The 57378-nt window shown below is 68.8% G+C and carries 50 protein-coding genes and 1 pseudogene (2 of these 51 cut by a window edge); 32 read left to right on the forward strand and 19 right to left on the reverse strand.

The window, feature by feature from the left end; genetic code table 11:
- The 4 genes in view from ACTOQ3_RS04205 to ACTOQ3_RS04220 are tightly spaced (each overlapping or abutting the next) and all read left to right on the forward strand, a layout consistent with a single transcriptional unit that may run on beyond the window.
- Positions 1-887, forward strand: the 3' portion of a protein-coding gene (locus ACTOQ3_RS04205) for a branched-chain amino acid ABC transporter permease (protein WP_440082071.1). 82 nt of this gene lie to the left of the window's left edge; only the last 887 of its 969 coding nucleotides appear in the window; its start codon lies off the left edge, out of view; its stop codon occupies positions 885-887.
- On the forward strand, positions 884-2053 hold the full coding sequence (locus tag ACTOQ3_RS04210) for a branched-chain amino acid ABC transporter permease (RefSeq protein WP_440082072.1): 1170 nt from the start codon (positions 884-886) through the stop codon (positions 2051-2053). Before ACTOQ3_RS04205 ends, ACTOQ3_RS04210 begins: the two co-directional genes overlap by 4 nt.
- Positions 2050-2898 carry an ABC transporter ATP-binding protein gene (locus tag ACTOQ3_RS04215; protein WP_440082073.1) on the forward strand — a complete coding sequence of 283 codons (849 nt, stop codon included), beginning with the start codon at positions 2050-2052 and terminating at the stop codon, positions 2896-2898. Before ACTOQ3_RS04210 ends, ACTOQ3_RS04215 begins: the two co-directional genes overlap by 4 nt.
- Positions 2888-3706, forward strand: coding sequence for an ABC transporter ATP-binding protein (locus ACTOQ3_RS04220; RefSeq protein ID WP_440082074.1), 819 nt, complete (start codon positions 2888-2890; stop codon positions 3704-3706). The genes ACTOQ3_RS04215 and ACTOQ3_RS04220 overlap by 11 nt, the downstream gene beginning before the upstream one ends.
- A gap of 203 nt (positions 3707-3909) precedes the next feature.
- Here the strand turns inward: ACTOQ3_RS04220 and ACTOQ3_RS04225 are convergent, their stop codons facing one another.
- A complete protein-coding gene (locus ACTOQ3_RS04225; protein WP_440082075.1) occupies positions 3910-4470 on the reverse strand; it encodes a DUF4352 domain-containing protein in 561 nt (186 codons plus the stop codon).
- A gap of 241 nt (positions 4471-4711) precedes the next feature.
- Between ACTOQ3_RS04225 and ACTOQ3_RS04230 the strand changes: the two genes are divergently transcribed.
- Genes ACTOQ3_RS04230 through ACTOQ3_RS04240 form a run of 3 tightly spaced genes read left to right on the forward strand, consistent with a single transcriptional unit; the run spans position 4712 to position 7227 of the window.
- On the forward strand, positions 4712-5575 hold the full coding sequence (locus tag ACTOQ3_RS04230; RefSeq protein WP_440082076.1) for an ABC transporter substrate-binding protein: 864 nt from the start codon (positions 4712-4714) through the stop codon (positions 5573-5575).
- A 3-nt stretch (positions 5576-5578) separates the two neighbouring features.
- Positions 5579-6427, forward strand: a complete 849-nt coding sequence (locus ACTOQ3_RS04235; protein ID WP_440082077.1) for an amino acid ABC transporter permease — start codon at positions 5579-5581, stop codon at positions 6425-6427.
- Positions 6428-6429: 2 nt separating this feature from the next.
- A complete protein-coding gene (locus ACTOQ3_RS04240) occupies positions 6430-7227 on the forward strand; it encodes an amino acid ABC transporter ATP-binding protein (RefSeq protein WP_440082182.1) in 798 nt (265 codons plus the stop codon).
- 371 nt (positions 7228-7598) lie between these two features.
- Here ACTOQ3_RS04240 and ACTOQ3_RS04245 read toward each other — a convergent pair whose 3' ends face one another.
- On the reverse strand, positions 7599-7943 hold the full coding sequence (locus tag ACTOQ3_RS04245; RefSeq protein ID WP_440082183.1) for a PaaI family thioesterase: 345 nt from the start codon (positions 7941-7943) through the stop codon (positions 7599-7601).
- 146 nt (positions 7944-8089) lie between these two features.
- Between ACTOQ3_RS04245 and polA the strand changes: the two genes are divergently transcribed.
- From polA to coaE, 5 genes are all read left to right on the forward strand, one after another.
- A complete protein-coding gene (polA, locus tag ACTOQ3_RS04250) occupies positions 8090-10825 on the forward strand; it encodes a DNA polymerase I (protein ID WP_440082078.1) in 2736 nt (911 codons plus the stop codon).
- A 182-nt stretch (positions 10826-11007) separates the two neighbouring features.
- The gene (locus ACTOQ3_RS04255; RefSeq protein WP_440082079.1) at positions 11008-12075 is read left to right on the forward strand and encodes a polysaccharide deacetylase family protein; all 1068 of its coding nucleotides are present in this window, start codon (positions 11008-11010) and stop codon (positions 12073-12075) included.
- Positions 12076-12293: 218 nt separating this feature from the next.
- On the forward strand, positions 12294-13796 hold the full coding sequence (gene rpsA / locus ACTOQ3_RS04260; RefSeq protein WP_344750198.1) for a 30S ribosomal protein S1: 1503 nt from the start codon (positions 12294-12296) through the stop codon (positions 13794-13796).
- A 232-nt stretch (positions 13797-14028) separates the two neighbouring features.
- Positions 14029-14484, forward strand: coding sequence for a GNAT family N-acetyltransferase (locus ACTOQ3_RS04265; protein WP_362676138.1), 456 nt, complete (start codon positions 14029-14031; stop codon positions 14482-14484).
- A gap of 179 nt (positions 14485-14663) precedes the next feature.
- A complete protein-coding gene (coaE, locus tag ACTOQ3_RS04270; RefSeq protein ID WP_440082080.1) occupies positions 14664-15263 on the forward strand; it encodes a dephospho-CoA kinase in 600 nt (199 codons plus the stop codon).
- Positions 15264-15290: 27 nt separating this feature from the next.
- On the opposite strand, the gene ACTOQ3_RS04275 is transcribed toward coaE, so the two are convergent.
- The gene (locus tag ACTOQ3_RS04275) at positions 15291-18350 is read right to left on the reverse strand and encodes a BTAD domain-containing putative transcriptional regulator (RefSeq protein WP_440082081.1); all 3060 of its coding nucleotides are present in this window, start codon (positions 18348-18350) and stop codon (positions 15291-15293) included.
- A 306-nt stretch (positions 18351-18656) separates the two neighbouring features.
- Between ACTOQ3_RS04275 and ACTOQ3_RS04280 the strand changes: the two genes are divergently transcribed.
- The 3 genes and pseudogenes from ACTOQ3_RS04280 (at position 18657) to ACTOQ3_RS04290 (ending at position 25298) form a co-directional block, all read left to right on the forward strand.
- Entirely contained in the window at positions 18657-23468 is a 4812-nt protein-coding gene (locus ACTOQ3_RS04280; RefSeq protein WP_440082082.1) for a LamG-like jellyroll fold domain-containing protein, read from the forward strand.
- 518 nt (positions 23469-23986) lie between these two features.
- Positions 23987-24301 (forward strand): annotated as a pseudogene (locus ACTOQ3_RS04285) (transposase family protein); the annotation flags it as partial.
- A gap of 433 nt (positions 24302-24734) precedes the next feature.
- Positions 24735-25298, forward strand: a complete 564-nt coding sequence (locus ACTOQ3_RS04290) for an ISAs1 family transposase (protein WP_440082184.1) — start codon at positions 24735-24737, stop codon at positions 25296-25298.
- 127 nt (positions 25299-25425) lie between these two features.
- Here ACTOQ3_RS04290 and ACTOQ3_RS04295 read toward each other — a convergent pair whose 3' ends face one another.
- Positions 25426-25650, reverse strand: coding sequence for a DUF397 domain-containing protein (locus ACTOQ3_RS04295; RefSeq protein WP_440082083.1), 225 nt, complete (start codon positions 25648-25650; stop codon positions 25426-25428).
- Positions 25632-26459, reverse strand: a complete 828-nt coding sequence (locus tag ACTOQ3_RS04300; protein WP_440082084.1) for a helix-turn-helix domain-containing protein — start codon at positions 26457-26459, stop codon at positions 25632-25634. The genes ACTOQ3_RS04295 and ACTOQ3_RS04300 overlap by 19 nt, the downstream gene beginning before the upstream one ends.
- A 252-nt stretch (positions 26460-26711) precedes the next feature.
- On the opposite strand from ACTOQ3_RS04300, the gene ACTOQ3_RS04305 reads away from it, so the two are divergent.
- Both ACTOQ3_RS04305 and ACTOQ3_RS04310 read left to right on the forward strand, forming a co-directional pair.
- The gene (locus ACTOQ3_RS04305; RefSeq protein ID WP_440082085.1) at positions 26712-27146 is read left to right on the forward strand and encodes an ATP-binding protein; all 435 of its coding nucleotides are present in this window, start codon (positions 26712-26714) and stop codon (positions 27144-27146) included.
- Positions 27143-27376, forward strand: coding sequence for a hypothetical protein (locus ACTOQ3_RS04310; protein WP_440082086.1), 234 nt, complete (start codon positions 27143-27145; stop codon positions 27374-27376). The genes ACTOQ3_RS04305 and ACTOQ3_RS04310 overlap by 4 nt, the downstream gene beginning before the upstream one ends.
- Positions 27377-27640: 264 nt before the next feature.
- Here the strand turns inward: ACTOQ3_RS04310 and ACTOQ3_RS04315 are convergent, their stop codons facing one another.
- A complete protein-coding gene (locus tag ACTOQ3_RS04315; protein ID WP_440082087.1) occupies positions 27641-28444 on the reverse strand; it encodes a hypothetical protein in 804 nt (267 codons plus the stop codon).
- 81 nt (positions 28445-28525) lie between these two features.
- Here ACTOQ3_RS04315 and ACTOQ3_RS04320 point away from each other — a divergent pair, with 81 nt between their 5' ends.
- The gene (locus ACTOQ3_RS04320; RefSeq protein WP_440082088.1) at positions 28526-29314 is read left to right on the forward strand and encodes a class I SAM-dependent methyltransferase; all 789 of its coding nucleotides are present in this window, start codon (positions 28526-28528) and stop codon (positions 29312-29314) included.
- Between the two features lie 38 nt (positions 29315-29352).
- On the opposite strand, the gene ACTOQ3_RS04325 is transcribed toward ACTOQ3_RS04320, so the two are convergent.
- Entirely contained in the window at positions 29353-30171 is an 819-nt protein-coding gene (locus ACTOQ3_RS04325; RefSeq protein ID WP_440082089.1) for a DUF4259 domain-containing protein, read from the reverse strand.
- A gap of 47 nt (positions 30172-30218) precedes the next feature.
- Complete coding sequence (locus ACTOQ3_RS04330; protein ID WP_440082090.1) at positions 30219-31871, reverse strand: hypothetical protein; 1653 nt, start codon at positions 31869-31871, stop codon at positions 30219-30221.
- A 448-nt stretch (positions 31872-32319) separates the two neighbouring features.
- Between ACTOQ3_RS04330 and ACTOQ3_RS04335 the strand changes: the two genes are divergently transcribed.
- Positions 32320-32493, forward strand: a complete 174-nt coding sequence (locus ACTOQ3_RS04335; protein WP_440082091.1) for a hypothetical protein — start codon at positions 32320-32322, stop codon at positions 32491-32493.
- 260 nt (positions 32494-32753) lie between these two features.
- Here ACTOQ3_RS04335 and ACTOQ3_RS04340 read toward each other — a convergent pair whose 3' ends face one another.
- The 5 genes from ACTOQ3_RS04340 to ACTOQ3_RS04360 all read right to left on the reverse strand — a co-directional run bounded on the left by ACTOQ3_RS04340 (position 32754) and on the right by ACTOQ3_RS04360 (position 38314).
- The gene (locus ACTOQ3_RS04340) at positions 32754-33296 is read right to left on the reverse strand and encodes a dihydrofolate reductase family protein (protein ID WP_440082092.1); all 543 of its coding nucleotides are present in this window, start codon (positions 33294-33296) and stop codon (positions 32754-32756) included.
- A gap of 63 nt (positions 33297-33359) precedes the next feature.
- Positions 33360-34439, reverse strand: a complete 1080-nt coding sequence (locus tag ACTOQ3_RS04345; RefSeq protein ID WP_440082093.1) for a sigma-70 family RNA polymerase sigma factor — start codon at positions 34437-34439, stop codon at positions 33360-33362.
- 131 nt (positions 34440-34570) lie between these two features.
- On the reverse strand, positions 34571-35341 hold the full coding sequence (locus ACTOQ3_RS04350) for a sporulation protein (RefSeq protein ID WP_440082094.1): 771 nt from the start codon (positions 35339-35341) through the stop codon (positions 34571-34573).
- Positions 35342-35384: 43 nt separating this feature from the next.
- Positions 35385-36647: an SPFH domain-containing protein gene (locus ACTOQ3_RS04355; protein WP_440082095.1), complete on the reverse strand. Its 1263-nt coding sequence runs from the start codon at positions 36645-36647 to the stop codon at positions 35385-35387.
- Positions 36644-38314, reverse strand: coding sequence for an SPFH domain-containing protein (locus tag ACTOQ3_RS04360; RefSeq protein ID WP_440082096.1), 1671 nt, complete (start codon positions 38312-38314; stop codon positions 36644-36646). Before ACTOQ3_RS04360 ends, ACTOQ3_RS04355 begins: the two co-directional genes overlap by 4 nt.
- A 178-nt stretch (positions 38315-38492) precedes the next feature.
- Here ACTOQ3_RS04360 and uvrB point away from each other — a divergent pair, with 178 nt between their 5' ends.
- Positions 38493-40604, forward strand: a complete 2112-nt coding sequence (uvrB, locus tag ACTOQ3_RS04365) for an excinuclease ABC subunit UvrB (RefSeq protein ID WP_440082097.1) — start codon at positions 38493-38495, stop codon at positions 40602-40604.
- A 163-nt stretch (positions 40605-40767) separates the two neighbouring features.
- Complete coding sequence (locus ACTOQ3_RS04370; protein ID WP_440082098.1) at positions 40768-41433, forward strand: hypothetical protein; 666 nt, start codon at positions 40768-40770, stop codon at positions 41431-41433.
- A gap of 168 nt (positions 41434-41601) precedes the next feature.
- Here the strand turns inward: ACTOQ3_RS04370 and ACTOQ3_RS04375 are convergent, their stop codons facing one another.
- The 3 genes from ACTOQ3_RS04375 to ACTOQ3_RS04385 form a co-directional block, all read right to left on the reverse strand.
- A complete protein-coding gene (locus ACTOQ3_RS04375) occupies positions 41602-42216 on the reverse strand; it encodes a hypothetical protein (RefSeq protein WP_440082099.1) in 615 nt (204 codons plus the stop codon).
- Positions 42217-42421: 205 nt separating this feature from the next.
- Positions 42422-43015: a DUF4126 domain-containing protein gene (locus ACTOQ3_RS04380; RefSeq protein WP_440064903.1), complete on the reverse strand. Its 594-nt coding sequence runs from the start codon at positions 43013-43015 to the stop codon at positions 42422-42424.
- A gap of 67 nt (positions 43016-43082) precedes the next feature.
- Positions 43083-43829, reverse strand: a complete 747-nt coding sequence (locus tag ACTOQ3_RS04385; protein ID WP_440082100.1) for an acyltransferase — start codon at positions 43827-43829, stop codon at positions 43083-43085.
- A gap of 156 nt (positions 43830-43985) precedes the next feature.
- Between ACTOQ3_RS04385 and ACTOQ3_RS04390 the strand changes: the two genes are divergently transcribed.
- The 6 genes from ACTOQ3_RS04390 (at position 43986) to scpB (ending at position 49784) form a co-directional block, all read left to right on the forward strand.
- A complete protein-coding gene (locus ACTOQ3_RS04390) occupies positions 43986-45656 on the forward strand; it encodes a CTP synthase (protein WP_440082101.1) in 1671 nt (556 codons plus the stop codon).
- Positions 45657-45727: 71 nt separating this feature from the next.
- Complete coding sequence (locus ACTOQ3_RS04395; RefSeq protein WP_440082185.1) at positions 45728-46330, forward strand: NUDIX domain-containing protein; 603 nt, start codon at positions 45728-45730, stop codon at positions 46328-46330.
- A gap of 12 nt (positions 46331-46342) precedes the next feature.
- A complete protein-coding gene (locus ACTOQ3_RS04400) occupies positions 46343-47269 on the forward strand; it encodes a tyrosine recombinase (protein ID WP_440082186.1) in 927 nt (308 codons plus the stop codon).
- A 99-nt stretch (positions 47270-47368) separates the two neighbouring features.
- Positions 47369-48316 carry a ParA family protein gene (locus ACTOQ3_RS04405; protein WP_329093373.1) on the forward strand — a complete coding sequence of 316 codons (948 nt, stop codon included), beginning with the start codon at positions 47369-47371 and terminating at the stop codon, positions 48314-48316.
- A 30-nt stretch (positions 48317-48346) separates the two neighbouring features.
- Complete coding sequence (locus ACTOQ3_RS04410) at positions 48347-49180, forward strand: segregation and condensation protein A (RefSeq protein ID WP_440064898.1); 834 nt, start codon at positions 48347-48349, stop codon at positions 49178-49180.
- Positions 49173-49784 carry an SMC-Scp complex subunit ScpB gene (gene scpB, locus ACTOQ3_RS04415; protein ID WP_440082102.1) on the forward strand — a complete coding sequence of 204 codons (612 nt, stop codon included), beginning with the start codon at positions 49173-49175 and terminating at the stop codon, positions 49782-49784. The genes ACTOQ3_RS04410 and scpB overlap by 8 nt, the downstream gene beginning before the upstream one ends.
- A gap of 602 nt (positions 49785-50386) precedes the next feature.
- Here scpB and ACTOQ3_RS04420 read toward each other — a convergent pair.
- Positions 50387-51193: a hypothetical protein gene (locus tag ACTOQ3_RS04420; protein ID WP_440082190.1), complete on the reverse strand. Its 807-nt coding sequence runs from the start codon at positions 51191-51193 to the stop codon at positions 50387-50389.
- On the opposite strand from ACTOQ3_RS04420, the gene ACTOQ3_RS04425 reads away from it, so the two are divergent.
- The 5 genes from ACTOQ3_RS04425 to der all read left to right on the forward strand — a co-directional run bounded on the left by ACTOQ3_RS04425 (position 51107) and on the right by der (position 55490).
- Positions 51107-51763 (forward strand): pseudouridine synthase, encoded by a 657-nt coding sequence (locus ACTOQ3_RS04425; RefSeq protein ID WP_440082103.1) that lies wholly within the window; start codon positions 51107-51109, stop codon positions 51761-51763. The genes ACTOQ3_RS04420 and ACTOQ3_RS04425 overlap by 87 nt on opposite strands.
- Positions 51764-51840: 77 nt before the next feature.
- Positions 51841-52200: a chorismate mutase gene (gene aroH, locus ACTOQ3_RS04430; protein ID WP_362676088.1), complete on the forward strand. Its 360-nt coding sequence runs from the start codon at positions 51841-51843 to the stop codon at positions 52198-52200.
- A gap of 7 nt (positions 52201-52207) precedes the next feature.
- A complete protein-coding gene (locus ACTOQ3_RS04435; RefSeq protein ID WP_440082104.1) occupies positions 52208-53317 on the forward strand; it encodes a prephenate dehydrogenase in 1110 nt (369 codons plus the stop codon).
- Positions 53318-53409: 92 nt separating this feature from the next.
- Positions 53410-54066, forward strand: a complete 657-nt coding sequence (gene cmk / locus ACTOQ3_RS04440; RefSeq protein ID WP_440082105.1) for a (d)CMP kinase — start codon at positions 53410-53412, stop codon at positions 54064-54066.
- Positions 54063-55490: a ribosome biogenesis GTPase Der gene (gene der / locus ACTOQ3_RS04445; RefSeq protein WP_440082106.1), complete on the forward strand. Its 1428-nt coding sequence runs from the start codon at positions 54063-54065 to the stop codon at positions 55488-55490. Before cmk ends, der begins: the two co-directional genes overlap by 4 nt.
- Positions 55491-55561: 71 nt before the next feature.
- On the opposite strand, the gene ACTOQ3_RS04450 is transcribed toward der, so the two are convergent.
- Complete coding sequence (locus ACTOQ3_RS04450) at positions 55562-57112, reverse strand: MFS transporter (RefSeq protein WP_440082107.1); 1551 nt, start codon at positions 57110-57112, stop codon at positions 55562-55564.
- A 2-nt stretch (positions 57113-57114) separates the two neighbouring features.
- Positions 57115-57378, reverse strand: the 3' portion of a protein-coding gene (locus ACTOQ3_RS04455; RefSeq protein ID WP_440082108.1) for an LppX_LprAFG lipoprotein. 417 nt of this gene lie beyond the right edge of the window; 264 of the gene's 681 nt are visible here — the last part of the coding sequence; its start codon lies beyond the right edge, outside the window; the stop codon is at positions 57115-57117.

The raw sequence follows: 57378 nt of genomic DNA on the forward strand, positions 1-57378 counted from the left end.
TCGGTTACACCATGGTGTACGGCGTGCTGCGGCTGATCAACTTTGCGCATTCCGAAGTTTTCATGATCGGCACCTTCGGTGCGATGTTCGTACCGTTCGTGTTCGGCATCAACTCGCCCCTCACGGGCATCGCGCTGGTCGGCCTCATCCTGGCGATGATCCTGGCCGGCATGCTCGCCTCGGCGGGCACCGCGGTGGCGCTGGAGCGAATCGCCTACCGGCCGCTGCGCCAGCGCGGCGCGTCCCGGCTGGCGGCGCTGATCTCGGCGATCGGCGCCTCGATCTTCCTGCAGGAGCTGTTCGCGCTCCTGGTGATCCCGAACGTCTTCAACCGTCCCGAGCAGGGCAGGATCCAGATGGGTCTGCCCCGCATCATGGAGCGGACCGAGCTTTTCTCGATCTTCGGCCATTCGGTCCGGGTCGACCAGATCTTCGTCATCGTCGCCGCGATCGGCATGATGATCGCGCTGGACGCCCTGGTGAACCGGACGAAGATCGGCCGGGGTATCCGCGCCACCGCGCAGAACCCCGAGGCGGCCGTCCTGATGGGCGTCGACATCAACAGGATCGTCCGGATGACCTTCCTCATCGGCGGCAGCATGGCCGGTGTGGCGGGAGCGCTCTACCTGATCTCGTACGAGAACACGAACTACTACATCGGATTCCTCTTCGGTATCAAGGCGTTCACCGCGGCGGTCCTGGGTGGCATCGGTAACCTGCGCGGCGCCCTGGTCGGCGGAATCACGCTCGGGCTGGTGGAGAACTACGGAGCCATCTTCTTCGGCTCCGACTGGAAGCACGTGATCTCCTTCACCATCCTCGTCTTGGTCCTGATGTTCCGCCCCACCGGCATCCTCGGTGAATCACTCCAGCAGGCGCGCGCATGAACCAGAAGAATCCCCTGGCAGGCTTCCGCAACGGCCTCGGCCGCTTCGGTGACGTCATGCACGATCGCTGGCAGACCACTCCGGGCTGGCAGCGCTGGATCCTCTATGTGGTCCTGATCGTCGCGGCGCTGCTGTTGCCGTCGGAGAGCCTCGCCCCCTTCATGTCGCCCTACACCGACTGGGCGAGCATCCTGTTCTTCCCGATCGGGACGTACGTCGTCCTGGCGATCGGCCTGAACGTGGTGGTCGGCCAGGCCGGCCTGCTCGACCTGGGCTTCGTCGCGTTCTACGCGGTCGGCGGCTACGCGATGGCGCTGATCGGCACCCGGCTGGGCTGGAACTTCTGGCTCATCCTGCTGGTCGGCATCGGGATCTGCGCCCTGTCGGGCATCACGCTGGGCGCTCCGACGCTGCGGTTGCGCGGTGACTATCTGGCCATCGTCACGCTGGGCTTCGGTGAGATCATCCGCATCACCGCCCGCAACACCGACGAGATCGGCGGCCCGAACGGCATCCGCGGCATCCCGCACCCGCCGAGCTACGAGGACCTGCACCTGTTCGGGATCAGCATCCCCAACGTGTTCGGGGTCGATCCGTTCAAGTACGGCGTGCTGGATCCGCGACCCTACTACTACCTGCTGGTCGCGCTGGCCGTCATTGTGATCATCCTGGTGAAGCGCTGGGAGAAGAGCCGGGTCGGGCGCGCCTGGGCGGCGATCCGCGAGGACGAGGACGCGGCCGAGGTCATGGGCGTGCCGACGTTCCGCTTCAAGATGCTCGCCTTCGCCATCGGCGCCTCCATCGGTGGCGCGATGGGCGTGCTGTGGGCGGCGAAGGCCATCTCGATCAACCCGAACGACTTCCAGTTCCTGCTGTCGGCGACGATCCTGGCCGCGGTGGTCATGGGCGGCGCGGGCAACCTGCCGGGTGTCATGCTCGGCGCCTTCGTGGTGGCGTGGCTGCCCGAGCGGTTCCGGGGCCTGCAGGAGTACCGCATGCTGATCTTCGGCGCGGTGCTCGTGGCGCTGATGATCTTCCGTCCGGAGGGTCTGCTGCCATCGCGTCAACGCAAGGCGGAGCTGAAAGAGGGGTCAGGCGGGATGGGTACGCTCGGAGCCGAGGTTCCCGGGCCCGAGTCGCACGGTGAGGAGGTGGCTTCCAAGTGAGCGCCGAAGTGAACCCGGCCGAGGTGACCCCGGCCGGTACGAACCCCAAGGCGGTCCAGGCGGAGCGCGGCGGCCGCGTCATGCTGGAGCTGAAGAACCTCGTCATGCGGTTCGGCGGTGTCACGGCACTGCGCGAGGTCAACCTGACCATCAACGAGGGAGAGATCTTCGCTCTCATCGGCCCGAACGGCGCCGGAAAGACCACGGTCTTCAACGTGGTGACCGGCGTCTACCAGCCGACCGAGGGCGAGGTCCGCTTCCTGGACGAGAAGATCAGCGGCGTCAAACGCTTCAAGATCACCAAGCGGGGCATCGCCCGCACGTTCCAGAACATCCGGCTGTTCCACAACATGACGGCCATCGAGAACGTCATGGTGGGCGCGGACGCGCACCACAAATCGGGCATGGTCAGCGTGGCGCTGGGGCTTCCCTGGCACCGCCGGGCCGAGAAGGACGGGCGCAGGCTCGCGATGGAGCTGCTCGACTTCGTCGGCATCGCGCACCGCGCCAACGAGCACGCCAAGAACCTGCCCTACGGTGACCAGCGCCGTCTGGAGATCGCCCGCGCGCTGGCGACCAACCCGAAGCTGCTGCTGCTGGACGAGCCCGCCGCCGGTATGAACCCGGCGGAGAAGGTGGCGCTGCAGCAGCTGATCCGGGACATCCGCGACGCGGGCCGGACGATTCTGATCATCGAGCACGACATGAGCCTCATCATGGGCATCAGTGACCGCATCGCGGTGCTGGACTTCGGCCAGAAGATCGCCGATGGCCTGCCGGACGAGGTGCGGACCGACCCCCGGGTCATCGAGGCGTATTTGGGAGCTCCCGCCGATGCTTCTTGAGGTCAAGGACATCCGTGTCCACTACGGCAAGATCGAGGCGCTCAAGGGCATCTCGGTCGAGGTGAACGAGGGCGAGATCGTCACGCTCATCGGGGCGAACGGGGCGGGCAAGACCACGACCCTGAAGACGATCTCGGGCCTGCGCGGCCTGTCGTCGGGGAGCATCACCTTCGACGGCAAGGACATCAGCAAGATGCCCGGCCACAAGCGGGTCCTCGCGGGCCTGGGGCAGGCGCCCGAGGGCCGGGGCGTGTTCCCCGGCATGACGGTGCACGACAACCTGCTCATGGGGGCGTACACCCGCTCGGGTGACTTCAGCGCCGACCTGGCCGAGGTCTACGAGCTGTTCCCCCGCCTGGCGGAGCGCAGGACCCAGATGGGCGGCACGATGTCCGGCGGCGAGCAGCAGATGCTCGCCATCGGCCGCGCGCTGATGGCCAAGCCCAAGGTGCTGCTGCTGGACGAGCCGTCGATGGGCCTGGCGCCGCTGCTGGTGCAGCAGATCTTCGAGATCATCGAGGAGATCAACCGCCGCGGCACCACGGTGCTGCTGGTGGAGCAGAACGCCCAGCAGGCGCTCAAGCTGGCCCACCGCGCCTACGTCCTGGAGACCGGGAAGGTGGTCAAGAGCGCGCCCGCGGACGAGCTGCTCAACGACCCCGCCGTGCAGGCCGCCTACCTGGGCGGCGGCGCGGAGCTCGACCTGGAGGCGGAGGCGGCGCAGGCCGCGCCCGCTCCGGCGGCCCCGCCTCCCGCCGCCACTCCGCCGGAGAAGCAGGGCTCCACGAAACCGGAAGAGCTGCCCTGACCCGGTGATTCCCCGCCTCCGCGGGGATCCCATGGGGTCTCTACGGGGTCTCCGCAGGGCCTTCGCCGGCCCGACGGCAGGTGACGGGCCCGTCGCGCGCTCGTGCGGCGGGCCCGTCCACGCCGATGCGGGATCTCCCGCCGGCGTCACAGGTCTCAGTGTCGTCCCGGGCCGCCCCGAGCGGCACCCGGGGCGAAAGCGGCTCAGGGCAGAGGCACCTGCACGCCTTCGGTGCCGCCGGTCACGCCGAGGGGCGGGTCGCCGAACAGCCGGATCGCGGAGACCTCCGCCTCCTTGGGGATGTCGTACCAGAGGTCCAGCTCGACCCTGACCTGGGCGCCGAGCGGGAGCTCGTCGGGCTGCCGCTTGATGGCCTGCGCGAACTTGTCGATCGCGTACGTGCTGCCGTCGGAGGCGATGAGTTTCTGGCGTTTGGCGTCGAAACGGGCGTTGGTGCGGCCGGGGTTCTCCACCAGGATCCGCACGACCACGTACTGCCCCTTGGCCTGCCACTCGGCGTGGCTGCCGAAGAAGCCGCTCAGGCCCTTCTGCAGGCCGATCACCTGGAACCGGGTGTCGCCGTCGGCGACCGGCGCGGACCTGACGGGGCTCTCGCCCGGCCGTACCGGGCGCGGCGGGAGCTCGTAGGTCGGGGTGGGCGTGACCGGGGGAGAGGCGGGAGCGTCCGGCTCCGCTCCGGCGCAGCCGGACAGGAGGGCGGCGGCGAGGGCGGCACCGGTGAGCAGGATCAGGGGGTCACGCACATCCGGCAACGTAACCGAGGTAGATCCTGAAGTTCAACGGCTCCTCCCGACGGGGGTCGTCGATCCGGCAAGTGCCGGCGCCCGGATCCGCGTGGCGGCAGGGTATTGAACAGAAAACTCCGGACGCGGTTGTTGTCCGAATTGTGTCGTACTGGTGATCTGCATGATTATGCAGGTGATGAAGCATGACCTGCACTGAGGTATCCATACAAGAAGCGACATTGACCGTAAGGAGGCCTTCGTGGGCCTGAGTTTTGTTTCCCGTCGTGCGATGGCGGTGGGCGCCATGGTCGTCGCCGGTGCGCTCGGCCTTTCGGCCTGCGGCGGTGGCGAGTCCACCTCCGCCAGCCCGAGCGATGGTGCCTCGGCAAGCGCCCCCGCGGCCGCGGGCGGCCCCAAGCTCGTCACCCCCGGCAAGCTGACCACCTGCACCAACCTCCCGTACGAGCCCTTCCAGTTCAAGGAGGGCGACAAGGTCGTCGGTTTCGACGTCGACATCGTCGACTTGGCCGCCAAGAAGCTCGGCCTGACGCAGGAGATCGTCGACATCGACTTCGCCGTCATCAAGAGCGGCGCGGCGATGGCCACCAACAAGTGTGACGTCGCCGCCGCCGGCATGACGATCACCGAGGAGCGCAAGGCCAACATCGACTTCTCCGAGCCCTACTTCGACGCCACGCAGGCTCTGCTGGCCAAGAAGGGCACCGGCGTCAAGACCCTCGACGACGTGAAGGCGAAGGGCCTCAAGCTCGGCGCCCAGGCCTCCACCACGGGCCTCGACTACGTCAAGGAGAAGGGCCTCGACCCGAAGGAGTTCGCCGACTCCTCCAAGGAGCTGCTGGGCCTGCAGTCCGGCCAGGCCGACGTGATCGTCCAGGACCTCCCGGTCGTCCTGACCTGGCTGAAGAAGCCCGAGATCGCCGACAAGTTCGAGCTGGTCGCCAGCCTCGACACCGGCGAGCAGTACGGCATCGGCCTGAAGAAGGGCTCCGACCCGGTCCTGCTCAAGGCGATCAACGACTCGATCGCCGAGGCCAAGTCCGACGGCACCTACGAGCAGATCTTCGTCAAGTGGTTCGGCAAGAAGCCCGGGGAGCTCGGTTAATCGATGACCGACCAGCCAACGACGACCGAGCCCACTCCCGCCGGGGGCGCCCCCGGCGGGAGCGGGCTCAGTCCCCGCAAGAGGCAGCAGATCAGCAGGGGCGTCCAGTACGCCGTTCTGGTGGCCGTGGTCGTCTTCCTCGTCCTGCGCATCGAGTGGGGCAAGCTCGGGGAGAACTTCACCAAGCTCGACGTCGCGGAACAGACGCTTCCCGACCTGTTCACGATCGCGCTGAAGAACACGATCATCTACTCGGTCGGCGGTTTCGTCTTCGCCTTCCTGCTCGGCCTGCTGTTCGCGCTGATGCGGCTGTCGTCGGTGCGGCCCTACCGGTGGATCGCGGTCGCCTACATCGAGATCTTCCGTGGCCTGCCCGCCCTGCTGATCTTCCTGCTCATCCTGTTCCTGCCGCTGGCCATCACCGGCTTCGAGGTGCCCGGCGGCACGTACGGCCAGGGCATCCTGGGCCTGACGATCGTCGGCTCGGCCTACATGGCCGAGACGCTCCGCGCCGGGCTCCAGGCGGTGCCCAAGGGGCAGATGGAGGCGGCGCGCTCGCTGGGCATGTCGTACTCGCGGGCCATGGTCACCATCGTCATCCCGCAGGCCGTGCGCATCGTCATCCCGCCGACGACCAACCAGTTCGTGTCCCTTCTCAAGGACTCCTCGCTGGTGCTGTTCCTCGGCGTCTCCGGTGACTACGTCGAGCTCACCAAGTTCGGCAACGACATGGCCTCGACCTATGCCAACGCCACGCCCATCCTGGTCGTAGGCGTGACGTATCTACTGGTCACCATCCCGCTGGGTTACCTCGCGTCCCGGCTGGAGAAGCGCCAGGCGAGGGGACGGTGACAGTGAATCCAGCGAATCCAGCGAATCCGGCGTCCCCGGACGCCCAGGCGACCCACGCGGTCGAGATCCGTGACCTGCACAAGTACTTCGGGAAGAACGAGGTCCTGCGGGGCATCGACTTCGCCGTCGACCCCGGCCAGGTGGTCTGCGTCATCGGCCCCTCGGGGTCGGGCAAGTCCACGCTGCTGCGCTGCGTGAACCTGCTGGAGCAGCCCACGTCGGGCAAGGTCGTCGTCAACGGCGTGGAGCTGACCCACCGCGACGTCGACATCGACGCCGCCCGCCGCGGTGTCGGCATGGTCTTCCAGCAGTTCAACCTGTTCCCGCACATGACCGTCCTGCAGAACGTGATGATCTCGCAGCGCCGGGTGCTGAAGCGGGGCAAGGCGGAGGCCGAGCGGATCGCCAGGGAGAACCTGGACAAGGTCGGCATCGGGGAGAAGTGCGACGCCTTCCCCGCCCAGCTCTCCGGCGGGCAGCAGCAGCGCGTGGCCATCGCCAGGGCACTGGCCATGAGCCCGGGGCTGATGCTCTTCGACGAGCCCACCTCGGCGCTCGACCCCGAGCTCGTCGGAGACGTGCTCACGGTCATGCGCAAGCTCGCCGAGGAGGGGATGACCATGCTCGTGGTCACCCACGAGATGGCGTTCGCCCGCGACGTGGCCGACCGGGTCGTGTTCATGGACGGCGGTGTGATCGTGGAGGACGGCACCCCGGAGCAGGTGATCAGCGCTCCGCAGCACGAGCGCACCAAGACCTTCCTGCGCCGCGTGCTCGACCCGACGCACACCGACATCTGAGTCTCGCCGCGTACGGCCCGCGCCCGCCCGGCGCGGGCCGTACGCGTGCCGGGGTGCGCGTGCCGGGGTACGTGTGCCGCGAGGATCCGCGTGGGGGACGGCAGGGGAAAGGCCGGTGGAACGGCGAGGGGCGGGAACGGATCCCGGCCGGCCCGCGGGTTCGCGGGCCCGGCGAAGCGTGGCGAGCCCGGGGGAGACCTTTGGCGCCATACGGAGCTTCCCCGACCCCGTACGTTTTCTACTCGGCCTCCCCGCGGGCATCGCCGTCACCCACCGTAGCGGACTCGTTGCTTCAGGTGGGCAAAAAGGCGGTCCGAATATGATCGAGGACGAGATGTGATCAGACGATCGGCGGACGTGATCAGGGGTGCTCAGGCGTCGCGCAGCATGCACGTCAGGCGCGAGGTGCACACCCGGCGGCCCTGCTCGTCGACGATCTCGATGTCGTAGGTGGCGAGCGTACGGCCGCCGTGGATCCGGGTGGCCACCCCGGTGACCAGCCCGGACGTGGCCGAGCGGTGGTGGGTGGCGTTGATCTCGACGCCCATGGCGATCCGCCCGGGGCCCGCGTGGATCGCCGCGCCCGTCGAGCCCAGGCTCTCCGCCAGCACGCACGAGGCGCCGCCGTGCAGCAGGCCGTACGGCTGGATGTTGCCCTCGACCGGCATCGTGCCGACCACCCGTTCGGCGGTGGCCTCGGTGATCTCGATGCCCATCCGGTCCGCCAGCGTGTTCCTGTGCGATGTGCCGAGCGCCTCTTCGATGCGCCGGGCGGCTTCTTCGCGGTCTGTCACGGTCAAGGGGGCGTCTCCTGTCGTACGGGGCCAGGTTTTCTGTCGCACCAGGAGACTAGGCTTTCGGTGTGCCGAAGAGCGAAGCGACCCCCACTCGTCCGTGTCTCCTGCTGCTGGATGGGCATTCATTGGCCTATCGGGCGTTCTATGCCCTGCCGGAGGAGAATTTCTCCACCACCACGGGGCAGACGACCAACGCGGTCTACGGGTTCACCTCGATGCTGGTCAACGTGCTCCGCGACGAGCGGCCGACCCACGTGGCGGTCTGCTTCGACCGCTCCGAGCCGACGTTCCGCCACGAGGAGTACGCCGACTACAAGGCGAACCGGAGCGCGAGCCCCGACAGTTTCCGCAGCCAGATGAGCCTGATCCACGAGGTGCTCGACGCGTTGCGCGTGCCGCACCTGTCGCTGGCCGGATACGAGGCCGACGACCTGATAGCCACCCTCGCCACCCGCGCCGCCGAGCAGGACATGAACGTGCTGGTCGTCACCGGCGACCGCGACGCGCTGCAGCTCGTCGACGAGCGGGTCACCGTGCTGATGACCCGGGTCGGCATCAGCAACATGACCCGGTTCACCCCCGAGGCCGTGCTGGAGAAGTACGAGCTCACCCCGGCCCAGTATCCCGACTTCGCGGCCATCCGCGGCGACTCCAGCGACAACCTGAAGAACATCCCCGGCGTGGGCGAGAAGACCGCCGCCAAGTGGATCCGCGAGTTCGGCTCGCTGGAGGAGCTGGTCAACCGGGTCGACGAGGTCAAGGGCAAGGTCGGCGACAAGCTCCGCGACCACCTCGACCAGGTGCTGATGAACCGGCGGCTGACCCAGCTGATCCGCGACGTGCCGCTGGAGCGCGAGGTCGCCGCCCTGCAGATCGGCGCCGCCGACCGCGAGGAGATCAACAAGATCCTCGACACGCTGGAGTTCCGCGGCGAGATCCGCGACCGGCTGTTCAAGACGATCGGCTCGGCCGAGGCGGAGGCGGAGGAGGGCTTCGAGGTCGAGGTCGTCACCCTGGGCCCCGACGAGGTGGGCCCCTGGCTGCGCGCGCTGCCCGAGGGCCGCGCGGGCCTCGCCTTCAAGGGCGCGTACGGCAGCGGCACCGGCCGCGTCGACAGCATCGCCATCGCGGCGGCCGGGGCGGGAGCCGGCGCGGAGGCGGGGCGGGCGGCGAAGGGCGGGCCCGGCGCCGCGTTCGTCGACCCGACCACGCTCACCGAGGCCGACGAGGCGGCCCTGCGCGAGTGGCTGGCCGACGCCTCGAAGCCCAAGGCCGTGCACGACGCCAAGGGCCCGATGCTCGCGCTGTGGGCGCAGGGCATGGAGCTGCGCGGCCTCACCTGCGACACCGCGCTCGCCGCCTACCTGGCGATGCCGGGGCAGCGCTCGTTCCCGCTGGAGGACCTCGTGCGGGTCTACCTGCGGCGCGAGCTGCGCAGCGAGGCCGACAACGGCGGCCAGGCCAGCCTCTTCGACGACCAGGACGACGACGGCGCCCGCGACCTCGCCCTGCGGGCGCTGGCGGTCGGCGAGCTCGCCGACGCGCTGGAGGCGTTCCTGGAGCCGCTGGGCGGCATCCACCTCATGCGCGACGTGGAGCTGCCGCTCGTCACCGTGCTGGCCGAGCTGGAGCGGGCCGGCATCGCCGCCGACCGGGAGCACCTCGGCGCCCTGGAGGCCGAGTTCGGCGCCGCGGTGAAGCAGGCCGTCGAGGCGGCGCACGCCTCCGTGGGCGGCGAGCAGTTCAACCTGGGCTCGCCCAAGCAGCTCCAGGAGATCCTGTTCGTCAAGCTCAACCTGCCCAAGACGAAGAAGACCAAGACGGGCTACACCACCGACGCCTCCGCGCTGGCCTGGCTCGCCGCCCAGACCGAGCACGAGCTGCCGACGATCATGTTGCGCCACCGCGACCAGGCCAAGCTGAAGGTCACGGTCGAAGGCCTGATCAAGGAGATCGCCGACGACGGCCGCATCCACACCACGTTCAACCAGATCGTGGCGGTCACCGGGCGGCTCAGCTCGGAGAAGCCCAACCTGCAGAACATCCCGATCCGCACCGCCGAGGGCCGCCGCATCCGGCAGGGCTTCGTGGTCGGCAAGGGCTTCGAGACCCTGCTGACCGCCGACTACAGCCAGATCGAGCTGCGCGTCATGGCCCACCTGTCCGGGGACGAGGCGCTCATCGCCTCCTTCGAGTCCGGGCACGACTTCCACATGGCCACCGCGGCCCGGGTCTTCGACGTCGAGCCGGAGAAGGTCACCGGGGAGATGCGGGCCAAGATCAAGGCGATGAACTACGGCCTCGCCTACGGGCTGTCCGACTTCGGGCTGTCGGAGCAGCTCAACATCGCGGTCTCCGAGGCGCGGGCGCTCAAGGAGGAGTACTTCGAGGAGTTCGGCGGCGTCCGCGACTTCCTCAACGCGATCGTCGCGCAGGCCAGGAACGACGGCTACACCGAGACCATCCTCGGCCGCCGCCGCTACCTGCCCGACCTCAACAGCGACAACCGCCAGCGCCGCGAGATCGCCGAGCGGATGGCGCTCAACGCGCCCATCCAGGGGTCCGCGGCCGACATCATCAAGGTCGCCATGCTCAACGTGCAGAGCGCGCTGAAGGAGGCGTCGCTCGGCTCCCGGATGCTGCTGCAGGTCCACGACGAGCTCGTGTTCGAGGTGGCGCCCGGCGAGCTGGAGACCCTGCGGGAGCTGGTCACCGACCGGATGAACGCCGCGTACTCCCTGCGCGTCCCGCTGGCCGTCTCGGTGGGCGTCGGCCGCACCTGGGAGGACGCCGGGCACTGACGATCCCCTCCGGGAGGGGTTCCCGGGAGGGCTGCGACCGGTTCCGGGATGCCGGACTTCGCTGATTGGCCGGGCCTGTCCGAGTCTGTTCTAGGCTGGTGATCCAAGCCGAGAAGCTCGACGGGCACGGGAGTTCTGTGCGGAGTCCAATCCCCCTGACGAAGATCATTTTACTGGCCAACGTGCTGGTCGTCGTAGTGGCGGTGGTGGTGCTCCTGGTGCTCCCGCCGTCCTCCCCGCCACCCGGCGCCGCCCGGCCGGGCACGGCGGCGAGCAGCCCGGCGTCGTCACAACCGCCCTCGCCGGCACCCGACCTGCCCTCGGCCGAGCTGCCGCCGCCGATCACGGCGTCGGAGGAGTTCGCCCGGCAGGTGAAGGCCAACGAGGCCGGAGCGGTCCCGATCCTGATGTACCACCGGATCACCCGCAAGAGGCTGGCCTCCATCGACCGCACCCCCGCCCAGCTGCGCAAGGAGCTGGAGCGGCTCGCCAAGGGCGGTTACGTGCCGGTCACCGCGCGGGAGTTCGCCACCGGGAGGATGGACATCCCGGCGGGCAGGCACCCGGTCGTGCTGACCTTCGACGACGGCCACCCCAGCCACTTCGCCCTCGACGCGAACGGGGCCCCGGCCAAGGACACCGCGGTCGGCATCATCTACCAGGTGGCGGTGAAGCATCCCGGATTCCGGCCCGTCGCCACCTTCTGGGTCAACCGGGACCCGTTCGGCCTGCGCGAGCGGAAGGACCAGGAGCGGGCCGTGCGGTGGCTGGCCTCGCGGGGCTTCGAGGTGGCCAACCACACCTGGGGCCACCCCCACCTGCCGCGCCTGTCCAAGAAGAAGGTCGTCGAGCAGGTGGCCAGGGTCGAACGGCTGCTGAAAGGACTCGGCGTTCCTCCCTCCGAGACGATGGCGCTGCCGTTCGGCGCGATGCCCCGCAAAAGATCTACCGTGCAGACGGGAAAATGGCACGGAGTGTCCTACCGGTTCAAGGGCGTCTTCCTGGCCGGCGCCGAGCCGTCGGTCTCGCCGTTCGTCGAGGACTACGACTGGCGCGCGATCCAGCGGATCCAGAGCAACGGCAGGAAGGGGGAGTGCCGCAAGTGGTGCTCCGAGTACTGGCTCGGATGGCTGGACAAGCATCCCCGTGAGCGCTATACGGCTGACGGCGATCCCGATCGGATCTCCATCCCTCGCGGGCTTCGAGGTAACATCAGGGCGGACCGGAGGCAGAAGATCAACGCCTATTGAGCGAGATCGTTATCCTTTCGGCACGCGGGCGCGTAGAGTCGTTGGATTGACCATACCCGTCTGGTCTCATATGCTGATCGCTGCGTTGTGGGCTCGCGCGCGTCTCGGACGGAGTGGGCTCGCGCTCGATCACGCCGATGAATTCTTCGGCTGACGGTAAGAGGCCTGCCGCGCGTTCGCCACATCGACATCTGTCCGCGTTCGGAGCAACTCCACACATGACGAGCAGCACTGAGGCCACCTCGAGCACCCCGCAGGTAGCGGTCAACGACATCGGCTCTGAGGAAGAGTTCCTCGCAGCGATCGACCTGACCATCAAGTACTTCAACGACGGCGACATCGTCGAGGGCACCGTCGTCAAGGTCGATCGAGACGAAGTTTTGCTCGACATCGGCTACAAGACCGAGGGTGTCATCCCCTCGCGCGAGCTCTCGATCAAGCACGATGTCGACCCGGCGGATGTCGTCGAGGTTGGCGAGCACGTCGAGGCCCTCGTCCTCCAGAAGGAGGACAAGGAAGGCCGCCTGATCCTGTCCAAGAAGCGCGCTCAGTACGAGCGGGCCTGGGGCACGATCGAGAAGATCAAGGACGAGGACGGCATCGTCACCGGCACGGTCATCGAGGTCGTCAAGGGTGGACTCATCCTCGACATCGGCCTGCGCGGCTTCCTGCCGGCGTCCCTGGTCGAGATGCGGCGCGTCCGCGACCTCCAGCCGTACGTGGGCCGCGAGCTCGAAGCGAAGATCATCGAGCTCGACAAGAACCGCAACAACGTGGTTCTGTCCCGCCGCGCCTGGCTCGAGCAGACCCAGTCCGAGGTTCGCCAGACGTTCCTCAACACCCTGCAGAAGGGTCAGGTCCGCAAGGGCGTCGTCTCCTCGATCGTCAACTTCGGTGCGTTCGTCGACCTCGGCGGCGTCGACGGTCTGGTCCACGTCTCCGAGCTCTCCTGGAAGCACATCGACCACCCCTCCGAGGTCGTCGAGGTCGGCCAGGAGGTCACCGTCGAGGTGCTCGACGTCGACATGGAGCGCGAGCGCGTCTCCCTGTCGCTCAAGGCGACGCAGGAAGACCCCTGGCAGCAGTTCGCCCGCACCCACCAGATCGGTCAGGTCGTCCCGGGCCGCGTCACCAAGCTGGTGCCGTTCGGTGCGTTCGTCCGCGTCGAGGAGGGCATCGAGGGCCTGGTCCACATCTCCGAGCTGGCCGAGCGCCACGTCGAGATCCCCGAGCAGGTCGTTCAGGTCGGCGACGAGATCTTCGTGAAGATCATCGACATCGACCTCGAGCGCCGCCGGATCTCGCTGTCGCTCAAGCAGGCGAACGAGGGTGCGATCGGCGCCGACGTCGAGTTCGACCCCACGCTGTACGGCATGGCGGCGACCTACGACGACTCGGGCAACTACATCTACCCCGAGGGTTTCGACTCCGAGACCGGCGAGTGGCTCGAAGGCTTCGACAAGCAGCGCGAGGAGTGGGAGCGGCAGTACGCCGAGGCTCAGACCCGCTTCGAGGCTCACAAGAAGCAGGTCGAGGAGGCCCGCAAGGCCGAGGCCGAGGCGGGCGAGGCTGCCCCCACGTCCTACTCCGGCGAGACCCCGTCCTCGGGTTCCACCGGCGCCTCCAGCAGCAGCGGCTCCTCCGCTCCGGCGGCGGGCGCGCTGGCCTCCGACGAGGCTCTCGCGGCTCTGCGCGAGAAGCTCGCGGGCGGCCAGAACTGACGGTGCCGACGGCGCCGAGCTGACAACGCGGTAGAAGATTGACGGAAGGGCCCCGCTCCGGCGGGGCCCTTTCCGCGTTCCCGGGGCACTCCTCCATGGACTCCGGGCCCGGAATCCGCGGAGTTCCCGGGACCTCTGAGACGGTTTCCGGGATGGAATCCGCGGGACCTCCAAGACGGCTCCCGGTGGGACCACCCGCCCCGGCCACCCGCCCGGCCGCTAGGGTGACGCAGTGATCGTGATCGAGGTGGCGGAGCCCGAGGACGCGGGCGAGATCCTGACCGTGCAGCGCGCCGCCTACGTGGGCGAGGCCCAGCTCTACGGTGACCCGTTCATCCCGCCGCTCGTGGAGTCGGCCGCCCAGGTCAGAAAGGCCGTCGAGACGGCCACCGTGCTCGTCGCCCGCGACGGGGCGAGGATCGTGGGGTCGGTCCGCGGCCGGATGTCCGGCACGACCTGCCTGGTCGGCCGCCTGGTGGTCGCCCCCGACCGGCAGGGCGAGGGCATCGGCGGATCCCTGCTGGCGGCCCTGCACGACGAGGCCGCCACGGCACTCGCCTTCGACCTGTTCACCGGCCACCTGTCGGAGGGCAACCTGCGCCTCTACCGCCGTCACGGTTATCGCGAGACCCGCAGGGAGCCGATGAGCGACCATCTCACCCTGGTGCACCTGCGCAGGGAGCTGTAGGAGCCTCAGGCGCGTTCCCGCACGTCGTCCGGTGCCGAGTGAAGGCCGCGGCCCGAGGGGCGGCAGCGTGGCCTCCGGCGCCGCGGGGGCGGCTTCTACCGGCCTGCCGGAATGCGCCGCCTGGCGAGCCCGGCGCCGACCGCCCCGGAGCACGGCCCGTACGGCGTATGCTGCGGATCATGTTGAAGGTGGGGCTTACCGGCGGCATCGGGTCGGGCAAGAGCGAGGTCTCCCGTCGGCTGGGCGCCCGTGGCGCCGTGGTCATCGACGCCGACAAGATCGCCAGAGAGGTGGTCGAGCCGGGAACCCCCGGGCTGGCGCGCGTGACCGGCGTCTTCGGCACGGGTGTCCTGCACGAGGACGGTTCGCTCGACCGGGAGAAACTCGGCTCGATCGTCTTCGCCGACTCCGAGAAACTCGCCTCCCTCAACGCCATCGTCCACCCCCTCGTCGGCGCGAGGGTCGGCGAGCTGCAGGAGCAGGCGCCTCCCGGCAGCATTGTGATCTACGACGTGCCGCTGCTGGCGGAGAACAAGCTCGCCCCCATGTACGAGGTGGTGATCGTCGTCGACGCCTCCGACGAGGTGCGTCTCGCCCGGCTGATCGAACTGCGCGGCATGAGCGAGCAGGATGCCAGGGCCAGGCTCGCCGCCCAGGCGACCCGCGAGGAGCGGCTGGAGATCGCCGACATCGTCGTCCCGAACGAGGGGACCCTGGAGGAGCTGGAGGCCCGGATGGACGACATCTGGGCCGACCTGACGGCCCGCGCCGGCGTCTGAGCGGGACGGCGGATCACGCCGTGGCGATCACGTCGCGCGGGCCGCCGTTTCGCGCATCCGTCCGGCGATCTCCCCCGCCTCGGGAACTCCCATGGGGGAAAGGATCTCGAAGGCGGTTTTCCAATGGGACATGGCCTCATCGGTCCTGCCGAGCGCTTGCAGCGCATGGGCGAGGTTGCTGTGGGCCAGACCGAGTAAATACGGGTTCTTGACGGTGAGGGCTATGTCCAGGGCGGCCTGCTGGTTCTCGGCCGCGGCCCGCCCATCTCCGGTTGCCAGCAGGGTCGTCCCCAGGTCCATCAGGATCTCGCATTCGGCGTACTGGTCTTTCATCTCCCTTATGCGGGTGAGGGCGTCCCGGTGGTGTTCGAGAGCCTCGGCATGGCGTTTCTGCCACCGGCGTATTCTTCCGATGCCGTTGACGGAGTTCACCTCGAGTCGATGGTTGCCCACGCTCCTGTTCAGCTGGATTGACTGTTGATACAGGTCGAGGGCGGTTGTCAGATCTCCCAGACTCTCGTGGACGTCACCCAGGACATTGAGTGTGTAGGCCTCGTCGTTGCGGTTGCCCGCCTTGCGCTCGAAAGCCAGACAGCGGTCGACGCAACGGAGAGCGTCCAGCGAACGACCCATTCTGAGATAGGCGATCCCCAGGGCGAAGATCACCGTCGCCTCGCCGTGCTCGTCATCGAACCGGTTGAACAGTTCGATCGCCTTCACGCAGTTCCGTATCGCCTGACGGAAGTCCCCCGCCCAGAGCAGGCTGTATCCGAGTCGGCCCAGGGCGTAGGCCTCCTCCTTCCGGTCCCCGACCGCCCGGCTGAGGTCCAGGGCCTGCCGCTGGTACTCAAGACACCTGTCGATTTTCCCGGAGAACATGTTCGCCGCGCCCAGCGCGTTCAGGACCCGCCCTTCCCCATGCCGGTCACCGGTCTGGCGCACGGCCGAGAGGGCGGTCTGGTGGACCGTCACCCAGTCGTCGACGCGGTCCCTGAGGTAGAAGAAGTAATCCAAGGTGTAGGCGATCTGCCACGCGTAGCCGAACCACTCGTGTTCGGCGGCGTGGTTGACGGCCGACATGAGTGCCGGATACTCCGCGTCGAGCCATTCCGTGGCGGAATCATGATCGTCGAAGACCGGAATCCCGTGCGAGGGGGGCTCGGAGACGAGCGTGATCCCGCTGTAGTCGGTGTTCACGTGCTCCATGGCCGCCCTGGCCGCGTGCAGATACCAGTCGAACAGCTGGACCAGCGCGCCACGGCGAGCCGGTTCGCTGTCGTCGGACTCGGCGCGCTCGCGGGCGAACAGGCTCACCAGGTCGTGCATGACGAAACGCCCACCGGTGCCGTGCTGGACGAGATGGGCGCCGATGAGCGTGTCGAGGGCCGCGCGGACGTCGTCGACGGACGAGCGAGCCAGGGCGACGACCTCGTCGACGCCGATGTCCGGGCCGGGATGAAGGCCCAGCAGCCTGAAGGTCCGCCGGGCGGGCTCGGGAAGGCTCCCGTAGGACGTCTCGAAGGCGGCCCGTACGCCTATGTGCGGGTCCTCCTCGATGTCCAGCGCCGTCAGCCGGTTCTCCCGGAGAAGCCTGGTCACGAAGCCGGCGACGGACAGCGTGGGCCGGCTGCTCAGGTGCGCGGCCGCCAGTCGCAGCGCGAGCGGGAGGTGACCGCAGAGGCGAACGAGTTCGAGCACGGCCTCGTCCTCGTCGCGGATCCGATCCTCGCCCAGGACGGCGCCGAGCAGCGTCCTCGCCTCGCCGGGCGAGAGCAGGTCGAGAGTGAGGGTGTGGACGTCGTGTGTCACCGAGAGTCCCCTGAGGGAGTCCCGGCTGGTGATGACCACCTTGCACAGCGACGAGCCGGGCAGCAGGGGACGCACTTGCTCCGCTTTCGCCGCGTTGTCGAGCACCACGAGCATTCGCCTGCCGGCCAGGATCGACCGGTACATCGACGCCCGCTCGTCGGCCTCGTGGGGAATCTCGTCCGTGGCGACCCCGAGCCCTCTGAGGAACTGGTAGAGCGCCTGCGCGCCTGTGACCGGTTGCCCCTGTGAGTAACCGTGGAGGTTCACGTACAGCTGCCCGTCGGGAAACCGGTCCGCCACGCGGTGTCCCCACCGGGTGGCGAGCGCGGTCTTGCCGATCCCGGGAGTACCGGTGATGGCGGTGATCACCACGGCCGACGCGCCGCCCGGATCCGCGGACAGCAGGAGATCGAGGCGGCGCAGGCTCTCCTCGCGGCCGGTGAAGCGAGCGATGTCGGCCGGTAACTGCCTGGGCACGGTCGCGGGCGGTGAGGTGAGAGCGCGTTCTGCCGGAATGTCTCCGGCAGCGGGCTCTCCCGCGAGAATCGACTGGTGCAGCCGGACGAGTTCCTCTCCCGGGTCCAGCCCGAGTTCCTCTCGGAAGTGCCGCCGGGCGGCCCTGAATACCTCCAGCGCCTCCGCCGTACGGCCGATTCGGTGAAACGCGCGCATCAACTGGCCGTGAAAACCCTCGTTCAGGGGGTGTTCCGCCACCAGCAGGCGCAATTCCCCGAGCAACTCCGCGTGGCGGCCCAGAACGAGGTCCGCTTCAATGCGATCGAGAAGCGCGGCGACGCGTAATTCTTCGAGTGCCGCCCCTTCGACGGCCTGGAAATCGGGTTGTGTGCCGTCCAGCGCGGGACCGCGCCACAGTGCCAGCGCCGCGCCGAGTCGCTCGGAGGCTTTCGCGGCATCTCCCGCGGCCATGGCGGAGCGGCCCGTCGCCGTCTCGGAAAGGAAGACGTCAAGGTCGGAGTCACCGGGACGCAACCGCAGGGAGTAGCCGGTAGGCGTGCCCACCAGCGTGTTCGCGTCGTCGAGCAGGCGCCGTACGGACCACAGGTAGTTGTGGAGCAGTCGCCTGCTGGTCGCCGGAGGCTTCCCCGCCCACAGGGCCGTCAGCAGCCGGTCGTGGGGGACCACCCGATTCGCCCGCACGACGAGAAGGGCGAGAAGTGTCCGCTGCTTGGGGCCCAGGACGCTGATCGAGCGCTCGTCACGCCATATGTCGACCGGGCCGAGGACGCGAAGCCGTGTTCCGGATTTCTTCTCGTTCATCGCCAGGCGAGGCGGTGCGCGTTCGGCCGGCGCGCTTTTCCTGTCCCGAACTGCCTCATACGCCACTCGTTCCCGTGAATACGCGAAGTGCGGACAGAAGACAAGGTTAGGACACTCCATACGACAAGATCAACAGCACTGTCCGGGATGCTTGGCGCGATCATCTTTGGCCGGGCTCTCCCATTCCGATGCCCGGCCGTCAGTCTCCCTTTCGCAATGGAGGAACCGGTGGGGATTCCCTTACCGAACCGTCCCCTCGCGCCGCCTTCACGGCGCGGACCGAACAGGCGAACGGCGACCACGGTCGTGGCCGTCCTGACCCTGGCCGCGTCGCTCCTGGTGTCGGGCGGCGCCGAAGCGCAGGTGGCCCCCACGCCCACGGCCGCCCCCACGGCGCCCGTCCAGACGCCGTTCCCCCGCCCTGAGGACCCCGACGCCCCGCTGCGCGCGGCGGTCGCGGAGGCCAGGAAGCAGAACAAGGCGGTCGAGGTCACCGGTACGTTCACCGAGACCTCGCGCACCTGGGCCTTTCCGGACGGCAGCCTGAAGACGGAGTCGTACTCGGGTCCCGCCCAGGTCAAGCGGCAGGACGGTTCGTGGGCCTGGATCGACACCACGCTGGTGGAGAAGGACGGCGTCCTCAAGCCCAAGGTGGCCAAGGCGGACCTCGCCTTCTCCCTCGGCGGGAACGACGTCCCGTTCGCCGTGATGAAGCGTGACGCGAAGCAGAGCCTCAGCCTCTCCTGGGACGGGAAGCTGCCCCGTCCTGTGGTGAAGGGCAACGTCGCCACCTACCCGGACGCCGCCGGACCCGCGGCCGACCTGGTCGTCACCGCCCTGCCCACCGGTTTCCGGCACGACGTGGTGCTGCGGGAGCGCCCCACGGGGCCGCTGGAGATCCGGATCCCGGTGGAGTCGGCCGGGCTGACCCTTGAGAAGTCCGCACAGGGCGGGCTGCAGCTCACCGATCGCAGGAACAAGGTCGTCGCCCAGGCGCCGAAGCCGGTGATGTGGGACAGCACCGGCGCCGGCGCGCGGGACCCCAAGACCACCACCGCGCCGCGCACCGCGCCGATCGCCACCTCCGTCGTCGAGGACGGCGGCGAACGGACACTGGTTCTCAAACCCGACGCCCGGTGGCTGGCCGATCCCGCCACCACCTTCCCCGTCGTCGTCGACCCCACCTCCACCCTCACCGTCAAGACCGACACGCTGCTCTCCAGCGGCGCCGACTGCAACACCTACGACCAGCCGGGGGCCACGCTGCTGAAGATCGGCGCGGCCTACTACAGCTGCAGGGGGGTGGACGCCATGAACTACTGGCGCTCATACCTGAAGTTCGACGTCACCGGTCTGGCCGGCAAGCCCATCGTCTCGTCCACCATGCAGCTGTGGCGTACCGAGTCGCCCGGCTGCCACCTGCGCGGCAACGGCAAGATCTATGCCACCCGGGTCGGCGCCGACTGGACTCCGGGCCGGATGACCTGGGCCGACAAACCCGCCACCGCCGAGTTCGTGTCCACCCCCTGTCCCACCACGGGCGTTTTCACTCCCGGCGTGATGACCTGGCCCATCACCAACTGGGTCAAGGCCTGGACCGGAGGTCAGTCCAACCACGGCGTCGAGCTCAGCGGGCCCACCGAGAGCGTCGACCGCTACAACGCCTACTCCGCGGTCTTCCACTCGGCGGAGACGACCGGCACCGGAGCCACCCCGCCCAAGCTGATCACCCAGTACATCCTGCCGCCCGAGATCCCCACGGTCACCGCGGAGTCGGTCGACTCGATGGACGGCGAGCACGCCATCGTGCGCGAGAGCTCGGCCAGGGTCGGCTACAAGAGCACCTCGGTCGACGGCAGGAACATCGACTACTACGTCTCCGTCGTCGACTCCACCGCTCCTCTTCCGGCCTGGACCACGGGTGGTGGCGAGGTCGGCAAGTGGAGCTTCACCGAGGGCACGGAGGGCACCGACTCCAGCGGCAAGGGCAACCCGCTGAGCTTCGTCAGCGGCCGCTACTCGATGGTCGACGGCAAGGACGGCAAGGCCCTCTTCCTCAACGGAGCCACCGGCATCCCCTCCTTCGCCGCCACCCAGAGGCCGGTGCTGCGCACCGACAGGAGCTTCTCCGTGGCCGGTTGGGTCCGCCTGGACTCCGGGACCGAATCCGCCGCGCTGATCAGCCAGGGCGGCCCCGGCACCAGCGCCTTCGTCGTGGGGTACGACTCCGTCAGCCGCAAATGGAACATGCTGATGTACCACACCGACACCACCACCAGCGCGGTGACGGAGATCGAGTCCTCCGCCGTGGCGCAGATCGGCACCTGGACCCACCTGACCGGTGTCTACGACGCCGTCGCCAAGAAGATCCGCCTGTACGTCAACGGCGTCCAGGCCGCCGAGGCCGACTACACCGTCACCCCCTGGCAGGCCGAGCAGCCTTTCTGGCTCGGCGCCGCCAGCCACGGCGGTTACAGCTTCCCCTGGGTCAAGGCCGGCTACGACGAGATCCGCGCCTACGACCGAGCCCTGAGCTCCGGTGAGGTCCAGTGGATGCTCAACCTCACCCCGCCCACCAACGCGAACCTGCCCTCGGGCCAGAGCGCGTCCGTCACTTACAACGTCGGCAACGTCGACAGCTTCAAGATCTCCGTCAGAGCCTGCATCAACGGGGCCACTCCCATCACCTGCAGCGAGAGCCCGTACTACCGCATCACCACCGACGCCCCCTACCTGCCTACCGACACCGAGACCGGCCTGGCCGACCCGGCCAGGCCGATCCTGTCCGGCATGGTCAACCGACCGTCGGGCGGACCGATCACCGCCAAGTACTTCCTCTACGACGGCACGGGCGCGCCGGTCGGCTCCAGCCCGCTCGGCGAGCGTACGGTCAACGGCGGGGAGCGCGCGTCCTTCCAGGTGCCGGAAAACACCGTTCAACTCGGCGGGACCTACACCTGGCAGATGCAGGCGTGCGCCCTGGAGATTTGCACGGCCAAGACCGCCCCGGTCAGTATCACCATCCCCGGCACCCCACCGGAGCCGCCAACTGAAACCGTCAACCACCTGACCCTGCTCAAGGACAACTTCGTCATCAAGACCGCGAAGGTCGACCCGACGGCCTGTGACGGTTCGCCCTGCACGGTGACCGACTCGACCGTCATGCGGATCGGCGGCAGCGGTGTCGACAAGATCGCAGCGGTGATCGGGTTCAGGCTCGACGAGCTTCCCGAGGGCGCGGGTATGTCGGAGAGCATCCTCAAACTCGGTACTCCGACCTGTCCGGCCGGGACCTGCCCGGCGGACACGGTCATCACCGCCACCCCGTTGAAGAGCCAGGTCACCGGCGAGACCAGGGGCTCGGACCTGGCAGGCGATGCCAACACGGACACCACGCCCTACTCCTTGCCGCTGAGCGGTCCGCAGGCGGACATCGCCGGGAGTGAGTATCAGTGGCTGATGCTCACCTCTAACAAAAACGAGGTCATGACCTTTGGAGATGTGGAAGCAACCGAGCAGCCGTCGTTGGCGCTCACCTATCTTCCTGCCGGACCGCCCAGCAAGGTGCTCAATCTGACCGCTAAAGGCGGCGACGCGAGCGCGACCGCCAGCTGGGGCGTGCCGGAGAACAACGGCAGCATCGCGATGCTCGACGGCTACGACGTCCAGATCATCGATGACAGCGGCGCAGTCGTTAAAACAATCGAGGTGGAAGACTCTTATGCCCTCATCAGTGGCCTAAGTAATGGCGTCACCTACACCGTGAAGGTGCGTGCCAAGACCGCTTTCGGCATCGGTGAATGGGAATCCACCACCACGACGACGGCAGCCATCCCACCACCCAGCTCTGACACCGGCGGAGGTGCGACCTGCAGGCTTGAATACCCCTCCGCGCTCGCCACGGCCACAGCTGTGACCAGGTCTGGTGCCTCAGCCTATCTCGACCGTGTCGAGCACTACTACCGGACGCAGGACGCGGTGCTCGAAGGCCGGGCCCACACCATCTGGGACGCTCCTGGCGTATCCGCGAATGCGTCGAATACAGCTAAGCTGTCGCTTCTCAATACGCTCCTGCTTCAGCAGCGAGATTCTTTACGGTTGATGGAGGTGACGCGGAGCCAATCAGCTGTGCAGCTATTGGAGCCTGTAACTCAGTTGATGCCGGACGGCACCGTTCACATTACCGTCTATGTTAAACGCACATGGAAGGAGGAGCTCGCGGCAGGCGCGGCCAAGTCTGTTGTTACTTCCAGTGCGCCGGGCAACGTTGAACCAAGTGAATTCACCATATCGGTGTTCGTCTTCGACCGCTGCGGGGACATGAGCATCATCGAAGTCCCGATCCAAGTTCATGAGGATTCAACCGATCACTCCGATCCCTGCTCCGGTTTCGTTAACCCTGACGGAACGGTTGAAGAGGTGTGCGGTGTCTCGACTAGTGATGGTGGCACAGGACCTTCGTACGATGTGTGTACAAAAGTTATCGAGGCTAAGAATTCGTGCTCGTGGTATCGGGCTCAGCCGCAGGTCCCTCAAAACCCGGTGACCAAGATCCCTTATAAGGGCATGACGATTCAAGCTTCAGGAATGCATGGCTGGAAACCCAGTCCTGCCTGGAGGCTGAAGGAACTAAAAGTCGCTAAGCATCGCGTCTGGGCACAGGCTTATTTCACTAAGGGCTTTCTTAAGAAGTACGAAAGCTATCAATTTGTGAAAAATATGACCATCACGGTCACTGACAAGGTGTGTGCACGGACGCTTTCGGGGACTCTGAACATCACCATCCCGCCCGGATATGAGCCGATGACCAGCGAGGAGTGCGAGAAAAAAACTGTACGAGGAGTCAAGGGGGACCGGGTCCTTCATTACCCGACTCAGGGTGACGACAACCTAGAGATCACATGCACAGGATCCTTGCCGGGCCTCTGTGATGTCCAAGAGTTCCAGACCGGATTCATTGTTGACGTCCATCTGCCCTTCAAGAATCCGGACTATCCGGATGGCCGGATCAAGATGACGGCTTCTTCGTGTTGGGATCTACCGAACCGATACGATCCGCCGATAGCGCTCGGCCATTCATGTCCAAAGTATGTGTATACCCTTCCCCCTGAACTGTAATTTCAAGCCGATTTAACCGCGCGGGGATCCTGCAGCTGTGCGGATCCCCGCCTTTTAAATCAGGCGATCGAATGGACGTCGGGTGGCCGATAAACTTACTGGTTGCGCAAACTTGATGCTCTCGTGAACGAGGAGACCGTCAAGATGATCCAGGCCTACCTGATCGATACGGTCGATCCTGTCGGATGTCGTCGAGCAGCAGTCGGAAGCATCCGTGGTCGGTGGGCAAACGGATCGCACGGAAGTATTTACGATTCAGTTCGAAGGCGGCGTTGGTCCGGAACTCGGCCGCCAAAGCCGCGTTCATCGTGTCGGTCAGGCCGATATTCGGCGTCTGGCCTGTGTTTCGCAGATGTGTACCCAGGGCCCCGGCAAGTTGATGTTTTGAACGGGTTCGTTCCGTAGCGGTCCATCGGCATCAGCAGGGCAGGTAAGGAAACACCAAGCCCACAACGACCAAAAGGCGCGGTTCCCGAAGATCAGAGGTGTCTAAAGCCGCCTGATCGAACGAGGAAACCGTGCCTATCGCGCCATCATCGCTGATCAACGCTGTCGGCCGCGAGCAGATCGGGCAAACGAACACCGATTCTTCCGCCCGGTTGGACCTCATCAACCGGTTCGCCCTGATTTCCGACCCGCGCTCAACGCGAGGACAGCGCCACTCACCGGCCTCGATCCTGGCGATCGTGGCATGCGCCACCGTAGCGGTAGGCGGCGACTGCCTGACCGCGATCGAACAGTGGGCCGACAACGCCCCCCAGCAGATCCTGGCCGACCTGCACATCTGGCGCGACCCGTTCACCGGCCTGCACCGGCCGCCCAGCGAACGCACCATCCGCCGCGTCCTGGCCGCCTTGGACGGCGACGAACTCGACGCCTGCCTGACAACCTTCCTCAACCGGCCACCCGTGTTGCCCACCGCCGAAACACACGACCGCCTCCCGGCACCGGCGAGCCGGCGAACCGAGCGCGAAGCCCGCCGCGCCGCCCACCGATCTCCCACCCCGACACCGGGCCTGCTGCGGGCCTACGCCGTCGACGGCAAACGCCTCAAAGGCGCCCGCCACCCCGACGGCGGCCGCGTTCACCTGATCAGCCTGGCCGCCCACCTCGACGCCACCGTCCACGCCCAACGCCAGATCCCGGCCAAAAGCAGCGAGATCGGCGCCCTGGACGCACTGCTGCGCCAAGCCGGCGGCACCGACCTGGCCGGCGGTCATCACCGCCGACGCCCTGCACACCCAGCGCGCCTCGGCACGACTGCTGATCGAGGAGCATCACGCGCACTACGTCATGATCCTCAAAGCCAACCAGCCCACCCTGCACGCCGCCGCCATCACCGCGCTGACCGGCACCGACACCAACTTCGCCGCCGCCACCCACCGTGAGACCGACCGCGGGCACGGCCGCACCGAGCACCGCATCCTTCGCACAGCCTCGGCCAACGACATCGACTTCCCCCATGCCGCTCAGGTCTTCCGTGTCCTGCGCCACCGCGGCGGCCTGGACGGCATACGCCACAGCAAGGAGGTCTGCTACGGCATCACCGACCTGACCGCGCGACAAGCTGGACCGGCCCACCTCGCCGCCTACGTTCGCGGCCACTGGAAAGCCACCGAAAACGGCGTTCATCACGTCCGCGACGTCACCTTCGCCGAGGACGCCTGCCAAGCACGGACCGCCACCTTGCCCCGCGCCCTGGCCGCTTTCCGCAACCTCACCACCGGCGCCCTACGCCGAGCGGGCCATGTCAACATCGCCTACGCCCGCCGCGAGCACGGCTACGACCACCAGCGCGTCCTCGACCTGTTCAACCTCGGACCGAAGTGATCACACCGACCAAATCACAAACTTGCCGGGGCCCTGGACCGCTGGACAGTGAGGTCTACGATTTCCAGCCACGAACGAGGCTCAGTCCGAGTATTCCGAACCGAGGTTCCAAGAGTGATCTTTCTGGTCAGTAGAAATGACCCGATTTCACGGCGATGAGGAAAGCACCCCATTCATCTGGGGTGAAGACAAGGGCCGGGCCGGTGGGGTTTTTGCTGTCGCGGACGGCGACGGCTCCGGGGAGGTTTCCGGCGACCTCGACGCAGTTTCCGCCGCTGTCGCCGCTGAGGGAGCTCTTCTTCCAGGCGGCTCCGGAGAGGTCAAGGCCGGTGGTCACATCTGCTGCTTCCATTGGTCCCTCGCTTCTTTGATTATTTCTAGCGACTGCCCGGGACGGTGCGCCTCTGCGCGGATCCTGTCATATCTATCCCAGATGAACGCCGCCAAATCGTGTTCCGCTGACACTTCGCCTGCTCCGGATGACTCTATGGAGACGGTGGTGGGGGCGTCCGATAGCTCGGCAAGCACGAACCCGGACATCAGGCCCGACGTGCAGGGGGTGTCATAGGGAACGAGTTGCACCTTCACGTTCTGCCGACTGGCAACCGCCGCGAGGTGGTCGAGTTGTTCGTACATGACCTCCGGGCCCCCGATGGGGCGGCGAAGCACCCATTCGTCTATGAGGGCCCACAGTACGAGCGGGCTGTCCTTCGTAAGGATCAGTTGGCGCCGCATGCGAGCGCTTACCTGCTCCTCGATCTCTTGCTCCGAAGTGGCCAGACCGCCACGGAAGACGGCTCGCGCGTAGTTCTCCGTCTGGAGCAGGCCGGAGACCAAGAGCGGGTCCCAGCTTCTCAGCACGCGGGCCCGGGGCTCGATCTCGTCGGACCATCTGAGGAACCAGGCCGGCCCGGTGGGGGCGGTGATGTTCCGGCAGAGGTGGGTGAAGAGGTCGTCCGTCTTGAAGAACCTGTCGCAGTCGGCCGCCAGCTTGGTGCCGGGCCTCCGGTTGCCGGTCTCGATGTGCCCGATGAACGACGACGAGACGCCCAGGTGATCACCCAGCCGTGCCTGCGACAGACCCGCCTCCCTGCGGACCCGCCCCAGCTCGCGGCCGAAGCGCTGAGCCGGTGTCAGGCGTGGGTCGAGATCGTTTCCCATGTTCGCCTCTCAATCGTCGCGATGACGTCGGCCGTCGAATGAACGACAAACGCCTACAGCCTGTGTGGCTTTTTGTCGTCAATTCGTCGGCCGATCTGTTCTGCAACGGCAGCATAACTGTGTGCACTCTATAGGCCAAGACTTTATCCGGGCGATGCAAGGGCACTAAATGGACAATTCGCCTGGTTAATGGAGCCATTGGGGCAGGCGAATTGTCGACGTCTGCGACCTCACAGGAATGGCGGTGATCCGATGGGTGCCGAAACGGTTCCCGTGCTCGGTCTGCTGGGCCGGGTGGATCTGTGCGGGGTGGCCGAGTCGGTTTCCACGGCCCGGCGATACGTGCGAAGCGCGTTGGAAGACTCGGGTCAGCCGGATACGTACGACGCCGAGCTTCTGGTCAGCGAGCTGGTCTCGAACGCGGTCAGGTACTCGGAGTCGGGACGCGCCGGAGGCCGGGTGACGGTCGTGGTGGCGAACCTCGGCGACGTCATCCGGGTAGCGGTGATCGACGAGGGGTCCTCCACCTGCGTGCCCAGACTCCCGGCCGAGCCGGACGAGCCCGACGAGGAGGCCGAGGGCGGTCGTGGGCTCCGGCTGGTCAGTGAGATGGCTCTGTCTTGGGGCTGGTACGAGGGTGCGGCAGGGCGCAGGCGCGCCGTCTGGTTCCAGTTGGCCCGGCGATGACCGGCGTACCGGGCGACGCGAAACCCGGGACGATAGCCATCCTCATCGCCCGGTACGGCAGGCACTGGCTCATCTCCGAGGCGGCCGGGGGCGGCTATTACGCCGTACGCCGCCAAAGCCTCTCCGAGGAGGTTCTCGACGGGAGGAACCTGTCCAACGTGATGTGTGCCGTCACCCTCGGGGAGATGGCGCGCCGCCTGGCGGCCGAGAATGAGCGTGAGGGACAATGATCCGGGAAGCGGAGAGGAAAGGCTATTTTTGAATTCGGTCGCGGTTCTTCGTGACGGATGGCGCGGCAGGCGAGCCGAATTGTGATCCTCGGCCGTTCGAATGCCCGCTGAATCTTCTGAATGCGCCGATGTTCGCCTGACGGATCCAAGCCGTTTCCCGGAAAGTCCAAACCCTGAAATTTCAGGTTTTGACCGGCTTGGGCCCCAGTAAGCGGGAACCAGGCCGGTGGACGGGGCGGCGGGGCGGGGGAGTCCGGGAGCGGGTTACGAGACCTTGGAGGAGGGAGCCACCCAGGTCTTGCAGGAGCGAGGGTCTGAGGTGGAGTAGCCCCGCTTGGTCCAGTAGACGAGGTTGGCGCTCTTGCCGAAGTAACGGAACTCGCCCTTGGCGTCGGCCTCGGCCTTGGCCAGGTCCAGCAGGCGCCCGGCGTCCTTGGCGGGGTAGCCGAGGGCGGACCACAGGCTCTTCGCGGTCATCCCGCCCAGGCACTTCGCCTGCAGGTTGAAACGGCGCAGCTGCTCCAGGATCTCGTCGCTGTCGTCGGCGTGCAGGGCGTTGTAGCCCTCGGTGACGTCGACCAGGCTCAGCACGTGCTCGGCGTAGGCGGAGCTCAGCTCCGCGAGGATCGGGACGTCGTCGGATGCTTTGATCCAGTCGGGACGGACGCGTACGGAGAGGTTGGTCCCGAAGCAGTGGACGGCCTCCGACTTGGCGGGGTTCATCTTGGCCCCGAAGCAGTAGCGCTCGTACCCTTTCTCCAGGGGGGTCCCGTGCACCTCCACCCTGGGCGGCACGAACTGGAGGTTGGCCTTCTTCATATAAGGGCCCCAGGTGTCGTTCATGCAGGTGATGAGCGCGTTGACGTGCTTCTTGACCGAGCTCAGACTCTTGCCCTTGGCGGGTTTCCTCGCGCACCCCGCGGCGGGGAGTTTGCCTGCGGAGTAGAGGGGGTTGCCGGTCAGGAGCGGGGCGTCCTCGACCGGATATGCGAAGGCGGTGGCCGTACCGGGGAAGAGCAGGACGGAGGCGGCGGCCGTCGCCATGATCACGCGGATTTTCATGGTCATGGACATTAGGGCATATGTCTGCTGTTCGTCCGGTCGTCTAATTCGTTTGCCCGTGGACCGGGGGTGAAGACAGGATCGAGCATGGCGATGACACCGGAACTGCTCGCCTACTACGAGCAGGACAAGGAAGACGGCAGGCTCCGCGCGGGACGCGGGCGGCTGGAGTTCTGGCGGACGCAGGACGTGCTGCGCAGGGCGCTGCCTCCGGCTCCGGCCAGGGTGCTGGACGTGGGCGGCGGCACCGGGGTGCACGCGGAGTGGCTGGCCGCCGACGGATACCGGGTCGAGCTCATCGACCTCATGCCGTCGCACGTGGAGCGGGCGGCGCGGCTGCCCGGGGTCACCGCGCGGCAGGGCGACGCCAGGCGACTGCCGCTGCCCGACGAGAGCGTGGACGCGGTGCTGCTCCTCGGCCCGCTCTACCACCTCGCCGACCGCGCCGACCGGGTCCGCGCGCTGGCCGAGGCGGTACGGGTGGTGCGGCCCGGCGGCCTGGTGGCCGCCGCGACCATCAACCGCTACGCGGCCGTGCACGACATGGTCTACCAGGGGCTGTACCTGCGGGAAGAACCGAGGGAGACGGTGAACGCGGCCCTGGTGGACGGGGTCCTGTCCGGCCCGGGTATCGGCTTCAACGCCTACATGCACGACCCCGGCGACGTCCCGGCCGAGTTCGCCGACGCGGGACTTCCCGACGTCGCCCGCTACGGCCTGGAGGGAGCCTTCTGGCTGTACGGCGACGTCGACGACTGGCTCGACGACCCCGAGCGCCGCGCTCTCATGCTCGACGCCCAGCGTCGCCTGGAATTGGTCCCCTCCCTGCTGGGCGTCAGCGGCCACATGCTCACCCTCGCCCGCAAGGCATCCTGATCCCGACCGGTGAGGGCCGTGCCGCTGAAGACCTGGAGTCACGACGGCAGGGAGGGAAGCGAGGGGACGGGGTCGAGGCCGAGATGGCGGCCCGCGGCGGCCAGAGCCTTGTGGACATCGTCGAAGATCTGCTGGGTGACGGATTCTCCGAGGCCCTCGTAGGAATGGCCGAAGTCGATCCACACCTCGGCCGTGGTGCGGCCACGAGAGATCCGCTCCGTGTACGCGCCTGACGTGAGCTGCCCGAAAACAGTGAGTTCCTGCAGTTCAGCGGGACGCCACCACGCGAGCCAGGCCGGTGCCTCGTTGACGGCCAGGACGAGGTGTTCCGCCACTTCCGCGTAGGCGGTGTCGTCCGGCAGGCCCCGGTCGTCGGTACTCCAGTACGCCCACAGCCACTGCTTCTTCTGGTGGGAGAAGTCCGGGACGAACGGGACGGGCGGGTCCTGCGGCTCACCGTGGAGAGCCTTACGGTAGGGCTCCAGGTACTCCAGGAACACCTGCCGATCTCCGGCCCGTACCTCGCCGAGCCAGTTGTCCCGCGAACGCGTGGCCAGGGCGAACGCGGCGACGGCCAGCCGGCGCAGGTCGTCGGAGACGGTGAAGGGAGTGCGGTCCAGCCAGTGATGCGCGGCCTCGTCGGGGGCGATGCCGGAGATCCGGGCGGCGATCAGGCACGCGAACGCCAACGCCTCATCCACGGCTCCCTCTTCGGCGTACTCCTCGTTCTCGCGTACGAACGTGTCAAGCGACTCGGCCATCGTCACGGCGACGTCGTCTTTCCCCTCCAGTTCCGCGATGGCGTCAGAGGCCTCATCACTGTCGAAGGGGCCTTCGGAGAAGGAGGAGTCGTCCACGCCGTAGGTCCTTTCCGGAAGCTTCAATCAGGATGGCGTTGTATGTGTCACCACGTGGAGCGTGTGAATTCTTTTGGAGGAAACCTGGGAAATCGTCGGTGAGGTGAGGAGTCGGTGCTCGTCTGGGTGCTCGTCGGCATGTTCCTGGGCTGGTCGCCGGGCGACGCGGTGTCGTTGGCAGCCAGGTGAGAAGTCGTCGCGATGGCGGAGGCGCGGTGCTTGCCGGTTGGAAGCGGCGGGATGGCTTTGGCGTCCTCGGCGGCGAGCCGGGCCCTGAGCATACCCACATCTTGCGAGGTGAAGAGGGTGTCATCGGGGTCAAAGGCATAGGCGCGCCAGTAGAAGCTCTCGATTTGCTGGACCTGAACGGGGTCGAAGGGAGCGTGACGGTCGGAAGTACGGACGTGGCGTGCCTGATGGGCGATCCTCATCGCGACGGGGGCGGCACCGGTGAAGAGCCCGGCGCGGAAAGCCCATTCGGCTGCCTTGATGGGGTAGCCGGCGTTCTCGTAAGCAGTGCTGACGCGGACGAAGATATCTTTGACAATCTTTCCGTACAGTCGATCTCCTGCCCGGAAGGGCTCGAAATCCAAGGTGAGTTTGCTGTCCAGGCGCGCTGCCATGCGCAGGAACTCGCCGCCCTCGTGGACGGACCCGCTGTTGATCAACAGAATCGCCAGTTCGAAGGCGTGCAGAGCGTTGCCGGCTTCGGCTCCCTCGAGCAGTTCGACCCCACGGTATCCAAAGCTTTTCGCCATCCGAGTGGCCGACTCCTGGCCGTTGGGGGTGCGGCTGAGTATGGCGAAAGTGGCCTCCTTCTCCACCGGTTGCGCGGGATCCTCGCCAAAAACGGCCTGCCACAGGCTGAGCTGCCTGGCCTCAACCGACTGCCGGGTAGGAGTGGCGCTCCACGACTCGGAGTAATCGGGCCAGGTGTCGATGTCCTGCCCGGTGTAGGAGGACAGCAGGAGTTCCGCGTAGGGATCCTCAATCGGATAGTCGCAGAGATCAGGAGGGGGCGGATATGTGGGCTCGGTGTAGGACCACGCCAAGAAATCGCTGGGGCTTCCGCCGACGGGTGACTGGGGCGGTGTGGAGTATGCCGATGCGGAGTACTGGGGGTAGCGGGGCTGGATGAGGTCGGCGTAGCTGCTGGCGACAGGTGCGGGGCGAGCCTCGCGGTGGACGGGTGGCGATGAGGGCCGCTGCGGTGCGGGGGGTGACAGTAGCGGGTGTGTCAGAAGCGGGTGCGCTGGGCGCGCCTGACCGGCTGGTGCCGTGCCTGACCACTGAGCAGCGTCGTCAGACGCTGGCGATGGCGAGACCGACGTCTGTCCCGAGTCGGTAGGAGCATTCTCCTGGACGGTGACGGGCATGGCCGCAGCGTTGACGGCCAAGCATGCCAGGTAGCGTTCGCGCCAACTGTCCATGCTGCCCAGCACCGCATCGGGATCCATGCCGTCGTTTTTGAGGGACTCCTTCAGAGCCAGCAGGAAGCTGACGACCTTGTCCCAGCGTGGCGGTCCGACACGACCTTTGCCGGTCAACAGCGCTGACAGCGTGGCCTTGCTCAGCGGCACCTTGTAGTTCTTCGAGATGATCCGCAACTTGTCGTATGACGGATTGACGGCTTTTCTCCGCGCGTCTTGTAGCTCGGCGCGGAACTCCGCCCAGGGAGCTCCGGGGAGAGGACCAGTCATGGAACCGGGCCACCGCCAATCAGAAAGTCATTGCTTATGGAGGCTCAAGATTCTTCCGTACCCGACCGACATGTGAGACGCCCACGCGATCGGTTGAGACAACGGAAGGGAAACGGAACAGCCTGGAACGCCTGCGATCGGAACCTCTCCGGAGTCGGGCGTGGCTGCGGGGACGTTCCGTCTCTGTTCCGCCTCCGTTCCGGACCTGTTCAGCGAAGGTGTTGAGCTGGCGTAGCGCATGTGAAACGAAAACGGGAGCGTGCGGAACGCCACCGTCTGAAGCATCGTCGAGCGCCTCGTTGGTTCCGGTACCGTTCCGGGCTGTCCCGAGATCGGTCCACCACGATCTTCACGGAGCGGGTCATCTTTGGCGTTGGTAGGCATAAGGCAGCAAATTCCACGGCCCCGGCGAATCGTCGTCCGGGGCTCTTTGCGATACGGAGGTTTGATGTCTGTGTCCGAATCGGTGATCCGAGGGATCATCGTCACTACGATCTCTCTGATTCTGGGAGGAGTCGCGGTGGTGCTTGCGCTGCGTTCTGGCAAATCGACGCCCGCCGCACTGCTGATGGGGATGACCATCGCCATCGGCGCGCTGGGCGGGCTGGCCGCGCTGCTGTAGTTGAGCTTCCCCCGACGCAGGTGGAGGGGAGGCCATCGTCCCTTTCGGGAACATGGCCTTCTGCCTGTGGGAGGCGCCGGCCGTTGTCGGCTACGACCGGCGCCTTGAGGTTTTGAACGGTTGACCATCTCAACGCTCTGGGCCAGGACGCGCGGCAGGCGTGACGCCAGTTGGCGCAGGACCCCTGTCAGCCCGGGTTTCGGACACTGACGGGCGGGTGGCCGTCGCCCGTGAGTTCGAGCATGCGAGCCGGAGACGGCTCAGCCGGCGACGCGGAACCGGATGCTCGTCGCGTGCGGCACGTGGTTCAGGGCGATGCGTTCCAGCCTGACGTTGGTCCCGCCCGGGTGGTCGAACAGCCGGACGCCGTCGCCCAGCATGACGGGCGCGACGAACACGAGGATCTCGTCGAGCACACCCGCCTCGAAGCACTGCCGGGCGACGTCGGCGCCGAGGATGTTGACGTACCTGTCACCCGCGGCGGCCTTGGCCGCGGCGACGCCGCTGCCGAGGTCGTCGACGAAGGTGATGCCCGGCATCGGCGTGTCCGGGATCTGGTGGATGAGCACGAACTGCGGCCCGGTCCACGCTCCGCCGAACGGCTTCTCCTCCTTGTCGGTGCCTCGGTGGGGGTCGTCGCCACGGAAGGTGCGATTGCCGATGAGAAGCGCGCCGATCTCGCCGATGAGCTCGTCCACCGCCGGGTCGGGGCCGAGGTGCTCGGTCAGCCAGGACATGTCACCACCCGGACCGGCGATGAAACCGTCCAGTGACATGGTGACCGAATACAGCATCTTGCCCATGGGGTGCCTCCGTCAGGATCGATTGTGGTTGACCCGTTCTGAGACGGCGGATCGCGCGAAAACTCATCGGCCTCCGGGAGACAACGTCGTGGGCAGGGCGAACGCCGCGAACAGGCCGAGATCGTGGAAGGCCGTCATCTCCGCGATCCGGTCGTCCTCGATCCGTAGCACGCCGATCCCGAAGGCGCTGTAGACGGGCTCGCCGAGGCGCCGTACGTAAACTGCCGCGCCCGGCTGCCGGTTGGCCCGGACGGGCAGCATCCGGAACCGGCCCACGTAGTCGGGCGAGGCGGTGTCCCAGCTCGCCGCCAGCGTCGCCACGACCGCGTCGCGGCCCCGGAACCACATGGGCCACGGCGGCATCTCCGCCCGTACGTCCTCGGCCAGCAGGTCGGCGACCGCGGCGAGGTCGGCGCGTTCCATCGCGTCCATGTAGCGCCGCAGCACCGCCCGCTCCCGCTCGGTCGGCTCCGCCGGCGGCGCCCAGTCCAGGCGGCGCTGCGGCAGGTGCTCTTTCATCGTCGCCCTGGCCCGCTGCAACGCGCTGTTCACCGACGCCACGCTGCCCTCCAGCAGCGCCGCGGTCTGCTTGGCGGGCCAGCCGAGCACGTCGCGCAGGATCAGCACCGCCCGCTGCCGGGCCGGCAGGTGCTGGAGCGCGGCCAGGAACGCCAGCTCGATCGTCTCCCTGGTGACGGCCACGGAATCCGGCTCGGTCTCGCTCGGCGCGACCGGCTCCCACAGCCGGTCGGGGAACGGCTGCAGCCACGCGATGTCCGCGGGGGGCGACAGCGGGGCACTCGGATCCGACGGCCCTGACAGGTGGCGGGGGAGCACCCGGTGCGCCCGCCCGTCGAGGGCGTCGAGGCACGCGTTCGTCGCGATCCGGTACAGCCAGGCCCGGAACGACGAGCGCCCCTCGAAACCGCCGAGGTGCTTCCACGCGCGCAGGAACGTCTCCTGCGTCAGGTCCTCCGCCTCGTCGAACGAGCCCAGCATCCGATAGCAGTGCACCCGCAGCTCGCCCCGATGACGCTCGACGAGCGCCGCGAACGCGGGCTCGTCGCCCGCCCGCGCGGCGGCCACCACCGCGTCGCCGTCACCCGCGCCCACCCGACCGCCCTTCGCCCGTACTCCGGCCACCGGCCGGTCTTTGTCGGGAACCCTACGACAGACATGACGGAGGCGCGGCCCGGCGCTCCTCACGCGCCGGTGAACAGCGAAACGGGTGTGCCCCGGCGACCAGGGCACACCCGTCACTCACGAGAGGAAGGCTAGAACCAGCCGCGCTTCTGGGCCATGGACTGCAGGCCGCCGCGCAGCGACTGCTCCACCTGGCCCGGGTGGTCGTCGTAGCGGACGGTGAAGCGGCTGTAGGTGTCGTTGCTGGAGCCGAAGCTGCCGCGCTTGTCGGCCTCCAGGATGATGTCCATGGCCTGGGGGCCGGCGATGAAGGTGAGCTCCAGCTCGTTGAAGTGGCGGCGGTACTCGTGGCCCGCGTAGTACTCGATCTCCTGGAAGAACGGCATCCGCGAGCCGTGCAGGGTGCCCCGCTCCAGGTCGGCCTTCTTGAAGCGGAAACCGAGGTTGTCCAGCGCGCCGAGGACGTGGTCCTGGGCGGGCAGCGGGTTGACGAACAGCGGGTCGAGGTCGCCCTTGTCGAGCGCGCCCGCGAGGGCGAGCTCGGTGGAGACGCCGAGCTGCATGCCGCGCAGCGGGTGTCCGCCGATGGCGCTGATCGGGGTCTCCCAGGGGACCTGGATCTCGAAGGGGGCCGACTGCGGGGCGCCCGCGGCGAGGTGGAAGGGGCCGGTGATCTGCTGGCGCAGGAAGCTGTACGTCGACTTGTACTCGTTGTCGCCGCTCTCGACCTCGACGACGGCGGTGAAGTCGATGAAGATGCCCTCCACCTTGTAGTCGGAGCCGCCGCCGCGGAAGTTGACCTGTCCGCGCAGGACCTCGCCGGGCCGCACCTGCGAGTTCTGCAGCACGGTGTCGACCTCGACACCGGCGCCGAACGCGGCCATCAACTTACGGAACACCATCTAGGACTCCCAGGGGTTGGAGATTGTTCTCATCAAGGGCTTGTCAGGGGGCTTGGTGCTGCGGCCTGGCCTGGCCGTTGCCGCCGTTGCCGCCGCCGTTCAGCTGGGGCAGGATCTGGGCCATCAGCAGGGTGGACAGGGCGGAGGTGTCGCCGGAGGCGCCGGAGGTGCGGACGACGACGGGGCGCGGGGCGCTCTCGGCGAGCCTGGCGCCCACGTCGAGCCTGCGGCGGGCCAGCTCGTACTGGAGCACCGCGCGGTTGTCGCGGTAGGAGTCGGCCAGCCTGCGCAGCCCCTTCGCCTCGTTCTCGGCGGAGGTGAGCTCGGCCCGGCCCTTCGCCTCGATCTCCCAGCGCACCCGCTGCGCCTCGGTCTCGTGCTCCTCCAGCATGCGGGCGACGTCCTTACGGGCGGTGTTGGCGGCGGCTCTCACCTCGACGATACGCGCGTCGCGCGTCTTTTTGGAACGTTCGATCTCCATCAGCAGGGTGTCGATCCTGCGCTTGCGGGTGAGCTCCCACTCGCGCTCGAAGGCCGACAGCTCCTTGGCGACCTTCTCGCGGGTGGCCAGATGCTGCTGGTACTGGTCGGGCAGCTGCACGTCGGGGATGTTGGCGCCGGTGATGCGCACGCCGTACCGGCCGAGCTGGCGGGTGAGGAGCTCCTGCATGTCGCCGACGTCGGACCCGCGCAGGTCGTAGGCGCGCTCGGTGTTCACCAGGCGGCTGCGCTGGCGGATGGCGTCCTGTACGGCACTGCTGAGCACCAGGTCGAAGTTACCGGCGCCGATCGTACGGACGAAGGCCACCGGGTCGACGATGCGGAACTTCAGGAAGAACTCGATCGACTTGAGCGGGACGTTCTCCGCCGTCGGGCAGGCCACGATCGGCGCGGAGTAGGGGATCTCGGTGGAGGTGTCGACCACCGCGTCCACCCGGTCCCACGGCAGCCACAGGTAGTGGCGCCCCGGGGGCAGCGTGCCGACGATGGCGCCCCACCGGCTGCGCACGCCCGTGGTGCCCTCCTCGATCTCGATGATCGCCCGGCGCCACAGCCACACCAGCGCCGCGACCAGGGAGAACAACGCTCCGACCGCGGACAGGAAGGACAGCGCCCCGCCGGCGAACACCGCCGTGCCGGCCAGGTAGAGGGCGAGGAAGAGCAGTGCCACCCAGGCGAAGCCGCGACGGTCCTTGGGGATCACCACCGGGACCAGCTGGCCCGACTCGCCGCCGCGCAGCAGCTGGCGGATCTCCGACCAGGAGGCCAGGGATTCCTTGATCTTGGAGAACTCTCTGCCGCTCATCGGACCTCTTCCTGGACTTCCTGGGCGACCTGGCCCGCGACGGGGGAGGGGACGGGGACGACGGTGTCGGCGGGGGTGTTGAGCAGAGCGCTGATCTCCGCCCCGCGCTCCTCGACGCGGCCGCCGATCTCGCTCATCCGCGCCCTGATCGCGGCCATGTCCGCCTGGGAGAACAGCTGGGCCTCGGGGTTGCCGACCAGCTGCCTGGCCAGGGCGAGCAGGTCGATGTCGACGGCGTCGCCGACCTGCACCAGGCGCGGCAGGTGAGAGGCGACGGACTCCAGCTTGTCGAGCAGGTCCTGCTGGAAGCGGTAGTCGAGGATCTCCGGCGCCTCGGCGGCGCTCAGCGAGCGGATGTCCAGCGCCTGCGCCTCCAGCAACGCCGCGTTGGCCTTGGCGGTGGACTCCGCCTCCACCAGCCGCTGACCGCCCTGGGCCTTGGCCTGGTGGGAGGCGCGCTCCAGCGCGGTGTCGATCCTGGCCTGGTGCCCGGCGATCTCGGCGTGGATGGCCGACAGCTGCTCCTGCAGCCCGGCCAGCTCCTTGATCAGGTCGCCCTCGTTCTGCTCCTTGCGCAGCTGGAGCTCGTACTCGTAGGTGTACGCCTCCTTGGCGACCCTGATCATCTCGGGGGCGGCCAGGTCCATCCGGTACTCCTGGCTGGACGGCTCGGCGTGCGTGATGTTGACGTCGGTGAGCCGTACGGCGGGCAGGAACTGCTGGTTGAGGTTGTCCAGCATGCCCATGGTGCTCTCGCCGACCAGGTCGTAGATCTCCTCGGCGCGCTGGGCGTAGATGAGGGAGCGGGTGACCTCGCTGATGGCGTTCTGCAGCTTGGCCTGGAAGCCGCTCACCGAGCCGAGCACGAAGATGAACTCGGCCGGGTCCTCGATCCGGAACTGCAGGAACAGGTCGACGCTGGCCTTGACGCCCTGCTGGGTAGGGGCCTCGCGGATGGGCGCGTTGAAGGGGTACTCGCGGGTGGTGTTGACGATGTAGCTGACCCGCTTCCACGGGTTGAACAGCGTCACCCGGCCGGGCTCGGCGATCTGCACGAGCTTGCCGAACTTCGTGATCAGGGCCTTGCAGCCCTCGGGCACCATGACCACGCTCCTGCGCCACCACAGGAACGCCGCGGCCAGCACGAGCACGGCCCAGTAGTGCGGGCCGAACAGCACCCGGGCCCCCTCGGGCAGGCCGGTGGCGACGAGCCCGACCAGGCCGAGCCCGGCCAGCACGACCAGCGGGACGACCACCCTGGCGGTGGTGCCCTTGGGGATCACCACGGGGGAGATGACGTGGACCGGCTCGCCGTTCGGGCCGTTGCCGCTGAAACTCCGGTTGACGATCTCCCCGGCCTCGTTGAGCGGGGCGCTGCGGGCCTCGATCACCGTGCCCAGGGACGAGCCCTGGTCGCGGGCGGCCATGAAGTCGGAGGGGTTGAGCGCGAAGCCTTTCTCGCCGGCGGAACCGCCTGAGCCGCCGGAGCCGGTGTTCCCGGCCACCTGGCCCATGAACTGCTCGGCCACCTGCCCGGCGTACTGTCCCGCCGACTGGCCGGCGTACTGCCCCACGGCCTGCCCGACGACCTGGCGCACGTCGCCGCCCTGTCCTATGGCCTGGGCTGCGGCCCTCGCGTACTGCGCGGCTTCTCTTGGCCGGGACATCACACCTCCGGGATGGTGATAGATCGATAGCCCGATATATCACGCTTTGTGATCATTGGCACGCAAGACAGTCAAGGGGATCCCGCTTGCGGATCGCTTGCCACGCGGTTGACGCCGGTCCACCCGTGCGCGGACCTATGAAGAAGGATTGTCGGTCACGCCGCCTACAGTGGGACAGGTGAGGCCGGTAACAGATTTGCAGCGCAGGGTGGCGCCCTTCGAAGTCGTCACCGACATGACCCCATCGGGCGACCAGCCCGCCGCGATCGCCGAGCTCGAACGGCGCGTCAAGGCCGGCGACAGGGACAACGTCCTGCTGGGCGCCACGGGCACGGGCAAGACCGCCACGGTCGCCTGGCTGATCGAGCGCCTCCAGCGGCCGACCCTGGTCATCCAGCCCAACAAGACGCTCGCCGCCCAGTTCGCCAACGAGCTGCGCGAGATGATGCCCAACAACGCGGTCGAATACTTCGTCTCCTACTACGACTACTACCAGCCCGAGGCGTACGTCCCGCAGAGCGACACCTACATCGAGAAGGACTCCTCGATCAACGAGGAGGTCGAGCGGCTGCGCCACTCGGCGACCAACTCGCTGCTGACCCGCCGCGACACGATCGTGGTGGCCTCCGTGTCGTGCATCTACGGCCTGGGCACCCCGCAGGAGTACGTCGACCGCATGGTCAGGCTCAAGGTCGGCCAGGAGATCGACCGCGACACCCTGCTGCGCCGCCTGGTCGACATGCAGTACACCCGCAACGACATGGCCTTCACCCGGGGCACCTTCCGGGTGCGCGGCGACACCGTCGAGATCATCCCCAAGTACGAAGAGCTCGCCGTGCGGATCGAGATGTTCGGCGACGAGATCGAGAAGCTCGCGACGATGCACCCGCTCACCGGCGAGGTGATCACCGAGGACGAGGAGCTCTACATCTTCCCCGCCTCCCACTACGTCGCGGGCGCCGAGCGGATGGAGAGCGCCGTCCGGGGCATCGAGGCCGAGCTGGCCGAGACCCTGGAGACCATGGAGCGCCAGGGCAAGCTCCTGGAGGCCCAGCGGCTGCGCATGCGCACCACCTACGACCTGGAGATGATGCGCCAGATCGGCACCTGCTCCGGCATCGAGAACTACTCGCGCCACATGGACGGCCGCACCCCGGGCAGCGCGCCCAACACCCTGCTCGACTACTTCCCCGAGGACTTCCTGCTGGTCCTGGACGAGTCCCACCAGACCGTCCCGCAGATCGGCGCGATGTACGAGGGGGACGCCTCCCGTAAGCGCACCCTCGTCGACCACGGCTTCCGCCTGCCCTCCGCGATGGACAACCGCCCGCTGAAGTGGGAGGAGTTCCTGGAGCGGATCGGTCAGACGGTCTACCTGTCGGCCACCCCCGGCTCCTACGAGCTGGGCCGCTCCAAGGGCGACGTGGTCGAGCAGGTCATCCGGCCGACCGGCCTGATCGACCCCGAGGTGATCGTCAAGCCGACCAAGTCGCAGATCGACGACCTGGTCCACGAGATCCGCACCCGCACGGAGAAGGACGAGCGGGTCCTGGTCACCACGCTGACCAAGAAGATGTCCGAGGACCTCACCGACTACCTGCTGGAGCTCGGCATCCGGGTCCGCTACCTGCACAGCGAGGTCGACACCCTGCGCCGCATCGAGCTGCTGCGCGAGCTGCGGATGGGCGAGTTCGACGTGCTGGTCGGCATCAACCTGCTCCGCGAGGGTCTCGACCTGCCCGAGGTGTCGCTGGTGGCCATCCTCGACGCCGACAAGGAGGGCTTCCTGCGCTCGGAGACCTCCCTGATCCAGACCATCGGCCGCGCGGCCAGGAACGTCTCCGGCCAGGTGCACATGTACGCCGACCGGGTCACCCCCTCCATGGAGCGGGCGATCGACGAGACCAACCGCCGCCGGGCCAAGCAGATCGCCTACAACGAGGCCAACGGCATCGACCCGCAGCCGCTCCGCAAGAAGATCGCCGACATCCTCGACTCGCTCAACCGCGAGGACGCCGACACCGCCCAGCTCCTCGGCGGCAGCGGCCGCCAGCAGTCGCGCGGCAAGGCCCCCGTCCCCGGCTTCGCGATCAAGCAGGCGGGCCAGCACGCCAGGACGATCGCCGGAGAGATGCCCAGGGCACAGCTGGAGGCGCTGATGGAGTCGCTCACCGAGCAGATGCACCAGGCCGCCACCGATCTCCAGTTCGAGGTCGCCGCCCGGCTCCGCGACGAGATCAAGGAGCTCAAGCGGGAGGTACGCGACATGCGCGAGGCCGGGGTCTCCTGACCCGGCCGCCTTCCGGATGGTCCGATACGCCGCGGGCGCGACCGGTCGCCGAAGACGACGGGAGGACCGGGGGCCACGCGGGGGAGCGAAGCGTCCGGGAGGCGCAGCCGGGCCGGGGGAAAACGGCTCGTCCGTCGCGGGCGCGGCCGGATACGGTCGCCGTATGCGACGGTGTGACGGCTGCGGCTGCTGGGAGTACGGCGGAGCGCCCGGCTGTGCCCGGTGCGCGGCGCTGGTCGACCGGATCGTCGAGGACGGCTGGCGGGGGTTCCTGCGAGAGCGGTTCGGCGCGGCCGGGCCGTCCGCCGGACATGGCGGGGCAGGACCGGCCGCCGGGTCCGGCGGGGTGGGACTCTCCGCCGAGGAGGAGTCGGCGATCGCCGAGATGGTCGCCGACGAGCCCGACCGGCACGACTGGCGGGTCGTCGACGGCGCCCTCGACCGGCTGGTCTGCCCCGGCTGCGGGACCCGGCTGGGCAGGGGTCCTCTGGGCTGCCCGCCCTGCGACCTCGCCGACGGCTTCCGCTACTCGGCCGTCGAGACCGACCGCCCGGGCGTCCCGCCCGGCAACGAGCACGCGATCAGGGTCGGCGTCTCGGTGATCCGCGCCGGGCACCGGCAGTCGCCGAGCGCCCTGCTCGGCTGGCGCCTCGGCCTGCCCGCCCTGCTCGACGGTTTCCTGCCCACCACCGCCCAAGCCCAGGCCATGCGCGCCCGCATCAACGCCGGAGCCGGCTACGACGATCTCGCCGGGATGTGGGACTCGTCGAACGCCTCCGGCGCGGAGGCCCCCGGCCCCGGCCGCCGGGAGGATGTCAGGAACCGATGAATTCACCGAGATCGAGATCGATGTCGACCTCGAAGCCCACATCCGCCTCACCGTGTGCGGCTCGCGGGCCGTTCGGGACGCGACGACCACGAGAGGTCGCCGGCGGGTTTCGCCGGTGACCGGCCCGGCGACCGTCCCCCCGCGGCGGGAGCCGCCGTGAGGGGACGGTCAGCGGGAGTCGTCGGGGTGGGTGCGGTTGATCATCGTGCGGTTGTACAGCTCGTCGATCTGGTCCAGCGGGTCGGGGGCGCGGCGGCGTGCCTCGATCTCCAGGTCGGTGCGCCCCTGGATCTCCTCGATGCTCCCGGCCGAGTGCGCCATCTGGTCGTTGCGCAGGTCGGCCCTGATCCTGGCGCAGGACGTGGTCAGCTTGGCGTGGTGTTCGCGCAGGCGGCCCAGCGCCGTGTGGTCGATGTAGGGCGAGACCCGGCGCTCCTGGGCGTAGTGGGCGAGCTGGGCGTCGAGCTGGTCGGCGTGCACCGAGATCTCCGCCACGAGGTGGGGCAGGTCGCCCAGGCCCCAGCCGTCGCGCAGCGCGTGATCCACGGCCTGGCGGGTCAGGGAGACCTCGCGCCGCAGGTCGATGCGCATCCGCTCGGTCTCCGCGGCGTCGCCGGTGCCCATCGCCGCCACGTGGGTCGCGACCCTGGTGGAGACGGCTCTGGCCTTCTTCGTGGCCTTCCTGCCGACCTTGACCAGAAGGTAGATCCCGACTCCTCCCAGGAGGAGGAAGAAGAACATGATCACCAGCAGGACGATGAGGAAATCGCCGATCGGAGCCACCTCCCGACAGGGGCTGGACAGGGTGTTTCGAGCATAGCCCGCGCCGCGGTCCCCGCGCGGGCGTCAGGCCTCGCGGGGTCGGCCGGTGCGGAGAGGGATGCCGCGCCCCCGGCGGGGTGCGCGGCGCCGGTCATGACGGGCACCGCGGTGTGGTTCGCGACAGGGACCACACCGGGGCCTGTGACGGTGTCGCGCGGGTGCGGTCTCATCGCAGGCTCGGGGCGGCCTCTCGCCGCCGTCGCCGTATCCTGCGGGTCGCCCACCAGGCGAACAGCGCCAGCCCCGCCACCACCACGACGACCAGGACCGGCAGGAAGATCGCCACCAGGCTGATGCCCAGTGCCCCGGCGTCCTCGACCGTGCTGACCACGGGCGCTCCCACCCCGGCCGTGGTGGCGTTGACCACGGGCCTGGTGGTCGCCTTCATGGTGTGCACGGCGAGGGCGATCGCGATGCCCAGCACCCAGCTGAGCCAGGGGTTGTGGGCCATCCAGGTCGAGCCGTCCAGCCGGGCGGCGGCCTCGGTGGCGCTGAAGACCACGCCTCCGGAGGCGGGGCGGACGACGGTCTGGATCATGTCGTTGACGCTGTCGACCACCGGGACCTTGTCGAGCACGAACTCCGCCAGGAGCAGCACGCCGATGATCCCGAGCACCCAGCCGTTGGACAGCCAGGCGAACTCCTGCGGCAGCCGTACGTGGTCGGTGAAGTTGGCGAGCAGGCCGACCACCAGCAGCGGGATGTAGGCGTTGAGCCCGGCCGCGGTGGAGAGTCCAAGGCCTGTCAGTGCCGCGAGCATCGCACCTCCGTAGTGTCTCTCTCCTCCTTCAACGGTTCCCGGCCGTCGATCGATCCCGATCCGTCCCCTATCGCGATATCACTCCGGTCTCGGTGTCCACAGTGTCCCTGGCGTCCCTGGCGTCCCTGGCGTCCCTGGCGTCCCGGACGTCCCGGACGTTCCCGGCCTCCGCGACCTCCAGGTGGGGTGGCAGCCACCCCTGGCCCGGTACGTAGTGGCGCACCACCTTGGCGGGGATGCCCGCGATCACGCTGTGGTCGGGGAACTCCCCGCGCACCACCGCCCCGCCCGCCACCACGCACTGCCTGCCGATCCGGGTGCCCGGCAGGATGATCGCGCCGGTGCCCAGCCACGAGCCCGACCCGATCGACACCGGGTTGTTGCGCGGCCACTGGCGGCCGATCGGCGCCTCGGGGTCGTCGTAGACGTGGTTCTGGTCGGTGATGTAGACGTACGGGCCGGTGAAGACGTCGTCGCCGATGTCGATCGACTGGTGGCCCACGATGTGACTGCCCCTGCCGATGGAGCAGCCCCCGCCGATCCGCACGATCGAGTCCGGGCCCAGGTCCACCCCGGGGCCCATGCCCGTGGAGATGGAGACCCGCTCGCCGATCAGGGTGTGGTCGCCGATCTCGATCCAGGCCTCGCCGAAGACGGCTCCGAGCGGGAACGACAGGCAGGTGCCCTCGCCGAGGCGCCGGAAGCGGTATCCGGCGGGGCTGGCGGGGGTGACGGCGCCGGCCGTGCGGACCGCCTCCCAGATCCGGTGGACGAGGCTGCCCAGGGCACGCCGTACCGCACCATGAAGTGACATAACGGATCAAATTACCGCTTGGTTGTGTTTGAGGAGAATGTGGGTGGGGGGTTGTCCGGGCACTTCGCCTGCACCGTTTGATATTCTGAGAGCCCGTGGACCTGTAGGCCATTCATCAGGGTGCGCCGACGATCTGTAACGACCACGGGAGCCTTCTTGCGCAGCGCCGCACACACCAAGCATCTGTTCGTCACCGGCGGCGTCGCCTCCAGTCTTGGGAAGGGACTGACGGCCTCCAGCCTCGGGCGCCTCCTCAAGCTGCGCGGCCTGCGGGTCACCATGCAGAAACTCGACCCCTATCTCAACGTCGACCCCGGCACGATGAACCCGTTCCAGCACGGTGAGGTGTTCGTCACCGACGACGGCGCCGAGACCGACCTCGACGTCGGCCACTACGAGCGGTTCCTCGACACCGAGCTGCACGGCTCGGCCAACGTGACCACCGGCCAGGTCTACTCCAACGTCATCGCCAAGGAGCGCCGCGGCGAGTATCTCGGTGACACCGTGCAGGTCATCCCGCACATCACCAACGAGATCAAGGACCGCATCCGGTCGATGGCCGGACCCGACGTGGACGTGGTCATCACCGAGGTCGGCGGCACCGTGGGCGACATCGAGTCGCTGCCCTTCCTGGAGGCCGTCCGCCAGGTCCGCCACGAGGTCGGGCGCGACAACGTGTTCTTCCTGCACGTCTCGCTGCTGCCGTACATCGGGCCGAGCGGTGAGCTGAAGACCAAGCCGACCCAGCACTCGGTCGCCGCGCTGCGCAGCATCGGCATCCAGCCCGACGCGATCGTCCTGCGCTCCGACCGCCCGGTCACGAACGCGCTCAAGCGCAAGATCAGCCTGATGTGCGACGTGGACGAGGACGCGGTCGTCTCCGCCATCGACGCCGCCAGCATCTACGACATCCCCAAGGTCCTGCACTCCGAGGGCCTGGACGCCTACGTGGTGCGCCGCCTGGGCCTGCCCTTCAGGGACGTCGACTGGAAGGAGTGGGAGCAGCTCCTGCGCCGGGTGCACCGCCCGGCCAACGAGGTCACGATCGCGCTCGTCGGCAAGTACATCGACCTGCCCGACGCCTACCTGTCGGTGACCGAGGCGCTGCGCGCGGGCGGCTTCGCCAACGACGCCCGCGTCAACATCCGTTGGGTCAAGAGCGACGACTGCGAGACCCCCGAGGGCGCGGCCCGCGAGCTCGACGGCGTCGACGGGGTCCTGGTCCCCGGCGGCTTCGGCGTGCGCGGCATCGAGGGCAAGGTCGGCGCGATCCGTCACGTCAGGGAGAACAAGATCCCGCTGCTCGGCATCTGCCTGGGCATGCAGTGCATGGTCATCGACGCCGCCCGCAACCTCGCGGGCATCGAGGACGCCGGCAGCACCGAGTTCGACGCCGAGACCACCCACCCGGTCATCTCCACCATGGCCGACCAGGAGGACGTCGTCTCCGGCGAGCGCGACATGGGCGGCACCATGAGGCTGGGCCTCTACCCGGCCAGGCTCGGCGAGGGCACGCTCGCCCGCCAGCTGTACGGCATGGCGAAGGTGGACGAGCGCCACCGCCACCGCTACGAGGTCAACAACTCCTACCGCGAGCAGCTGGAGAAGGTCGGCATGGTCTTCTCCGGCCTCTCGCCCGACGGCCGCCTGGTGGAGTACGCCGAGCTGCCCGCCGACGTCCACCCCTTCTTCATCGGCACCCAGGCGCACCCCGAGTTCCGCTCCCGGCCGACCCGGGCGCATCCGCTGTTCAAGGGCCTGATCGGCGCCTCCCTGACGTACGCCGACATCCGCGGCACCGCCGCCAAGGCGGGGCGGGGAAAGTGAGCGGCTCGCGAGCGGAGGCGGGCACGGGGGAAACCCAGGAGGGCCAGGACGGCCGGGACGGCCAGGACGTCGTGGACGTTCCCGAGGAGTGGAAGGTCGCCTCCTCCACCGAGCACTTCCGCGCCCGCGTCATCGCCGGGGTCACCGACGCGGTCGTGATGCCGGACGGCGAGGTCGTCGACCGCGACTACGTGACCCACCCGGGCTCCGTGGCCGTCGTCGCCCTCGACGAGCGGGGGCGGATCCTGCTGATCCGCCAGTACCGTCACCCGGCACGGCGGCTGCTGTGGGAGCTGCCCGCGGGGCTGCGCGACGTCGAGGGCGAGGCCCTGCAGGCCGGGGCGGCCCGCGAGCTCGCCGAGGAGGCGGGCTACCGGGCGGGCACCTGGCACACCCTGATCGACGCCTTCACCTCGCCCGGGATGAGCGACGAGCGCACCCGCATCTTCCTCGCCAGGGACGTCAGTCCCATCCCGGAGGGGGAGCTGGACTTCGTCCACCGGCACGAGGAGGCCGACATGCCGGCGGTCTGGATTCCCCTGTCCGACGCGGTTCGGCGTGCCATGGCGGGAATGATCCACAATTCCCAAGCCGTGGCCGGTATTCTCGCCGCATACGCCGCTTCGGCGGACGGATTCGCCTCACTGCGGCCCGCCGACGCACCGGAGGCATGACAGGAGGACACCCTGAGCGAGACGGAGGCCGTCCTGTCCAGTTACCTCGCCCACCTGGCCGTGGAGCGGGGCCTGGCCGCCAACACCCTGGCCTCCTACCGCCGTGACCTCCTGCGGTACGTGGAGCATCTCAAGCAGCGCGGCCGCGTCACCTTCGGCGAGGTCGCCGAGGGTGACGTCACCGCCTTCGTGGCGGCGCTCAGGGAGGGCGACGGGGGACACCAGGCCCTCGTCGCCGCCTCGGCGGCGCGGGCCGTCTCCGCGGTGCGCGGCCTGCACCGCTTCGCGCTGAGCCAGGGCGTCTGCCGCCACGACCCGGCCCACGAGGTGCGCTCGCCGCGCCAGCTCAGGCGGCTTCCCAAGGCGATCAGCGTCCGCGACGTGGAGCGGCTGATCGCCGCCTCGGGGCCCGACGGAGCCCCGCTCACGCTGCGTAACCGGGCGCTGCTCGAGCTGCTGTACGGCACCGGGGCGCGCATCTCCGAGGCCGTGGGGCTCACCGTCGACGACGTCGACCTGGGGGCCGAGGCCCAGCGGGTGCGCCTGCGCGGCAAGGGCGGACGGACCCGGCTGGTGCCCCTGGGCGGCTTCGCGGGGGAGGCGCTGCGCGCCTACCTCACCCGCGCGCGCCCGCGCATCGCCTCACACGGCCGGGGCACCTCGGGGCTCTTCCTCAACGCCAGGGGCGGGCGGCTCACCCGCCAGGGCGCCTGGGAGGTCCTCCAGGCCGCCGCCGAGCGTGGCGGGCTCGAAGGAGTGTCGCCACATATGTTGCGACATTCGTTCGCAACCCACCTCCTTGACGGGGGTGTGGACGTTAGGGTGGTTCAGGAACTACTCGGCCACGCCTCGGTGACCACCACCCAGGTGTACACACAGGTCACGGTCGACAAACTCCGCGAGGTCTATGCCGTCGCGCATCCGCGCACGCGGGATTGACCTTGCTTATGTCCGGGCGTGCCGCCTTGCCGCATACGTGTTGACGCCATAGTGTCCGTCCGGACGGTCCGGTTAGAGGCCGTCAGGGAGGTTCGACTGGTGACTGTGACCACCGACGGTTCTATCCGGGGAACGACCCCGGCAAACCCCGAGAATCCCTGGGGCGACACCAAGACCGCCGGGACCCCTCGCAGCGGGGGAGTCCTCGGCCCGACCGGGCGTCCCCGGCCGGTCTTTCCCGACCCGCCCCCCCGTACGGTGCACGGGCCGGCGAGGGTCGTCGCCATGGTCAACCAGAAGGGTGGCGTCGGCAAGACGACGACCACCATCAACCTGGGCGCCGCGCTGGCGGAGGCCGGGCTCAAGGTCCTGCTGGTCGACTTCGACCCGCAGGGCGCCCTCTCGGTCGGCCTCGGGATCAATCCCCTCCAGCTCGACCTGACGGTCTACAACCTCCTCATGGAGCGGCAGATCACCGCCAGGGACGTGCTGCTGGAGACCGGTGTCGAGGGCATGGACCTGCTGCCCAGCAACATCGACCTTTCGGCCGCGGAGGTCCAGCTCGTCACGGAGGTCGCCCGCGAGCAGGTGCTCGGCCGGGTCATCAAGCCCCTCCTGCCCGAGTACGACGTGTGCCTGATCGACTGCCAGCCCTCCCTGGGACTGCTCACGATCAACGCGCTGGCCTGCGCGCACGGAGTCATGGTGCCGCTGGAGTGCGAGTTCTTCGCGCTGCGCGGTGTCGCGCTGCTCATGGACACCATCATCAAGGTCCAGGAGCGCATCAACGACGAGCTGGTCATCGAGGGCCTGCTCGCCACCATGTACGACGCGCGCACCCTGCACGGCCGCGAGGTGCTGGCCCGGGTGGTCGAGGCCTTCGACGAGAAGGTCTACCACACGGTGATCAACCGGACGGTTCGCTTCCCCGACGCCACCGTGGCCGGTGAGCCCATCACCAGCTTCGACTCGTCGTCGCTCGGCGCCAGCGCGTACCGCGAGCTCGCCAGGGAAGTCCTGGCCAGGTGGGCCGCGCTGGAGCGGTGATCCCGCCCCCGGGTGCGGGACAATGGCGGGATGACCGAGCAGCCGAAGACCGACGATGACACCTTCAAGGTGCATCTGGAGGTCTTCGAGGGTCCCTTCGACCTCCTGCTCGGTCTGATCTCCAAGCACAAGCTGGACATCACCGAGGTCTCGCTCAGCCAGGTGACCGACGAGTTCATCTCCTACATCCGGGCCAGGGGCCCGGAGTGGGACCTGGACCAGACGAGCCACTTCCTGCTCGTCGCGGCGACCCTGCTCGATCTCAAGGCCGCCAGGCTGCTGCCCTCGGGCGAGGTCGACGACGAGGAGGATCTGGCTCTCCTGGAGGCCCGTGACCTGCTGTTCGCCCGCCTCCTGCAGTACCGGGCCTATAAGGAGGTCGTCAAGGTCTTCTCCAGCCGGATGGCCGAGGAGGCGCTGCGCTTCCCCCGTACCGTGCCGATGGAGGCCGAGTTCGCGAGCCTGCTGCCCGAGCTGATCCTCGGCATCGGCCCCGACCGCCTCGCGGAGATCGCTCAGCGGGCCTTCGCCCCCAAGGTGCCCCCGTCGGTCTCGACGGCCCACATCTACCAACCGCTCGCCAATGTCCGCGAGCAGGCGGTTATCCTTGTCGAGCGGCTGCGGCGGATGCGCCGGGCGACTTTCCGGGCCCTCACCTCCGACTGCGCCGGAACCTTCGAGGTCGTGGCGCGTTTCCTGGCCGTCCTGGAGCTCTACCGGGAGGCGGCCGTGTCCTTCGAGCAGGTGGAGCCTCTCGGAGAGCTGCACGTGACCTGGACCGGCAGCGACGACGGCGACGTCGCCGTGGCCGACGACTACGACGAGACCCCGAACAGCCCGAAGAGAGAGCCCGCCGATGACTGACCTGGCACCCGAGCCCGGTTCGCGTACCGAGGTCGGCCCGTCCGCCGAGCCGGGCCCGCGCGCCGAGCCGGACCTGCGCGCCGGGCTGGAGGCCATCCTGCTGGTGGTCGACGAGCCCGTCGCCGAGGTGACGCTCGCCCAGGTTCTGGAACGGCCCGTCCACGAGATCGGGCGGGCGATCCGCGAGCTCTCGGCGGAATACACCGCCTCCGGACGGGGTTTCGACCTGAGAGAGGTAGCGGGCGGCTGGCGGTTCTACACGCGGGCCGAGTGCGCGCCACTCGTGGAGCGGTTCGTCCGCGACGGCCAGCAGACGCGCCTGACCCAGGCCGCTCTGGAGACCCTGGCCGTGGTCGCCTACCGGCAGCCGGTGAGCCGGGCCCGGGTGGCGGCCATCCGCGGTGTCAACAGTGACGGCGTCATGCGCACACTGATGACGAGGGGGCTGGTCGAAGAGGCCGGCACCGAACCGGAGAGCCAAGCCGTGCTCTACCGGACGAGTTCGTATTTTCTCGAGCGGATGGGCCTGCGGGAGCTCGACGAGCTTCCCGAACTGGCACCCTTCCTGCCCGACGACATGGAATCCCTAGAGGAGCAGAAGTAGTGAACAACAGGCGCAGTACCCCGTCCGGTGATGGACGCGGTCAAGGCCGTGGCGGAGCCCCGCGCGGTGGCAATCCCCGTGGGGGCTCGCAGTCCGGCGGATTCCGCGGCGGCTCCTCCCGGGGCGGGTCCTCCTCCGGGGGGTCCCGCGGTGGCTCCCAGGGCGGTTTCCGCTCCGACGGCCCGCGTCGCGACGATCGCGGGGGTTCGTCGTCCGGTGGTTTCCGTTCCGACGGTCCGCGTCGTGATGATCGCGGTGGGTTCCGGGCGGAGCGGGACGGTTCGCGCGGCCAGTACGGCGGTGGCAGGCCCTCGGGCGGTTCCCAGGGGGGTTCGCAGGGCGGTTACCGTTCCGACGGCCCGCGCCGTGACGATCGCGGTGGTTTCCGCTCCGACGGCCCGCGTCGCGATGACCGCGGGGGTTCGTCGTCCGGTGGTTTCCGTTCCGACGGCCCGCGTCGCGACGATCGCGGGGGTTCGTCGTCCGGTGGTTTCCGTTCCGACGGTCCGCGTCGTGATGATCGCGGTGGGTTCCGGGCGGAGCGGGACGGTTCGCGCGGCCAGTACGGCGGTGGCAGGCCCTCGGGCGGTTCCCAGGGGGGTTCACAGGGCGGTTACCGTTCCGACGGCCCGCGCCGTGACGACCGTGGGGGTTCGTCGTTCGGTGGTTCGCGGGGTGGTTTCCGTTCTGACGGTCCGCGTCGCGACGACCGCGATGGTTTCCGTTCGGACGGCCCGCGTCGCGACGATCGCGATGGCTTCCGTGCCGATGGTCCGCGTCGTGATGATCGCGGTGGGTTCCGGGCGGAGCGGGACGGTTCGCGCGGCCAGTACGGCGGTGGCAGGCCCTCGGGCGGTTCCCAGGGGGGTTCGCAGGGCGGTTTCCGCTCCGACGGCCCGCGCCGTGACGACCGCGGCGGCTTCCGCGCCGACCGTGACGGCTCGCGCGGCAGGCCCGGCTCCGACCGCGGCCGCGGCGACGCGCCCGCCGGTGGCTCCCGTGGCCGCTTCGGCAGGACCGGGCGCCGGGACGACGTCCAGACCATCGGTGGCGGCAGCGCCGGGGCGTACGGCGAGCGCCGGCCCCCCGCGGACCGCTCCGGCGACCGATCCGCCGGCCGGGCTCCCGCGGCGAAGGCGCCGCTCAGGCCGGGCACGATCGCGAACGACCGGTTCAAGACCGCTCGCCAGCCCAAGCGCGACTCCGACTTCTACGACCGCGACTACGTCGACGAGCGCGACACCACCGAGGTTCCCGACGGCATCCGGCTGCAGAAGGTCCTCGCCCAGGCGGGCGTCGCCAGCCGCCGGGCCTGCGAGGACATGATCGGTGAGGGCCGGGTGACGGTCGACGGCCAGGTGGTCCGCCGCTTCGGCGCCCGGGTCGACCCCGCCAAGCAGGTCATCCACGTCGACGGCAAGCGCCTGCCGACCATGCCCGACCTGGTCTACCTCGCGATCAACAAGCCGATCGGCGTCGTCAGCACCATGTCCGACCCGGACGGCCGCCCCTCGCTGGCCGACTTCGTGGCCGACCGCACCGAGCGGCTGTTCCACGTGGGACGCCTCGACACCGAGACCGAGGGCCTGATCCTGCTCACCAACGACGGCGAGCTGGCCAACAGGCTCACCCACCCGAGCTACGGCGTCCAGAAGAAGTACTGGGCGAAGGTTCCGGGCCGGATCGAGCGCGACCTCGGCCGCCGCCTGAAGAAGGGCGTCGAGCTGGAGGACGGCCTCGCCAAGGCCGACTCCTTCGCCCTGGTCCAGGAGCACGGCCAGCAGGCGCTGATCGAGATCGTGCTGCACGAGGGCCGCAAGCACATCGTCCGCCGCATGCTGGAGGAGGTCGGGCACCCGGTCATCGACCTGGCCCGCATCGAGTTCGGCCCGGTCAAGCTCGGCCGCCTCAAGCCGGGCACCGTGCGTGCGCTGACCCTCACGGAAGTCGGGGAACTCTACGCCGCAGTCGGGTTGTAGCCTTCCCTGAACGCGTGTTAGGACGCGCCGGATCATCCTCGGGGGTGGTCCGGCGCGGAGGGACTGGAGGAACGACGATGGTGCGGGCGATCCGCGGTGCGATCCAGGTCGAGTCCAACGACCGGGACGACATCCTGTCCGGGGTCACCGAACTGGTCGCGGAGGTGATGGGGCGCAACAGGCTCACCACCGACGACGTGATCAGCGTGATCTTCACGGCCACGCCCGATCTCACCGCCGAGTTTCCCGCCCTGGCCGCCCGCAAGCTCGGCTTCCACGACGTTCCGCTGATCTGCGCCTCCGAGATCGACGTTCCCGGCGCGCTACCCCGCGTGGTGCGGCTGATGGCCCACGTCGAGGTCGACCGGCCCCGCCAGGACATCCAGCACGTCTACCTGCGTGGCGCGGTCGCCCTTCGCGTGGACATCGCCCAGTGAGCCCCTTATGCGGCACCACCTCCAGGGAGCGCGCGTGAGCGGCCTCGGAAGCGTCCTGGTCGTCGGCACGGGACTGATCGGCACCTCGATCGCGCTGGCCCTGCGCGAGCAGGGCGTGGCCGTCCACCTGGCCGACCGCGACGCGGGATCCCTGCGGCTGGCGCGGGAGCTGGGCGCCGGCGTCGAGTGGGCCGAGGGCGTGACGGTGGACGTCGCGATCATCGCGGTCCCGCCGCAGGCGGTCGCGGAGCGGCTCGCCGCCCTCCAGAAGGCCGGTGCGGCCCGTTTCTACACCGACGTGGCCAGTGTCAAGGCGCTCCCGCTCAGGGAGGCCGCGAGCCTCGGCTGCGACCTGACGACCTACGTCGCCGGGCACCCGCTCGCCGGACGCGAGCGCTCCGGGCCCGCCGCGGCGCGGGCCGACCTGTTCCTCGGGCGCCCGTGGGCGCTGTGCCCGACCGAGGACACCTCGCCCGACGCCGTGGAGGCCCTGTACGGGCTCGTCAAGCTCTGCGGCGGCGAGGCGGTCAGGATCGGCGCCGAGGAGCACGACAGGGCCGTGGCGGTCGTCTCACACGCCCCCCACGTGACCGCCTCCGCGGTGGCCGCCCGTCTCGCGGAGGCGCCGGCCGCCGCGCTCGGCCTGGCCGGGCCGGGGGTACGCGACGTCACCCGCATCGCGGCGAGCGACCCGAGGCTCTGGACCGGGATCCTGTCGGGCAACGCGCTGCCGGTGGCCGAGGTGCTGGAGGCGGTGGCGGCCGACCTGGCCGCCGCGGCGGCCTCGCTCCGTACCTCGGCCGGCTCCGGCGATCCCGACGCCATGGCCCGCGTCACCGAACTGCTGCACCGGGGCGTCGCGGGTACGGGCCGGATCCCCGGCAAGCACGGCGGTCCCGCGCGTACCTACGCGGCCGTCCAGGTCATCGTCGGCGACCGGCCCGGCGAGCTGGCCCGGCTGTTCCAGGCGGCCGAGGAGGCGGGCGTCAACATCGAGGACGTCCGGCTCGAGCACGCCCCCGGCCTGCCGCTGGGCGCCGCCGAGCTCTGGGTGCAGCCGGAGGCGGTGACGGCGCTGGCCGAGGCCCTGCGGGAGAACGGCTGGCACCTGCCGTGACCCCGTCCGCCTTCTCGCTCGATGCGCGGTTCCTTCCCGGCTCCCGGTAGCCTCGTACGGACAACTGAAGCGGGCTGCAAGGGAGAGGCGTCGTGACCGGACTGGTCGTCGCCATGGACGGTCCTTCGGGATCGGGTAAGTCGAGCGCGTCACGAGGGGTGGCGCGAGCCTTGGGGCTGCGTTACCTCGATACCGGCGCGATGTACCGGGCGATCACCTGGTGGATGCTCCAGCGGGGCGTCGACCTCGCCGATCCCGAGGCGATCGCCGCCAGGGCGCTCGACCCGGTCCTCACACTGGGCACCGACCCGGACCTCGCGGTGGTGGCGGTCGACGGCGTCGACGCCGTCGCGCCGATCCGCACCGCCGAGGTCACCGCGGCCGTCTCGGCGGTCAGCGCGGTGCCCGAGGTACGCCACCGCCTGGTGGCCGAGCAGCGTGAGATCATCGGTTCGGGCGGCATCGTCGTCGAGGGCCGGGACATCGGCACGGTGGTGGCGCCCGGCGCCGCGGTCAAGATCTACCTGACCGCGAGCGCGGACGCCAGGGCACTGCGCCGCACGGCGGAGCTCACCGGCACCACGGTGGCGGCGCAGCGGGCCGCGATGGCCCGCCGCGACACCCTCGACTCGACCAGGAAGGCAGACCCGCTGGCGAAGGCGGCCGACGCCGTCGAGCTCGACACCACGGCGCTGAACCTCGAAGAGGTCATCGCCGAAATACTGCGTGTGATTAAGGAAAAGGCGTGACCGGGGTATACGACGACGAAAACGGCTGGATCGACGCGGAGCTCGCCGATTCAGGGACCGACGACAGCTCGCAGCGGGATGTGGGGCCCGACACGGCCCCGCAGCCGGTAGTGGCCGTGGTGGGCCGCCCCAACGTGGGCAAGTCCACCCTGGTCAACCGGATCATCGGCCGCCGGGAGGCGGTCGTGGAGGACGTGCCGGGGGTGACCCGCGACCGGGTCACGTACGACGCCACCTGGCGGGGACGCCGGTTCACGGTGGTCGACACCGGAGGCTGGGACCCCGACGCGACCGGCATGGCGCTGAAGATCGCCGAGCAGGCCCAGGTCGCGGCCGAGCTGGCCGACGTGATCCTGTTCGTGGTCGACGCCGTCGTGGGCGTGACCGACGCGGACGAGATCGTCGGCCACGTGCTGCGCGGGTCCGGCAAGCCGGTCATCCTCGCCGCCAACAAGGTCGACAACCAGCAGATGGAGCTGGAGGCCGCCGGGCTGTGGGCCCTCGGCCTGGGCGAGCCGCAGCCGGTCTCGGCCCTGCACGGACGCTCCAGCGGCGACCTGCTGGACGTGATCCTCGACAAGCTGCCGGAGACGCCCGAGCAGCGTTTCGGCCCCGAGCGCGGCCCGCGCAGGGTCGCCCTGGTCGGCAAGCCCAACGTGGGCAAGTCCTCGCTGCTGAACAAGCTGGCGGGCTCCGAGCGCGTGCTCGTCGACCCGATGGCGGGCACCACCCGCGACCCGGTGGACGAGCTGGTCGAGCTCGGTGGCAAGACCTGGCGCTTCGTCGACACCGCCGGGATCAGGCGGCGTGACCGCGAGCTCAAGGGCGCCGACTTCTACGCGAGCATGCGCACCCGGGGAGCCCTGGAGCGCTCGGAGATCGCGGTGGTGCTCATCGACGCCAGCGACGTGCTGACCGAGCAGGACCTGCGGATCATCTCCCTGGTGATCGAGTCCGGCCGGTGCATGGTCGTGGCGTTCAACAAGTGGGACCTGCTCGACGAGGACCGCCGTTACTACCTGGAGAAGGAGATCGACCGTCAGCTCGTCCGCGTGCCGTGGGCGTTGCGGGTCAACATCTCCGCGAAGAACGGCTGGCACGTCGACCGGCTCGTCCCCGCGATCGAGAAGGCGCTCGACTCCTGGTCCACCCGGGTGCCCACCGCCCGGCTCAACGCCTTCCTGACCGACCTGGTCGCGGCCACCCCGCCGCCGGTCCGCAGCGGCAAGCAGCCCAAGATCCTCTTCGCCACGCAGGCGTCGACGGAGCCGCCGAAGTTCGTGCTGTTCACCTCGGGCTTCCTGGAGGAGACCTACCGCCGCTTCATCGAGCGCCGGATCCGCGAGGAGTTCGGCTTCGCCGGGTCGCCCATCGAGGTCACCATGAAGATCCGCGAGAAGCGCCAGGGGCAGAAGAAGAAGTAGAGGCGGGGGTCCCGCCCCGGACAGGGCTCCTGTCCGGGGCGGGACCGTCCCGGGTTCCGGCCCGCGCCGGGTCAGGCCCCGTCCACCCGCCCGGACCCGCGTGGCAGCAGCAGCGCGACCAGCACGCCCACCCCGCACAGGGCGGAGGTGATCAGGAAGATCTCGCTGTACTCGGTGTGCAGCGCCTCCTTCACCCTGCTCTGGTACTCGGCGAGCCGCCCGGCGTACACGACGGGGTCCACGCCGAAGGGCAGCGGCGTGTCCAGGTCGGCGGTGAGCGACTGGAAGCGGTGGAAGCCCCACGCCGACAGCCCGGCGACGCCGAGCAGCATGCCCATCATCCGGGCCACGACCACCGCCGCCGAGGCCACCCCGTGCTGGGCGGCGGGTACGGCCCGCAGCACCGCCGAGGAGACCGGGGCGATCACCAGGCCGAGCCCCAGGCCGGCGACGATCAGGTCGGCGTCCATGCGGTATCCGGCCGAGGCCAGGTCCAGGGGCCACTGGCCGATGCGGACGTATCCGGCGGCGGCCACCGCGAGCCCGATCACCGTCACCGCGCGCTCGCCGTAGCGGCGGGCCATGAGGCCGCCTGCCAGCGCGGCCACGGAGAGCGCGACGAGGAAGCGCGACAGCACCAGGGCGCCGTCCAGGCTGTCCAGGCCCAGCAGCGTCTGCGCCGACAGCTGCACGTCGACCAGGGTCACCAGCAGCGCGGCGCCGGTCAGGAAGCTCACCCCGAGCGTGGCGAGGAACGGGCCGCGCGACACCCCCGTCATGTCGATCAGCCTGGTCCTGGAGCGCCACTCCCACGCGACGAACGCGGCGCCGGACACGACCCCGGCGACGATCACGGGCATGCCCCACGGGGGAAGAACCGACCCGCTGGGATCGGGGTTGTAGAGACCGGCCACGAGCAGGCCGAGCGCGAGCGCGAGCAGCAGCCCGCCGACCACGTCGACGCGCTTGGTCGCCCCGCGGGCCCGGTCGCGGGCGGGCGGCGGCACCGACCGCTGCACGGCGACCGCCGCCAGGGCCACCAGCGGGACGTTCAGCCAGAAGATCGACCGCCAGCCGCCGAGCTGCACGCCGCCGATCTGGAGGGTGGCCGGGACCAGGGTGGCGAGGGCCGCGCCGTACAGGGGGCCCAGCACGCTGCCGAGCTCCTGGGCCGACCCCACCGCACCGAGCGCCACCGGGCGCTCGTCCTCGTCCCACAGGTCCCCGATCAGGGCCATGGTGATGGGCAGCAGCGCGCCGCCCGCGACGCCCTGCACGGCCCGTCCCGCGACCAGCCAGGGCACCGTGTCGCCCAGCGCGGTGACGACCGAGCCCACGGCGAAGCCCGCCAGGCACAGGTGGATGAGCGGGCGCCTGCCGTAGCGGTCGGAGAGCTGGCCGAGCAGCGGCATGGCCGCGATGTAGCCGAGCAGGAAACCGGTGACGATCGGGGTGGCCCGCTCCAGGTGGTTCAGGGGGACGTCGACGTCTCTGGCGATGTCGACGAGGACGGTGACCACGACGTACGCGTCCAGGGCCGCCAGCAGCACCGCCGTGCCGCCGACGCCGAGGGCGGTCCGCCGCCGGGCCGTGAGGGCGCCCTCCGGGGCGGCGCGGGTCACCGTCACTCCGCCGGAGCGGTGACCTGGACCGGCACGTCGTAGTCACTGAAGGCCACGATCACCTTGCCGCCGGTCAGTGGCAGCTCCGCCTTCAGCAGCCGGCTGGTGGCCTTGTCGATCCAGAGCACGGCGTCGACGCTCTGCGTGAGACCGGGCACCATCGTGGCGAGCACCTGCTGGGAGAGCGTCGCCGAGACCCGGTAGGCGTCGACGCCGTCCAGCTTCTCCGCCGCCTGGGTCTTCGCGTCCAGCGCGTTGGCCAGCAG

This window comes from Streptosporangium sp. LJ11, assembly GCF_051918945.1.
GTDB lineage: Bacteria > Actinomycetota > Actinomycetes > Streptosporangiales > Streptosporangiaceae > Streptosporangium.

What these genes read in the sequence shown, in the direction of transcription:
- ACTOQ3_RS04210 (WP_440082072.1), top strand. Translation starts at nt 884, where the DNA reads ATGAACCAGAAGAATCCCCTGGCAGGCTTCCGCAACGGCCTCGGCCGC.
- ACTOQ3_RS04220 (WP_440082074.1), top strand. Translation starts at nt 2,888, where the DNA reads ATGCTTCTTGAGGTCAAGGACATCCGTGTCCACTACGGCAAGATCGAG.
- ACTOQ3_RS04235 (WP_440082077.1), top strand. Translation starts at nt 5,579, where the DNA reads ATGACCGACCAGCCAACGACGACCGAGCCCACTCCCGCCGGGGGCGCC.
- ACTOQ3_RS04245 (WP_440082183.1), bottom strand. Translation starts at nt 7,943, where the DNA reads ATGGGCATCGAGATCACCGAGGCCACCGCCGAACGGGTGGTCGGCACG.
- rpsA (WP_344750198.1), top strand. Translation starts at nt 12,294, where the DNA reads ATGACGAGCAGCACTGAGGCCACCTCGAGCACCCCGCAGGTAGCGGTC.
- coaE (WP_440082080.1), top strand. Translation starts at nt 14,664, where the DNA reads ATGTTGAAGGTGGGGCTTACCGGCGGCATCGGGTCGGGCAAGAGCGAG.
- ACTOQ3_RS04275 (WP_440082081.1), bottom strand. Translation starts at nt 18,350, where the DNA reads ATGAACGAGAAGAAATCCGGAACACGGCTTCGCGTCCTCGGCCCGGTC.
- ACTOQ3_RS04295 (WP_440082083.1), bottom strand. Translation starts at nt 25,650, where the DNA reads ATGGAAGCAGCAGATGTGACCACCGGCCTTGACCTCTCCGGAGCCGCC.
- ACTOQ3_RS04300 (WP_440082084.1), bottom strand. Translation starts at nt 26,459, where the DNA reads ATGGGAAACGATCTCGACCCACGCCTGACACCGGCTCAGCGCTTCGGC.
- ACTOQ3_RS04305 (WP_440082085.1), top strand. Translation starts at nt 26,712, where the DNA reads ATGGGTGCCGAAACGGTTCCCGTGCTCGGTCTGCTGGGCCGGGTGGAT.
- ACTOQ3_RS04310 (WP_440082086.1), top strand. Translation starts at nt 27,143, where the DNA reads ATGACCGGCGTACCGGGCGACGCGAAACCCGGGACGATAGCCATCCTC.
- ACTOQ3_RS04315 (WP_440082087.1), bottom strand. Translation starts at nt 28,444, where the DNA reads ATGACCATGAAAATCCGCGTGATCATGGCGACGGCCGCCGCCTCCGTC.
- ACTOQ3_RS04320 (WP_440082088.1), top strand. Translation starts at nt 28,526, where the DNA reads ATGGCGATGACACCGGAACTGCTCGCCTACTACGAGCAGGACAAGGAA.
- ACTOQ3_RS04330 (WP_440082090.1), bottom strand. Translation starts at nt 31,871, where the DNA reads ATGACTGGTCCTCTCCCCGGAGCTCCCTGGGCGGAGTTCCGCGCCGAG.
- ACTOQ3_RS04335 (WP_440082091.1), top strand. Translation starts at nt 32,320, where the DNA reads ATGTCTGTGTCCGAATCGGTGATCCGAGGGATCATCGTCACTACGATC.
- ACTOQ3_RS04340 (WP_440082092.1), bottom strand. Translation starts at nt 33,296, where the DNA reads ATGGGCAAGATGCTGTATTCGGTCACCATGTCACTGGACGGTTTCATC.
- ACTOQ3_RS04350 (WP_440082094.1), bottom strand. Translation starts at nt 35,341, where the DNA reads ATGGTGTTCCGTAAGTTGATGGCCGCGTTCGGCGCCGGTGTCGAGGTC.
- ACTOQ3_RS04355 (WP_440082095.1), bottom strand. Translation starts at nt 36,647, where the DNA reads ATGAGCGGCAGAGAGTTCTCCAAGATCAAGGAATCCCTGGCCTCCTGG.
- ACTOQ3_RS04360 (WP_440082096.1), bottom strand. Translation starts at nt 38,314, where the DNA reads ATGTCCCGGCCAAGAGAAGCCGCGCAGTACGCGAGGGCCGCAGCCCAG.
- ACTOQ3_RS04370 (WP_440082098.1), top strand. Translation starts at nt 40,768, where the DNA reads ATGCGACGGTGTGACGGCTGCGGCTGCTGGGAGTACGGCGGAGCGCCC.
- ACTOQ3_RS04380 (WP_440064903.1), bottom strand. Translation starts at nt 43,015, where the DNA reads ATGCTCGCGGCACTGACAGGCCTTGGACTCTCCACCGCGGCCGGGCTC.
- ACTOQ3_RS04385 (WP_440082100.1), bottom strand. Translation starts at nt 43,829, where the DNA reads ATGTCACTTCATGGTGCGGTACGGCGTGCCCTGGGCAGCCTCGTCCAC.
- ACTOQ3_RS04410 (WP_440064898.1), top strand. Translation starts at nt 48,347, where the DNA reads ATGACCGAGCAGCCGAAGACCGACGATGACACCTTCAAGGTGCATCTG.
- scpB (WP_440082102.1), top strand. Translation starts at nt 49,173, where the DNA reads ATGACTGACCTGGCACCCGAGCCCGGTTCGCGTACCGAGGTCGGCCCG.
- ACTOQ3_RS04425 (WP_440082103.1), top strand. Translation starts at nt 51,107, where the DNA reads ATGATCGGTGAGGGCCGGGTGACGGTCGACGGCCAGGTGGTCCGCCGC.
- aroH (WP_362676088.1), top strand. Translation starts at nt 51,841, where the DNA reads ATGGTGCGGGCGATCCGCGGTGCGATCCAGGTCGAGTCCAACGACCGG.
- ACTOQ3_RS04435 (WP_440082104.1), top strand. Translation starts at nt 52,208, where the DNA reads ATGCGGCACCACCTCCAGGGAGCGCGCGTGAGCGGCCTCGGAAGCGTC.